Source organism: Citrobacter sp. Cf132 (assembly GCF_030333885.1).
Taxonomy (GTDB): Bacteria; Pseudomonadota; Gammaproteobacteria; order Enterobacterales; family Enterobacteriaceae; genus Citrobacter; species Citrobacter freundii.
The window spans coordinates 1-57,671 of sequence record NZ_JAOWFA010000070.1; the positions used below are offsets into that span (position 1 = coordinate 1).

The following is a 57,671-nucleotide window of genomic DNA, read 5'->3' on the forward strand; positions in this document are numbered from 1 at the left end:
TGACCTGCTCCCCGTTGATTAGTACACCCCGATGTTAGTAATGTCTTCATAAGCCACATGAGGACATCCCCATGAAGAAGCGTTTTTCCGACGAACAGATCATCAGTATTCTCCGCGAAGCCGAAGCTGGGGTACCCGCCCGTGAACTCTGCCGCAAGCATGCCATTTCCGATGCCACGTTTTACACCTGGCGTAAGAAGTATGGCGGTATGGAGGTGCCTGAAGTTAAGCGCCTGAAGTCGCTTGAGGAAGAGAACACCAGACTCAAGAAGCTGCTTGCCGAAGCCATGCTGGATAAAGAGGCGCTTCAGGTGGCTCTTGGGCGAAAGTACTGACGACAGACCAGAAGCGGGAAGCCGTGATGTTGATGTGTGATGCGACCGGTCTGTCGCAACGTCGTGCCTGCAGGCTTACAGGTTTATCCCTGTCGACCTGCCGCTATGAGGCTCACCGTCCGGCTGCTGATGCGCATTTATCAGGGCGCATCACTGAGCTGGCACTGGAGCGCAGGCGTTTTGGCTACCGTCGTATTTGGCAGTTGCTGCGCCGTGAAGGGCTTCATGTTAATCATAAGCGCGTGTACCGGCTTTATCACCTCAGTGGCCTGGGCGTAAAACGCAGAAGACGTCGTAAAGGGCTGGCAACAGAACGTCTGCCGCTGCTCCGTCCGGCGGCGCCCAATCTGACCTGGTCGATGGATTTCGTCATGGACGCACTTTCCACCGGTCGCAGGATCAAGTGTCTTACCTGCGTCGATGATTTCACAAAGGAATGCCTGACGGTCACTGTTGCCTTTGGGATTTCAGGCGTTCAGGTCACGCGTATTCTGGACAGCATTGCACTGTTTCGAGGCTATCCGGCGACGATAAGAACTGACCAGGGGCCGGAGTTCACTTGCCGTGCACTGGATCAATGGGCCTTTGAGCATGGTGTTGAGTTGCGCTTAATCCAGCCGGGCAAGCCAACGCAGAACGGATTTATTGAGAGCTTTAACGGACGATTTCGCGATGAATGTTTGAATGAGCACTGGTTCAGCGATATCGTTCATGCCAGGAAAATTATTAATGACTGGCGGCAGGATTATAACGAATGCCGCCCGCACTCCACGCTGAATTATCAGACACCGTCTGAATTTGCAGCGGGCTGGAGAAAGGGTCATTCTGAGAATGAAGATTCCGACGTTACTAACTGAGTGTTGTATCTAATCGTGGGGGCAGGTCACGATATCTTTTTCCATAATCCCGCAGTATGCCAGCGTGACCGCCTGCGATGAATGCCCGTACAGCTTAGTGAGTGTTGGCAGACTTACACCACGTTTCAGAGCATGGTAACCTAGGTTCTTGCGTGGGCTGTGTGCTGCTATGCGAAGATTTAGCATATCCCCGGCCTCTTTAAACTTGGCAGAGACCGTCACACGGCTGATCGGTTTGCCCTTGGCTCGGTTGCTGTCCACTTCAAATAAGTATTCATGACTAGGATTATCAGCACGGCGCTGTGCTACAAGTTCGAGCGCTTTCGCTGTTAGCATGATAGAGCGCGTCTTACCAGTTTTCTGCTCCTTCAGATTTAACACATTCCCTTCTATGTGGTTAAAATCGGCATAACGTAACCTGAGGGCATCACCAACTCGCGCTGCTGTCTGGTTCAGGAATACCCACAAATCACCGTAAATCGGGCTTGTATTGTGTTTACGTAGCAGAGACTCAATCTCGGCGATCTTCTCTTTGTCTCTGACTGGCTCGACTCTCTTCATTTCGTCCCTCGCTGTTATCTCGTTATGTAAGTTACAAGGTGAGTTTTGATCATAATATGATCATTGTAAAGGGGTTTTTATATGTGATTTAACCCACTCCTGCCCGTATTGAAACAAAAGTTGGGGTTACTCTTCAGGTTCCAGTGTCGGAAAATATCTCAGCGCATAGGCTGATGTGTTAGGCGTGGCTGAGAGTGTGTCAATAAAAATGAACCATTATTTCAAAATATCGCAAGGTAACTCTTTGCACACACAACACAGATGCATAGGACGTGCATAAAGGATGCATAAGACAGCGTTTAGACACTTCTTTGACGTTCATCCACAATGCAATCTATAAGAATCAATGGGTTGCTATGTTACACTTTCACATTGTGTAAGTTATGGGCTGATTTACACCCATCGGATGAAGGGCAACAGTGAGCACAATCAGCCTGCGCCTGGCGGTGTTCTCTTGGCCTAAGCGTCATTGATCCGTACCTTTTGCCACACAGTTGTGAACAGCCCCACCAATAGCCCCGCATACGTTCACAGCGCCGCTCTACGGCGTTATTTCCCCACAATGTAATACTGTCCCAACGACAGACCAGCACCCTGCTGAGAGGCTCTTACAGGCCCAGAAATGGACTGTTTTCCGTTATTTTTGCGAAGAAAATTTAATCTTTCGGTTTGGAAAGTGCGGATCGGTGATTGTGTTTAGCCACACCATCAATGGCAGAACTGCCGAGGCCCTGCCACTACTGGCTTCGTTGTATACCTTACACCATATCGCTCACCACATCCCACAGGCTAGCAAGTGACGCAAGGCTGCATTTACGGCGAAATACTAGCGATTAAAGTTGAATTTTCCGGCATTTATTTACAGCTTGGCGAGGCGCACATCCCAAAAGATGAACCGGTCAAGAAGTAGCCTGCCCCTGACAAATTTGAAGGGGGAGGGGTGACAAATTTGACCTACGATATAATAAAGACCTAAATAATAAAGATCCTTGAAAGATCTAAGATCAAAAGATCTATATAAAAACACTTGCTTTCTGTTTTGCTTAGTGCGTAGCCGAGTGGTTGAACATGGCAAGGTGTCTTCTGTCAGAGGAGAGGGTGTCTTCTACTGGAAGATACGTGTCTTCTATTAGAGGGGAGGGTGTCTTCTATTAGACGTGGTATAAGAGCATTATAAAATCAATAATAAAAACACCTATAAGATCTTTAAAAGATTTAAGGTCAAGGGCAGGGAATGACTTGGTCATTCTTGGTTGTGGTGTTTATTGAGTGATATCAGTAATCTGGTGGCGATGCCATGAACCGACGGTTCACCCATACGGGCCTTGTATCGCTCCGCTCACTGGCTTCGCCTGTTTACACATATCTGTGTGGTAAGAAGCTCAACTTCGATGACGTAAACAGACACGGCATCTTGTGACCTCCTAACCCTCATTACCATTCTGTGATAACCAACTCATCAACAGGCTTACAGCCTGTTTCTGTGTGTGGTCATCCCAATCATGGATTCGGGTAACCCAAAGGCTACGGCATCGTGAACAGCTTCGACTGTTCACACTCTGTGTGGGAAATGCGAACCTGTTCGCCTATGTGGATCGAGCACAGCGCAGAGGAGCTAGAAACGCGACGTAACTCCCCTTGGTGGGCGGCGCTCCCCCTCAGACTTCACAAAGCCGCTATGCGGTGAATCCCCGATTCATCTTGATTGTTGTGACCGTTGATTGACAACGGACAATCAAGACTAGATAACAGGAGGCTCACAGAGCGCATCAGACACGCTACACGACGTTTAAGCGGTAGAGGTAACCCATAGGCACTGCCTACGGACCAGAATCGCTTAGAACGCATTGTATGGCTTTATGCAACCGTGAATTATTTACCACCTAAAATAAGAATGCAATACAAATTCTCACGTTCAGCACAAATTGCTAATGACATTGTATGTTGCTTTGTGGAATTATGCGGCCCATCTCAAATGGTTCATAGCATGCTTTTATTTGTGATGCAACAAAAAACTTGACAAAAAGTGTGATTTATGACATAATATATTCATACCTTGAGAAAAGGAAACATTAAAACAACACAGGAGATTAGATGACAAAACCCGTCCTGTTCGACTTTTCGAACGCTACCGCCTCAGAGATTGTTTCTGCAATCGACAACAAAATCACTTCTTTAGTCAATCTTCGCAGCTTTCGCAACCGTTGCCCTGGTGGCTCCAAAAAAGCCGACAAGATGTATCCCCAAACCCGCGAAGCAATGAACATTATCAAAGGTCTGCGCCAGCAGGCTAAGAATGCAAAAATCATCCGGGATATCCTCAAGCCCTACTCAGCAGAGTTAGCAAAGGGAAGGGATGTTATGGAGATCATCCAACCCGTTATTGGTGCATGGAAAGAGTTCTATTTCACGAAAGGAATTGGCATATCCGATCCTCAAGTCTTGATCCTCAAGATGATTGAGGTTGGCGGTGAACTTGAAGCCATCACCGGAAAAGCCATTCCAGACTTAACAACATCAGCTTAATCCCACCTTAGCATTACGGTGCGAAGCACTTTACCAGAGGTAAACACCTCAGGTGCTATTAGCATCACCCGCTGGCGCAAGCCACCAAACGAAATCGCCGCAAACACGGCTTCTTACTCCTGATCGCCATCCGCGATAGCAGGAGCGATGACTTTTATGCATTCGGAGGGAATTTTGAGATGAAACTTTCACTAGACGATGAAACATATGCAATTTTACGTGAAGAATCAGACCGCCAGGGGATTCCCGTGCCAAAGATGATCCGGAATATGTGCCAGAACCTGGCGAAACACATTCGGAAAGTACACGGGCAATTAAACAACGAGTAACCACACAACCCAACAGGGAGAAAAAGCGCATGAATATTTCATTCCCGGATGACACCTATCGTGCGTTGCTGAAAGAGGCTAACCACCGCGATATGCCCATGGCTAAGCTATGTAGTGAATTGCTGCAAATAGCGGCAAAAATCATTGAAAAGAATAAAAAAACAGAAAACCAGCGAGGATTTAATGATAGCCGAGACAACAGAAAATAAGCTCTACGAATCTTTACCGCAGCCGAATGAAGACAAACCGATTACCATCGACACTTTTTCTTACTGGTCGATACCTGTCGCCCGTATCAAGCGCTTTAATGGTGTACAAAACAGCCCTGAGATCATGGCTGTCTACAGTCATCTGCTTGGGTGGAAGAAGACGACAGGGGAGATCCGTCCTTCCCAACAGTACATTGCGGATTGCTGTTGCATGGGCCTTTCAACCGTTCAGAAGAAGGTCAAACTTTTGGTGAAAATGGGGTGGATTACTGCAACCTTATTCCGCAAACCTGGAAGCAAAGAAATTTCTTACACTGACTATACCGTAAAAGATCCTGACATCATTTTGACTGAACTTAATGCGGGAAAATCACAGCAAGGTGAGGCTGTTGTTACCATCGCAAAAAATCAGAAAGTTAAAAGCGGTAAGAATGAACAAAAGCCTGATGTGTTGGAGTCTGGCGTGGTGAAACCTGCCGCACCTGTAGCTGAACAGCGATCTGGATTTTCAAAATCTGAACCTGTGTCTGATTATTCAGAGGAAGATTTCTCAATGGAATCAATTCCTTTTTGATGATGGAGGATTGAATTGTGTGAGCAAGTAGCTGGTGACAGCCAGACAGATCACGGCTTTCAAACCGTGAAAAGCGATAAACTAAAGCGTCTTTTCAAAAATCGATGCAGGGATGAATCGATCCTTAAAACCGCAAAGACTCTTCTTGTGCACGGCATGACTTCTGGCAGAGTTGCCCTAATCCTCAGACTCGATCCTGAATTTGTTGCTGAATTAGCTAAGACCTGGAATCCACGTTTCCGAAGAGTGAAACATACCAGCCAGCGCGCAACCGGGGTCACTATACGTCAGTATTTCGAATCCGGCGCGATGCTCGAAAAAATCTGCGCTGATCTGCAATTGCCGCTGTTTACAGTTGTGCGCTACCTGTCTGATGAAGGTATCCCACACGCTGAGATTTTGGCCCGTTTTCCGGAGGAAACTGCCCCGCTGGTTCTGGAGTACAGAAAAACGCTCAGCCGTCACGCACACCGCAAGCAGAAAGCTCCCCGCCTGCACTGACACCTTAATCGCCCTGCGATGCATTAGGCTGCTATAGCACCGAAGGTGTCTGCATTTGCGAGAGTGCTTCGCACCATGACACTTAGCGGTGAATCATGGATTCATCACTTTGTGATCGGATTATTAACACGCAATACCCTATCTCGAATACCTACCGCTGATCCCCGTGTTGGCTATGGTCGCCCATCGCCCATCGCCCATTGTCTGTTGTCCGGGATTGGCTTGTTTCATAATTTGCTTTGGAGACACCACCAATGACACTGGACAGTATTAAAAATGCTCTGTTTGCAGCGATGCACGGTATGACACCGGAAGAGTACACCCTACAGAAGGCGCGGGAAAACCTCGTAAGCGTCACCTCTGGATTTCTGAGGAAAAATCCCGAATATCTCCGAGGGAGATTTGCCGAAGGCAAACCCGTTAACGGGTTGGAATACCTCAAAGCTCCTACCGACTCACCAGTTAATAAAATAACTGATAAAAAAATCATAAAGACAAAAATTATCAATATGTTGGGTGATGATGCTGGAGTTTTTAAACCTCATGATATCGACCCTGATGCTCTCGAAAGAGCAAAGGTCGCTTGTCGAAAACTGGTCGCTGATGATCCAGAACGCTATGGGCATATTATCAAACCGCAGGGGGTTTAATGGCACAAAGTGTTTTGACCAAGCGTCAAACCTCCAAAGGAGGCAAGAATGGCTAACATTATAGTGACAAAAACGGTCAACGAGATTACGTTTAAAGTTGACCAAACTGCCTACGGCAAGGCACTCAAGGCCATTAAGAGCCTGAAAGCAGCCCAGGAGAAGCCCGCCAAAGCGCTGGAGGCGGCGAAGAAACGCACTGCCCAGAGTGAAGGCAAGGCTGCTTTAGCAGCGGCAAAGGCCCATACAACCAGAATAAAGCAGCAACAACGTCTGGTTGCGGAGCAACAAAAACAGGCACAAGTGCAGGCAAAAATTGCCAATCAGGAACTGACCCACAATAAAAAAATGGCGGCATTGTCTGCGAAGAATGCAGCCCAGGCGCTAACTCAGGATGAGGCCCGTGCACGTCAGGACCTTCGTCTGAGTCGTATCAGTGAGAGGATTCGGGCAGCGGCAGCCAGTCGTGCGGTAATGTATAACCCCAATATGGGGGGCACAGTACCAGAGCCGGGATTAGCAACAGCACAGACAGCAGCTATGAATCGGGGCCATAAACGTATCTCCGATGATATTGTAGCGGCGAAACGCCGTATTGCCCTTGAAGAAAAGAAAGAAGCAGCGCTCAAACGTGAGGTGACTTATTACAACAGTTTGCGCCGTAGCGCTCTGACTCTGGCAAACGTGAACGGCGCTGACGTTGCAACCCGTTATAAAGCCATCAGTGCAGCAAAAGAGGCACTTAAAGCCCAGAAAGAAGAGCGCTACACGGTAGAAGAAACCCGCTTCGAAATGGCCCGTATAACCTCAGAATTACGCAAGCAGGCTCGACTGCAACAGCGTATCACCGAAGAACAGAAAGCAGCTGGCATTCGTGCTGGTCGTGTGCGTGCAGAAGGGCTGACAGGGCGACGTGGTATTGGTGGCGGGATTGTTGCCGGAGGTGCAGTCGGCGGAGCAACATTGATTGGCAGCATGGGAGTTGCTCGTGTTGGTCAGACGCTTCAGGGAAGCCTTGAGCGCTCTCGTGATATTAAAAAACTAGAGCAATATGGTCTGGGGCAATTAGAGTTCGCAGCTATCCAGGATTTATCTATGAGCAGGGCGGGTTATTCGCTCAGCGCTGATAAACTGGCTGACCTGAACAAGGATACGACAGAAAAAGCTGGAGAATTGCTGAATACTGGCTCTTTCAAACGCAACAAAAAAACAGGTGAAGTAACTTTCTCTGGCGGTGGTGAGTTTGCCGATATCATTAATAACGTGCTGAAATCCACTAACGGGAACCAGAAGGTCGCCCAGAAAGTGATTGGCGAGATTCAGACCATGAATTTTCCTGAATTCATACTGTACCTGAAACAGTTGCAGAAGACTTTCAAATGGACTGATAACGCGGTTCGTCACCTGGCCGAAGCCGTGAATGATGGTTCCGTCTTCCTCGGGGTGTTTGATGATGAAGGGCGGGGGGTTATTGACCGCATGCAGCAACTGGCCTCTGAGGGCTGGTCCCTGTCCGATGCACAGCAGGCCAATCTCGACAAACTGGCAGCATTAGGTGCTGAGTACAACCGAGTACAAACCAGCCTCGCTGACCACTTCAGCGCCTCATTCGTTGAGGGGCTGGGACAATATGCTACCAACACGGACACTCTACGACAGAGCATGACGGGGCTGATCCCTATCGCTGACAATCTTGGACAGTCGTTAGGTGAGTTGACCACCAACATCTTAGCCTGGGCCAGCAGCATTGGTGAAGAGCTAAGGAAGGGGTCAACGTTACCGGATGCCGTTTACAACACCACAGTAGACGAGGGAGGCAATGCCGCCGCCGAGTGGGTAAAAGAGAATATAGGCTTCGACCCTCGCACTGTAGGCCAGACCCTTAAGCAGATTTATCCGTGGCTTGACAGCTCTTCGCCTAACAGTATTGGCACAGGCACTGCCTGGGACGGGTTAGCGTTGAATGTTCCAGGCCTGAACTATCAGGGCCAGCAACCGCAACCATTACTAAAACCGACATTCTCAATCCCCACAATTGCGGATACTGCAACACGAGGACCGATCCCTGTCAGTGTTACAGGGACAGCAGACCTCAGCCTGCATCAGGATGTTGACATCAATATCAATGACGGGGCTGTGAAAGGTCTTATTGATGCAAAAATCCGAGAGAATAATGTTTATAACACAAACCTCATTCTTGGGGTTCCCCAATAACGTTGTCAGATTTAACGGTAACCATCTGATTTTCCGTCAATATCGTCAAGTCTTTGTTGTGAAAGTTAATTATTCATGATAAAATAGTTACATAGGGAATTACTACTGCCAATTGTTTTTCCTTCTCCTTATTATATCAAAGCGGCTGTGTGGTCTGGTCTTGATTCTCCGGTTTCAAATGCCGGAACAGGAATCAAGATGAACGGCAACGTTCACCCTAACGGGCCTTGGTGTTCACCACGCGGCCCTTTTCTAAATACAACCAATACGCCGCCTCTCACGGGAAGGTTAAGCCATAGCCGCTTGTTGTATTCAGAAAAGCAGGATTAATCTGCACCAAAATTCTCCGGTCCTGGATCGGGGTTTGCCAAAGTCCCGTCCTCCTCGTCGGGCTGTCACGTTGGACACTAAACAACATCAGGTGGCAGCGTTTTTGGGTCTCCTTGCCCATTCTTTGGAGCGTTGCCACCTCCTCATTCCTGCCCGCAATTAGCGGGTGCTAAAACCCTATTCGAAAGGCTGGCCCTGTCGCCGTTTATGGCTCAAGCAGGCGCTGGCCTTTTGTTTACATAGCTATGTGAAATTTAACGGGAGTTAATTATATGAAAATGGGAACAACAGAACGTTCTTACAATTCGGTGATCGCGTATGCAGTCGATCCAAACTTTGACCGCAAGACAATTACTGTCGATTTGGCAGTAGAAGTGCAGCCGGGTAGCTGCATTACTAGTGCCGGGACTACATATGTTTCTGGGGATGATTGCCTGCTGGTTCTGAGCCACCACAGGGCGGCAGATGATGCTCATGTCATCGTTGCTGATCGCGGTGTGTACATCAAACAGGACACCATCATTGCTGTTATGGGCGCGACCGCTGGCGCTAATGCTGTTGCTGCACTAACTAAAACGGGCGCAATCCGTACCAGCGCACCGGACGCAGAATAATAAGGAGAAAACAAATGGGATTATCAACCAATTTCAGCTTTGCTGATTACACCAACACTTTTGTAAACGTGGAAGCAAAAAACACACTGCTCTCAACGCTTAACGTTTTCAGTGACCGCCAGACTTCCATGAGTCCAAAGGTGAGCCTTGATATCATTGATGAAGTTGCCCAGAAGGTGGCAAGCTCTGTCAATCGTTATGGTTCCGAGTGGTCAGCTATTCCCAAGCGTAGTGCCAGCAATCACCTGATTGAAGCGCCGCTTTACGCTTATCAGGACCGTATTACAGCGGCAGATGTGCAACCTTACCGCAAACCAGGTTCAGACCTGCAAATGTCTGTGATGGACGCTGTGACAGCTTCTGCTCTCGCAATGCATGATAAGTACATGCGTACCAAGGAAAAGATTTTCGCTGACGCACTTTTCCGAAATACTGTTGAAGCAACTTACACCCAGCAACCGATTATTTCGTGGGAAGATGAATTTGGTTACCAACAGGCGACCGGAACGATCAAAACCAATGTTAGCTCTGGTGACCCGCTTCGCAGCCTGGATGACGCTGTGACTGCTGCTAAAGTGCGTATGGGTGGTCTGGCTGGTCAGCTTGACGGCTTTATCCTGTTTACTGGTAGCAACGTCTATCGGGGCATCAAATATCACCCTGATATCCGTCAGAATGTCCAGTTTGGTGTGCTTGATCGCGATGTGCTGTTTAACAAAGAAGTGCTTCCGGCATTCTCAACATTCATCATCGAGAATGTTCGCGTAGTGGAAGTCACTGATCAGGCACTTTATGGAATTGGCCCGGATGAATCCTTCCTGGTTCCGCGCTTCAGCAAGCCGCTATCTTCTGAAATCGCATTACCTTTCGGTTATGTAGCAACAGCAACCAGCCGAAATCTTGATCTGGCCTTTGCTGATCCGGTTGATTTCCGTATCTGGAGTGTGCAGGACAAGTTTAAGAACGTTGAGCTATTCGCGGAAAGTTCAATTTTGCCTGTGGTGTACCGTCCAGACTTTGTGACCAAACTGACGAACGACGCAGCTTAACGATCAGTAAGCAGTTATTAGGGACGCATTGTCCCCGCTGCTGGCGAGGCAAAGGAAAGGAGATACATATGAAATTAGCTTTGATCGGTACTGGCAACATGCCGCTGATGCAGTGGATTCTGGACGGTAAAGGCGATGATTCGATCATCAACATGTCTGCATTAGCACGCAGGCTTGAGTGTAGTCGTTCCAGCCTACTTGACCGCATTCAAAACCACGGATTTGATAGCGCCGTGAGACACTATCTCAACGAGAAACGAAAAAAGATGATTAACTAACCGGACGGGAAACCGCCCGGTTTTTTTATGGTTTCTTCACAGCATTCTTCTTCAGATAACGATCAAAGCGCTTCATTTCTTTATCAAACCATTCAGGCTGATCGCGCAAGTGTGACTCATTGCGAAATTCAGGAATGTTGAGCCAAAAATCTCTTATAGCATCAGCAATATCGGTGAACTGTGCTTCACTCACCTTAAGTTGTTCAGGTCGTGGAAGTGTTTTTCTTCTAACTGTTCCTGGTGTGTAGTTGGGGTAGTATTGCGGGTATTTACCAGCAAGTTCTGTGTGAGACCGCCCTTTACCATGCTTGTAAACATTTACAAGCAGCTGACATGCTTCAATTTTTTCATAGAATGTCTTCGATTTTATGTCGATGCCTGTCCATTCAAGTAATTCAACTAATTCAGGGAAATCAATATTCCAGATAAGTGGATCAACTGCTGCGGGCTGCCAGCGCCGAAATTCCATGACCATTTTCTCACGCAGTGCTTTATCAAATTGGTGGAACATACCGGCAGTAAGAGCCAATGTGACAGTGTTCCGCATTTCATCAAGCGCGATGTAATGTGAGATGCCTTCTTGATACGCTGCTTCATATGAATCTGCTGGGTCATCTCTATCCGGGTCGAAGAATTGTCCCAGTTTCTCGTAGTGCTGCTTTTCTACTTCGTCAGCTTCTCTCGATATATCATTAAATTGAGATAACAGCCGCTGCTTGGCTTGTAGAACATAAAATTTATGTGGTCCAAGAAGGACGCGGAGATCAAATTTATCAAAGTTGAATATATTCACTCTGAAACCTCATTGTTTCTTGTTGATAATTTGCACTTTCTACGGCGTACAGTGACGTGTGCTGCATTGTCTTTATTAACGTTTGACCACAATATCGTAGCTGACCAACCCGACATACCCCGCTAACTCCTCCATGCTCGCGCCCTGGGAATAGGTGCGGAAGGCTTCCGTTTTCGATTTCTGGTCAGTGTGTCCCGTTATGGCTCCGATCCGTTGTTCTGGTACTCCGGCACGGTCAAGGCACGTTATGAACATCCCCCGCAAGCTGTGGAAGCATTGGCGATCTGTAGCTGTAGGCAAAACTCGGTGGCGTAGTCTGGTGAACGCTTGAGAGTAGAAGGGGCCTTTCTTACCATCCTTCCGGTTAATCCTGTTAGCTTGTGGAAACAGGTATTCGCCGTAAGTGTGGTTCAAATACTCATCGACTATCGCAGATAACCGGGAGTGAATCGGGACATGCCTGATCCCCGCTTTCGTCTTTGACTTCGAAATGTAGAAACAGCGCACACCTTCCACCGTTTGGATATCTAACTTCTTGAGGCTTGCCAGTTCATCAAGGCGGCATCCTGAAAACAGTCCCATAGTGATAATGTTCCTGATCTCAGGTTCTGCTGCATCCAGTAGCTTTTGCATCTGGTCAGGCTCAAACGGCTGATAGCTTTCTATCGTGCGCCGTGCTTCGAGATTGTGACCATGAAATGGGTTGCTGTCTGGGATTGCGTCATACCGACGTTTTGCAAACTCGTACAGACTCCCCAAAGAGGTTAGCCAGTTCTGCAACGTTTGAGGTGAAAACTTGCCTTGGTTAGCCTCTAGGAACTCCGTCACCATACGGCGACCAATACCGCCAATTGTGATCGCTGGTCTTTTGATGGATTTCGTAAACGCATCGACAGCACGGGCAGACTTTTGCAATGTGGAATAGCTCCGCCTGTCTGAGTACACCTTCATGTATTCGTCGCAAAGGTCTTTTAACTTTGGCGTTGAAGGTTTCCCTTTGGTGGCTGTCTGAAAATCTGGAACGAGATTAGTAGATGCAGCACCAACGAAACGTAGATCGGTAATGGCTGACTGAATCTTGAGAAGATAAGCATTTGGGTTGAATTGCGCCTGTAGCCTTCTGAACTCCATCAGGTACTGATCACGAAATCTACGAGCCAACACAAGATCGCGAGTGCCTGTTGATTTTTTAAGCATCTTGCGACCGTTCCAGAGGTGGCGCATATAAACGGGAATATGAAGCTGAATGATATAAATCCCGTCACAGTTTACGTAAAGATAATTTGTTCCTTTGCCCTTGATCGTCATGGTCTTAACCTAGTAAGCTACCGCTACTAGTTACCGTGGATTTACGTAAGCGTCTGTTTGGTTTATCTTTTCCGGTGCTTAGAGCAAGCCTTTTCGATTCCCTTCGCCCGCTCCAAAACTCTCTCCCTGTAGTTATTCTTTATAAATGTTAAATAGCGACACCGAAATCCGGTGGTAGTGTGCTGTTACCTTCACCCAGATTACGTTGTAGCAATACCGTGTCGAGCCATAGTCCATGTTTGAAGCCAATGTTTTTCAGTGTGCCGATTTCCGTAAATCCGGCCTGCTGATGGACTTTTAACGATCCCTGATTATTGCTGTCGCCGACGATGGCAATCAGTTGCCGATAGCCCTGTGCTTCAGCCCAGCCGATCACATGACGCAGTAAAGCCTTTCCTACACCCTGACGCTGAGCCGTTGGAGCAATATAAATCGAATCCTCAAGGGTATAGCGGTAGGCATAACGCTCGCGATAGCGGGTGAGGTAGCAATACCCGATGACCTTATCTTCCTGTAGCGCGACGACCCACGGCAGCCCGAGGCTGCGGATTTTTTCCAGACGAGCAAACATCTGGTGAGCATCCGGCGGGTCGGTTTCAAAGCTGCCGGTACCGTGAAGAACATGATGTGCATAGATATCGCGTATGGCGGGGATGTGCTTTTCTTCTGCGTTAACGATTTTCATTGATCGGCTCCCATTGGCGTCTTTGCCCAGATTACCTGAAAGACTAAGGGGAAGGTAAGTGCAAAAAATTATGCTTCGATCAGTTGCTTGCAATGCTAATAGGCTTTCATATTGTAAGGGGAAATAATTGATTGTGGTTGATGTTGTCAATAATACGCAAGGTTGGTAAATACATTAACGCGTAGAGTAATACACAATTATTTGTGCACGTCTTCGAGCGTGTATCCAAATACCAATTATGGTAGGTTTCGAAAAATGATGAAGAAAGTTATTTGATTTCAATGTGTTGTTTCTGTATCTAATTCTTCTTGCGCCTGTACCCTTATTTTCATTTCATTGGCCCTGTTTGAGCCCTAAAAATTAAGTTATATTTTGTTGTTAGCAGAGAGCCTATTATCAGACTTTTCTCTATTCACCTCTCAAAATAGTTACCATGCAAACAGTTGCGCGGTGTAGCTATGCTAACCAGCAATAGTAAGCATCATCACATGATGTCACCGGGCAAACTTTGTTTAAATCCAGAATTCAATCCCAAGAGTATTAGGATTATTTAGTCTAAAATACTTTTTTGACTAAGACTTTTCTTATTCCGTAGCCACGAACTACATGGAGTGATAAAATTCCCGAGTTTATGCCTCCTGCTCAACGATTAGGGGACGCGGTGCGGGTAGTCAATAAGACGAAAGAATTAATTGCTTTATAACCCTATTACGAAATAAGCGGCAGTGCATCTTACATGGTCGGCAATCGTCAGGGATTGACCTTAACTTATTGAAAACGCTTATTTTTACTCTGATGTAAGATATAAGGGCAGATATGTTCAGTATGCGTCGACATGCCAACTTCATTAAACGTTTTAAGTCTGTAAGCTGTTTATTTACGGCCAGCATTCTTTTCCCTATGCAAATCTCTGCTGCGGTATCAGATTATGATGCTTTGGTTATTGAAGCGCGGGGGGGGAATAGTGCGCCGCTATTGCGCTACCTTGAGGATCAGGGAAAGAAAAGTGCGCTAACGCCAAATCAGGTTGCCGACTGGCTGCAAGTTTCCAGTTGGGTTGAGAACAACGATAAAACAACAATTGAAATCTGGCAGCGATATCGTGGGCAGATGGATGTACCTGCACGGGGAAAAGTCGCCGCAGCGCGTGCGTATCGTAACCAGAAAAACTGGAATGATTCATTGGCGGTGTGGGAAAGTGTTTTACAGCAAGAACCTGATAACGTTGATGTACGCACCGGCTGGATAATGACGCTGGCAGATGCGCGCTACAATCAGCAAGCCCTTACCGAAGCGAATAAATGGGCTCAGGCGCATCCGGGCGCAGATTCCGACGCATTGCTTGCCTATGTATATCATTCTCAGGGGAAAAATTGGGATGCACTGTTGGTTGCCAGCCAGGCGGATGACGTCGATCCTGGCAACAAAAATGCAAAATCCACGCTGTTGTCTGCGCTGTCAGCGAACCGTGTTTCCGGACCAGCCTTAAATATGGCGGAAGTCGTACCCACGGCAGATCCTGTGAAGCGTCGCCTTGAGCTTGATGCGGCGGCTGAAATGGTCCGATCCTCTTATACGTCCGCACGTAATGAAGAAGAACGTTTTATCGTAGCAGATAAAGCGCTGGCCCGTTATGACCAGTTGTTGGCGGCCTGGAAAGATGAGCCGTCTGCGCAGAATGATGTCCGCCGGGCGAGAATAGACCGTATGGGTGCCCTGTTGGTGCGTAAGCGTACTGCCGAAGTGATCGAGGAATATGAGTCCCTTTCCGCAAGCGGCGAAGTACCAAACTACGCAAAACGTTGGGTGGCATCAGCATGGTTAAGCGAGCGTCAGCCGGAAAAAACCGAAGCGATGTTGGCGAGCATCTACTACCCAAATGGGCCTATCCCGGTGACGCCGCTCAGTCCAGAGGATCAACAAGATCTGTTCTATGCACACATTGATAATGAAAACTTCGATGCTGCCAAAAAACAAGTCGATGATTTGATCAAAGAGAGTCCGTATCTGCGGCGTATCTATGGCTCGCCAACGCCGCAGCCTAACGATAACTGGCTGCTCGGACAGTCGCTGCTGACGCAATATCATATCGCTGCCAATGAACTGCCAGAGGCAGAAAAGCTCGCAGAGCATCTGGCACGAACAGGCTCCGGTAACCAGGGACTGCGCATTTCCTATGCCTCTGTGCTTGAAGCGCGTGGATTGCCGCATGCGGCGGAGAAAGAGCTTAAGCTGGCGGAAGTGATTGAGCCAAGCAACCTGGAGCTGGAGCGTCAGCAGGCTTACGTTGCGCTGGATCTCCAGGAATGGAAGCAGGCCGATGAACTGACGGATGACGTTATTGCCCGTAGCCCGGATGATGAAGCGACGCTGCGCCTCGCGCGTATTCGTGATGTCCACAAAATGTCGGAAGTGCGCATTAGCGGCACGCAGGGGATCTCGTCCGATAGCCCGGTCAGCGGTAAGAATGACTTCAACATCAACACGGCTATTTACAGTCCGCCGATTAATGACAACTGGCGACTGTTTACTGGATTCAACTTCGCTACCGGTGAATTTGAGGAAGGGAAGGGCATCAGCCGCGATCTGGCGGCGGGTGCAGAATGGACTTCCCGTGATTACTGGGCGGAAATGGAAGTGTCTGGCCGAAATTATGGCGATGGTCAGAAGATTGGGGGGCGTCTATCCGGCTGGCATGACTTCAATGACAACTGGCGCGTAGGCGGTTCGGCCGAGCGCTTGTCGCGTAATACGCCATTGCGCGCGCTGCGTAGCGGTGTGTATGCCAACGGCGGCGATATGTTCGTTCGCTGGTATCAAAACGAACGACGTGAATATCAACTGTCGTTTGCTGCATCACATTTCTCAGACGGTAACGATCGCATCGAATACGGACTCAGCGGAAAAGAGCGCATCTGGACCACGCCTCGCTTCACGCTGGACTTTACGCCGGGCATTGGCGGGAGCACCAACACCAAAGAGAATGTGCCGTATTACAACCCGAAGAGTGATTTTTCGGTTGTCCCTGGCCTGAGCGCAGAGCAGGTTCTTTACCGCCACTATGATACCGTCTGGACGCAGCAAGGTCTGGCAGGCGTAGGTGGCTACTGGCAGCAAGGTGAAGATGCAGGCGCTATCGTCCAGGTAGGATACGGACAACGGCTTAAATGGAACAACGTCGTAGATGGCGGGGTGATGCTGATTTGGGATAAACGCCCCTATGACGGTAAACGTGAGCGGAATATCTCCCTCGCTTTCGATTTAAATGTCAGGTTTTAAGGATTGTTCATGCTGAAAAGATGCCTGTGGCTTAGCGCATTAATCGCTGGCTGGTTGATGATTACCGCGTGCAGCAGCGCGCACAATACAACGCCTCGCTATGTTCCTCCTGGGGAGAGAACACCGCTGACGGCGGATCATCAGTGGCCGAAAAATAGTTTCCTGGTACTGGGTTATCACGATGTTGAAGATGGTGCTGCCGACCAGCGTTACCTCTCTGTGCGTACCAGCGCGTTGAGCGACCAAATGGCCTGGCTGCGTGATAATGGCTATCAGCCGATCAGCGTGCAGCAAATTCTGGATGCCCATGACGGTAAAATTGTACTGCCGGAAAAAGCGGTATTACTCACCTTTGATGACGGGTATAGCAGTTTTTATACCCGCGTCTGGCCATTGCTGAAAGCCTACAACTGGCCTGCGCTCTGGGCGCCAGTAGGCAGTTGGGTTGATGCACCAGCCAACAAAAAAGTCGATTTTGGCGGCTTAATGACAGCGCGAGATAAATTCGCCACCTGGAAAATGGTCGAAGAAATGGGGAAATCGCCGTTGGTGGAAGTCGGTGCGCACACCTGGAACTCGCACTTTGGCGCTGAGGCCAATCCGCAGGGGAGTAAAGAGCCAGCTGTAGCGAACCGCCTGTATGATAAGAAAACTGGCACTTACGAAACGGACGAACAGTACACGCGACGTATAAACACGGATATTTCTCTGATCACTAACAAGATAAAATCGGTGACAGGGAAATCGCCGCGCGCGTGGGTATGGCCGTACGGCGCAGCCAACGGCACGACGTTAAACCTGGCCAAAGAGCATGGCTATAAGATGGCCTTTACGCTTAATGAAGGGTTGGCGAATGCCGCGTTTCTCGATGATATTCCGCGCGTGCTGATCTCTGATAACCCATCCCTTAAGCGCTTTGCCAGTCAGGTCGCTCAGGTCCGTGAGCCACAGACGATGCGCGTGATGCATGTCGATCTGGATTACGTGTATGACAAGGACCCTGCTCAGCAGAAGCGAAATATCGATAAGCTGATCCAGCGCGTTTATGACATGCGTATTTCTCATGTCTTCCTGCAGGCGTATGCCGACCCTAAAGGTGACGGGAATATTCGTGAGGTCTATTTCCCCAACCGCTGGCTGCCGATGCGTGCCGATCTCTTTAACTATATCTCCTGGCAATTACAAACGCGGGCAGGGGTGACGGTATATGCCTGGATGCCGGTTCTGGCTTTCGATCTCGACGCGTCTATTCCACGCGTAACCGCATGGGATCCGAAAACGGGACGTACTGCTATCAATCACGAGAACTATGTCCGCCTTTCACCCTGGAGCAGCGAAGCGCGTCAGCGCATCACTGAAATCTATGAAGACCTGGCGAAGCACGCCAGTTTCAAAGGTATTTTGTTTCATGACGATGCTTTCCTGACGGACTTTGAAGATGCGTCACCGGAGGCGTTAGCCGCCTACCGTGCCGCAGGGCTTCCGGGCAGTATCGAGCAAATACGTAATAATCCTCAGGCGTTCGAGCGCTGGACGCGCCTGAAAAGTAAGATGCTGATCGACTTCACCAAACAGCTGACCCAGTCTGTGCGTAATATTCGCGGTCCACAGGTGCAAACTGCGCGCAATATTTACGCCATGCCGGTACTGGAGCCTGAAAGTGAAGCCTGGTTTGCACAAAACCTGAATGATTTCCTCAATACCTATGACTGGACGGCGCCGATGGCGATGCCATTCATGGAACAGATCCCGGCCAATGATGCCAACGCATGGCTTGACCGACTGGTGAATGCCGTTGCACAAAACCCTGGGGCGCTGGATAAAACCGTGTTTGAACTGCAGGCACGAGACTGGCGTAAATCCGGGGATCAGGCTGAAATCAGCGGAAAACAAATAGCCGAATGGATGCGCCAGCTGAAATTAAGCGGTGCAGGTAACTACGGCTATTACCCGGATGATTTCATCAGCGACAAACCTGAGATGTCAGAGATTCGCTCGACGTTCTCCTCATACTGGTATCCGCAAAAATGACCGATCGCATTATTGCTTTCCTGATACTTTGCCTGATGTTCAGCCTGCCGTTTGGCGTGGCTGTCATCTTTACAGGTGAAGTGATGTTGAACTTCGTCTTCTTCTGGCCTTTGTTCATGTCTGCTTTGTGGATAAGCGGCGGAGTCTATTTCTGGTTTTACCGTGAACGTCACTGGAAATGGGGAGATGACACGCCACCACCGACCCTGCCGGGGAATCCACTGGTTTCCATTCTGATCCCCTGTTTTAACGAAGGGATCAACGCGCGTGAAACCATTGAGGCCGCACTGGCACAGCGATATAAGAATATCGAAGTGATTGCCATCAACGATGGTTCAACGGATGACACTCACGACGTGCTGGAACAACTGGCAGTGGAATACCCCAGCCTGCGGGTGATTCATCTGGCTGAAAACCAGGGCAAAGCGCTGGCGCTCAAGACCGGTGCGGCCGCGGCGCGCAGCGATTACCTGGTGTGCATTGATGGCGATGCGTTACTGGATCGTGATGCCGTTGCCTATATTGTGGCTCCGCTGATCCAGTTCCCGCGTGTTGGCGCAGTGACGGGGAACCCGCGTATTCGAACCCGCTCTACGTTAATCGGCCGTGTGCAGGTCGGTGAGTTCTCTTCCATTATCGGCTTAATTAAGCGTACTCAACGAGTCTATGGGCAGATCTTTACCGTTTCAGGCGTAGTTGCGGCGTTTCGTCGTCGCGCGCTGGCCGAGGTCGGTTACTGGAGCCCGGACATGATCACTGAAGATATCGATATCAGTTGGAAGCTGCAATTGCGCCACTGGTCGGTATTCTTTGAGCCGCGCGCACTGTGTTGGATCCTGATGCCTGAAACGTTAAAAGGGCTGTGGAAGCAGCGTTTGCGCTGGGCGCAGGGTGGTGCAGAGGTGTTTATCGTTAACATGCGTCGTCTGTGGTCGTGGGAGTTCCGTCGCATGTGGCCGCTGTTTCTTGAGTTTTGTTTTTCTACCGCCTGGTCGTTTGCCTATGCGATCAGTATCGTGCTGTTCCTGTTAGGGCTGATGATCCCGATGCCGGACTCGCTGTATGTGCAGCATCTGTTCCCGCCAGCCTTTACCGGACTTATCCTCGGCGTGGTGTGCTTGCTGCAGTTTGCGGTGAGCCTGATGATTGAACGACGTTATGAAAAAGGCATTGGCGCTTCGTTGTTCTGGATTATCTGGTTCCCGGTGGTGTACTGGATGCTAAGCCTGTTCACCACGCTGGTCGCGTTCCCGAAAGTGATGCTCAAACGCAAACGCGGCAGAGCGCGTTGGGTGAGTCCTGACCGTGGAATTGGGAGGATCGAATCGTGAATCAGCCACTGATCTTTACGGAGCGGCGTCTGCTGCCTCGCATTATCGATGTGTTGTTGACGCTCATCGCCTGGGTTGGTTTCTTATACCTGATCTATAAAGGGTTGATCACGGCCCTGGCGCATTCACCGTATATGGGGGGGCGACCCTTTTTCACCACGCTGGATACGGTCACGTTTTATATCCTTGTCGCCCTGGTCAACGGCCTGGTGCTAATTGGCTGGGCGAAGTACAACCAGTTTCGTTTTCGGGTGGAACGACGCAGTCGCAGACCCGGGCTGGAAGACCATGAGCTGGCAGAAAGTTTGCGTATTACCCGGGAGCTGGTTACGGAACTGAACAAGGCGAGGGTGCTGACGGTCCACCATCATGAGAATGGCGAAATCAGTCATATCGATGTGGACAGGGATATTGCCGATAACCGCCTCCCGCCGCCAACGCCTGCGATGCTGGAGTATTTGCCACCAGAGCAGCAGCCGTCGTTGCAGAACAGGCCCGAGTGATATTTCTGCTTTCAGCAGCTTCCTTCAGCCTCGCATAGGTCTATGATTAGACCCAGACAATAAAAAAATGTGAGGCAATGTCGTGGATAAGGAACTACTGGATGCAGGTTACCGGGCCTATACCGGCGAGAAGATTGACGTCTATTTCAACACGGCGATATGTCAGCATTCGGGCAATTGCGTGCGGGGAAGCGCGAAACTGTTTAACCTGAAACGTAAACCGTGGATCATTCCGGATGAAGTGGATGTCGAGACGGTCATCAAGGTCATCGATACCTGTCCGAGCGGTGCGCTGAAATATCGCCAGAAATGAGTGAGGGGACCATGGAAATTCTTGCAGGCCACAACAAGTTTTATGTCAATGATGCTGAGGGCAACCAGGTTGCCGAGATAGTATTTGTGCCGACGGGCGAGCATCTGAGCATCATTGAACATACCGATGTCGACCCCAGCCTGAAAGGTCAGGGCGTCGGCAAACAGCTGGTGGCGAAAGTGGTAGAGAAGATGCGCGCTGAAAACCGCAAAGTTATTCCGCTGTGCCCGTTTGCCAAACATGAATTTGATAAAACCCGCGAGTACGACGATATCCGCGCCTGATCATCTTATGTGTACCGGAAGGTATAACAGCCATCCGGTTCATCACTCCCGATGCAGCAGATCCTGATAAATCCCCGTCAGTATCCCTTGTGGCCCAAACTCTTTTTTAATCCACTGAGTTACACGACCGGTTGCCGAATGCTGGGTGGCCAACAGCATTCGTGAATCCTGACGCGGGTTGTGGATCTGCCGCGTCACCAGCAACGACTTTTCCATCGCCTCGCGCACCATGTAGTCCGGCAGAAAACCGATGCCTTCACCCAGGATCTGGCACTGGCACTTGGTATTAAAATCGGGAACCAGAATCGACTCCTGTCCGTGTAACAGCCAGCCGACCTTCTTGTTGATGGTGTGTGCGGTGTCTTCCACCATGATGTTCGGGTACAGGCGTAACTGGCTCTCAGAAATGGGTTCCGGCATAAAGGCGAGGGGATGATCCGGGGCAATCGCAAACGACCAACGGATCGCGCCGATCTCGGTGTAATCAATTCCGCCGCCGTCCAGTAACGTATCGGGTGCGCCAATGGCGATATTAGCCAGGTTGTTGATGATCGAATCCCAGACGCCGTTATACACCTCGGTGGTGACGGTTATCTGGCAGGTTGGAAACTGTTTCTTGAGTACCTGCAGCAGCCGCGCTGTATGTTGAGGGGTATACAAAAGCTGGTTAATGCAGATGCGTACCCGGGCTTCAATGCCCTGAGCGATGGTATCAATGCTGCGCTTGATTGCGTGGAAATCGTTGAGCAGGTCGGTCGCCTTGCGAAACAGGTAGCGCCCGGACTCGGTCAGTTCAATGCTGCGAGTACTGCGGGTAAACAGCACCACGTCGAGACCCATTTCCATGCGCTTAATGGTGTAACTAATTGCCGATGTGGTTAAGCCAAGCTCTTCAGCCGCCTTGCTAAAGCTGCTGTAGCGGGCAGCCATCGTAAACGCCAGTAGGTTTTCCTCGGTAAATATTGAATTCATCTTTCTCCCCTCCGGCGACAATGCGCATCCGCAACACGATGATTGTTGAATGTATTTGTAATCCTTATACAGAGCAATCAGTTTTGAACAAAATTTAACACTAGTTTTACATTTGATTTGAAGGCAATCACACTTCTGTATTTTAATTGCAGGCCGCTATCCGTGCAGCATACCGCCTGATTCACCGGACTACTGATTAGTGGCTAAAAGGGCCCCAGCCATAAGGGAAAGATTGCACTACAGCACGTTTTGTTCTCATTGTTAAAATTGATTCAATAATCGATGCGCTAACGATGAATGAAATTTAAGCGGATGTTATTCTCTGCACTCTGTTGCTATTCTCAGGTTATCGGATATTTAAAAAGTCTAAAAAACTGCAGGAGAGCGATTATGTCAGAGAAAGAACTCATTACTGAATTTCTGCTGGCGGCAGAACAGGGCAATGCCGATGGATTAAAATCCTGTCTGGTAAAAAATGTGGATATTAATGCCACTAACCGCCAGGGGCGTACTGCCATTATTATTGCCAGCCTGAATAAACATTATGACTGTGTTTCCTTATTGATTGCTGAGGGGGCCGATATTAATAAACAAGATCAAACTTGTTTTAACCCCTTCCTGATTAGCTGCCTGACGAATGATTTAACGCTGTTGCGTACGGTATTACCGGCTAACCCCGACCTTAATTGTCTGAGCCGTTTTGGCGGAGTCGGTATTACGCCAGCCAGCGAAAAAGGCCATGTCGAGATCGTGCGTGAGCTGCTGCTGCGTACCGATATCAATGTCAACCATACTAATTTTGTTGGCTGGACGCCGCTCCTGGAAGCCATCGTACTTAATGACGGTGGCGCGAAGCAGCAGGAGATCGTTAAGCTGCTGCTCGACCATGGCGCAAATCCGCACATGACGGATAAATACGGTAAAACCCCGCTGGAACTGGCGCGAGAGAAAGGGTACCACGAAATTGCCGAGCTGCTGATTGCGGCCGGAGCCTGACACAGGAGCGCCATTATCGCTACGCCATCACGGCGATGCGTACGGGCGCTAACCGCAGACAGCGCGTTTCTCACTTTCCGGGGAACGGGACGGGTTGAACAGGTTTTTTCCCACGCGGTAAACCTGTTGATACCTGAACAGCAGCGGCTGCTGACGTTACTGAGTGAAGATTGTGATAACGCACCTAACAGCTGTCGGCTGGCGCTGACGCATTGTGAAGACCTGTTTCACTCCGGTGAGCTGGTCAATTTTAGCGGGTCGGGAATAGTTGTTGGCAATGATAAATGGATAGAAACCGCCGGTTGCCTGCTGTGGCGAATACCACGGTGGACATCTGATGCAGCAAGTCTTGCCACAGTCGGCTGGCAGCATTGGGAAGAGGTTATCCGCCAACAGCTAAGAAGCGACGACACATTATTTCTGTATCAGGGTGACAATCCGTTTTTTCAGGAAATCACCCGTCAATTACACAACCGCCGACAAACATTACTGACGGCGTTGCGTACAGGAGAAAATATCTCTACAGCGGTCAGCCATTTAATTGGTTTGGGGATTGGTCTGACGCCCTCATCGGATGATTATTTAGTGGGCCTAAGCACTATTCTATTTATTCCCGGACATCCGCTGAGGAAATATCGTGAAGATTTTTTAGCAGCTTTACAATGTGCCGGAAATAATACGACGCTACTCAGCAAAATAACATTAGAGGAAGCTTTTCATCAGCGTTATCGGGAAAGCGTTGGACGGCTGCTCAACCATATTATTACTGAGCAACAACCCGTTTCTACACAATATATTACTGACATTAAAAATATTGGCTCAAGTTCTGGCTGCGACATGCTGTATGGCATGGCAGATGCCTGCGCCCTGAGCCACAGGTCCGGAGGGAATTATGTCGATCAGGATAGTTGTTAAAAAGAACACGTATTTTGATTCTGTCTCACTGATGTCTATCTCCACGCGCGCAAATAAGCTCGATGGTGTTGAGCAGGCGTTCGTGGCTATGGCGACAGAAATGAATAAGGGCGTGCTGAAGAATCTCGGCCTGCTCACGCCTGAGCTGGAAGAGGCGAAGAGTGGCGATCTGATGATTGTCATTAAAGGCGCGAGCGACGAAGCAAACGCGCAAACGCTGGTGGCGATTGACGATCTGTTTACGCATAAAGAGCAGGGTGGCCAGCACGAAGCGCGCTATGCCACGCTCGCCAGCGCGAAGAAGCACGTTCCCGACAGCAACCTGGCGGTGATCTCGGTCAACGGCCTGTTTGCCGCGCGTGAAGCGCGTCAGGCGTTGCAAAATAACCTCAACGTGATGTTGTTCTCTGACAACGTCTCTCTTGAAGACGAGCTGACGCTTAAGCAACTGGCGCACGAAAAAGGGCTGTTGATGATGGGGCCAGACTGCGGAACCGCCATCATTAACGGCGCGGCGCTGTGTTTTGGCAACGCAGTGCGTCGCGGCAACATCGGAATTATTGGTGCGTCCGGTACCGGTAGCCAGGAGCTGAGCGTACGCATTCACGAGTTTGGCGGCGGAATTTCCCAACTGATTGGCACCGGTGGACGCGATCTGAGTGAGAAGATTGGCGGCCTGATGATGCTTGACGCGATTGGCATGCTGGAGGCCGATCCGCAAACTGAGATCATCGCGCTTATCTCCAAACCTCCTGCGCCAGCGGTGGCGCGCAAGGTGCTGGAACGTGCGCGCGCCTGTCATAAGCCCGTGGTGGTGTGTTTCCTCGGACGTGAAGCCGCGCCTGCGGATGAAAAAGGCCTGCAGTTTGCCCGCGGTACTAAAGAGGCGGCGTTGAAAGCTGTACTACTTACCGGCGTGAAAAAAGAGAGCCTGGATCTGCATCCGCTCAACTGGCCGCTGATTGAAGAGGTTCGCGCCCGTCTGACCCCGCAACAAAAGTACATCCGTGGCTTGTTCTGCGGTGGCACGTTGTGCGATGAGGCGATGTTTGCTGCCATGGAAAAACATGCCGAAGTTTACAGCAACATTCATCCGGATCCGGCGTTCCGCCTGCAAGATCTCAACCGCAGCGTGGCGCATACCTTCCTCGATTTCGGTGATGACGATTTTACCAACGGTAAACCGCACCCGATGATCGATCCCACCAACCGCATTAGTCGTCTGTTGCAGGAAGCGCGCGATCCTGAAGTCGGCGTGATCGTGATGGACTTCGTCCTTGGTTTTGGATCGCATGAAGATCCGGTTGGCGTGATGCTCGACGCGATCGTTGAAGCCAAAGCGATCGCCGCCGCAGACGGTCGTCCGCTTGAGATCCTCGGCTATGTGCTGGGGACCGATCTTGATACGCCGTCGCTGGAAAAACAATGTCAGATGCTGACTGATGCGGGCGTTATCTGGGCGAGCAGTAGCACCAACACCGGATTGCTGGCGCGTGAATTTATCTGTAAAGGGGAGGAAGCCTGATGAGCCAGACACTGTTTAACCAGCCGCTGAACGTGATTAACGTCGGTATCGCGATGTTCAGCGATGACCTGAAAAAGCAGAACGTTCCCGTGACCCAGCTCGACTGGACGCCGCCGGGTCAGGGCAACATGCAGGTGGTTGCTGCACTGGACGAGATTGCCGATTCGCCGCTGGCAGACAAAATCGCTGCCGCTAACCAGCAGGCGCTGGAACGTATTATTCAGTCGCATCCGGTGCTGATTGGCTATGACCAGGCAATCAATGTCGTACCGGGGATGACCCGCAACACCATCCTGCATGCCGGGCCGCCGATCCGCTGGGAAAAAATGTGCGGTGCGATGAAGGGCGCGGTCACCGGGGCGCTGGTGTTTGAAGGACTGGCGAAAGATCTGGATGAAGCTGCCGAACTGGCCGCCTCGGGTGAAATTATCTTCTCACCATGTCACGAGCATGACTGCGTTGGCTCGATGGCGGGTGTGACCTCTGCGTCGATGTTTATGCACATCGTTGAGAACAAAACCTACGGCAACCGCGCATATACCAATATGAGCGAGCAGATGGCGAAGATCCTGCGTATGGGCGCGAACGATCAGAGCGTTATTGATCGTCTGAACTGGATGCGTGATGTGCTGGGACCGATGCTGCGCGACGCCATGAAGCTGGCGGGCGAAATCGATCTGCGCCTGATGTTGGCGCAGGCGCTACACATGGGCGATGAGTGCCATAACCGTAACAACGCCGGGACGGCGCTGCTGATTCAGGCGCTGACGCCGTGGATTATTCAGACCGGTTATCCGGTTGAGCAGCAGCGTGAGGTGTTCGAGTTCGTCCTCAGCAGCGATTACTTCTCCGGGCCGACCTGGATGGCGATGTGTAAAGCCGCAATGGACGCCGCCCACGGCATTGAATACAGCACCGTGGTGACGACGATGGCGCGAAACGGTGTTGAGTTCGGTCTGCGCATCAGCGGCTTACCGGGTCAGTGGTTTACCGGTCCGGCGCAGCAGGTGATTGGCCCGATGTTTGCAGGCTACAAGCCGGAAGATTCCGGACGTGATATTGGCGATAGCGCGATCACCGAAACCTACGGCATTGGTGGTTTCGCCATGGCGACGGCACCGGCCATCGTGGCACTGGTGGGTGGTACGGTCGAAGAGGCCGTTGATTTCTCGCGCCAGATGCGTGAAATCACTCTCGGCGAAAACCCCAACGTCACCATTCCGCTGCTGGGTTTTATGGGCGTACCGACTGCTATCGATATTACGCGCGTGGGCAGCACCGGCATTCTGCCGGTGATTAACACCGCCATTGCGCACAAAGACGCGGGGATCGGCATGATCGGCGCCGGAATAGTCCACCCGCCGTTCGCCTGTTTTGAAAAGGCGATCCTCAACTGGCGCGACCGCTACTGCCAATAACAACAATCGGGGCTAACGCGGTTAGCCCCACAGTAGCGAAGCGAAAAACGTTGCTTACCTGCAGGGCTGGGCGATCTCCGCGATCGCAAACGATGCTTAACCTGTTAAGGATATTCCATGAACAGCATAAAACTAGAATGGAAACGTGGTGACTGGGCAGCTTACTTTGGGCTGATGACCAACAACCTGACTAACCTGCTGACAATGATGGGGCTGCTCATTTTTGTCGTCGGGATCCCTACTGAAATTGTCTATGGTCGCATTGCGCCTGCCTTTGGTCTGGCGGTGCTGGTAGCCAGCGTCTGCTACGCCTGGTTTGGCCTGCAGATGGCAAAACACACCGGGCGTAAAGACGTGACGGCGCTGCCGTCCGGACCGAGCGCACCGTCAATCTTTACCGTAACCTTCCTGGTACTGATGCCGGTTTATCAGCAAACCAAAGATGCCAACTTTGCTATCCAGATAGCCCTGGTGTGGTGCTTTGTCGAAGCGTTGATCCTGGTCGGCGGCTCCTTCCTGGGCGAGACCATCCGCAAGATGATTCCACGTACGGTACTGCTTTCTTGTCTGTCCGGCCTGGGACTGTTGCTGCTGGCGATGAACCCGATGCTGCAGGCATTCGAAGCGCCGACCGTCTCTTTCATCGTCCTGTTGCTGATCTTCATTAACTGGTTCGGTAAGAAGCCGATTTTTGCCCGCATTCCTACCGGCTTGCTGCTGCTGATTGCCGGTACGGCCCTGGCGTGGATCTCCGGTTTACAAAGCCCGGAGGCCATTAAAGCGTCGATGTCTTCCTTTGGCTTCAACCCGCCGGAAATTCATGTCGACAGCTTCTTGCAAGGTTTGCCGCATGCACTGCCGTATCTGGCTTCTGCGGTTCCTCTGGGTCTGGCGAACTACATTTTCGACCTTGAGAACATTGAAAGTGCGCACGCGGCGGGGGATGAGTACAACACCCGTAAGGTGATGATGGCGAACGGCTTTGCCTCCATGCTCGGCTGCATGCTGGGCAACCCGTTCCCGGTGACCGTGTATGTTGGGCATGCGGGCTGGAAAGCGATGGGCGCCAGTATCGGCTATACCCTCGCTTCAGGCATCACCATGTTCCTGGTACCGCTGTTTGGCCTGGGCGCGTTTATGCTCGCCATTATTCCGATGACTGCGATAGTGCCGATTCTGGTGTTTATCGGCGTGGTGACCGCCAACCAGGTGGTGCGAGAAACGCCCAAAGTCGAGGTTCCCGTTATCTTCATCTGCCTGTTCCCGTGGATCGCTAACTGGGCATTGACCATCGTTAACAGCGTGATGGGCGCCGCCGGAACATCCGCGGGGAAACTGGGTAGCGACTTACTGCACAGCAAAGGTGTCTATTACGACGGACTGGTGCATCTGGGAAGCGGCGCGCCGCTGGCCAGCATGCTGTGGGGCTGCGTCGCTATCTTCGCCATTATGAATAAGCCGCTGCGCGGGGCGATTGCCGCAGCCTTTGGGGCACTGTTATCGCTGTTTGGCGTGATCCACTCCCCGGCAGTTGGCTTTGCTGAGGGCAGCTCGATGATGTTTGTTGTGGCCTACCTGATGATGAGCGGCATGTTTGTCCTCAAGCATGTTCTTGATAGCCGTGAAGCGGTGACTGCGCCTGAGCAGGAACCGACGAAAACGACCTGAATCGCCTGTAAGCGGAAGATAACACTATGAAAGAACTTGTGGTCGTTGCCATTGGCGGCAACAGCATTATCAAAGATAACGCCAGCCAGTCGATTGAGCACCAGGCTGAAGCGGTGAAGGCGGTGGCGGATACGGTGCTGGAGATGTTGGCATCGGACTACAACATTGTGCTGACGCACGGTAACGGGCCGCAGGTGGGGCTGGATCTCCGACGTGCGGAAATCGCGCACGAGCGTGAAGGGTTGCCGCTTACCCCGCTGGCAAACTGCGTCGCCGATACGCAGGGGGGCATCGGCTATTTGATCCAACAGGCGCTGAACAACCGTCTGGCGCGGCGCGGCGAGCAGAAGGCAGTCACGGTGGTCACGCAGGTGGAGGTCGACAAAAACGATCCGGGCTTTGCTAATCCGACCAAGCCTATCGGGGCGTTCTTTAGCGCAGCGCAGCGCGATGAGTTGCTGCGGGTCAATCCAGGCTGGCGCTTTGTTGAGGATTCGGGACGCGGCTACCGCCGGGTTGTGGCTTCCCCTGAACCAAAACGTATTGTTGAAGCAGAGGCGATCAAAACGCTGACTCAGCAGGGGTTCGTGGTGATTGGTGCGGGTGGTGGTGGCATCCCGGTGGTGCGTAGCGATCAGGGGGATTACCAGAGCGTGGATGCGGTGATTGATAAAGATCTCTCCACGGCGTTGCTGGCACAGGAGATCCGCGCCGACATTCTGGTGATCACCACCGGCGTCGAGCAGGTCTGTATTCATTTTGGCAAACCTAACCAGCAGGCGCTGGATACGGTGGATGTCGCCACGATGACCCGTTACATGCAGGAGGGACATTTCCCGCCGGGCAGCATGTTACCCAAGATTGTTGCCAGCCTGGCGTTTCTGGAGCGTGGCGGTAAACGAGTGATCATCACCACGCCGGAATGCCTGCCCGCCGCACTGCGCGGCGAAACGGGCACCCATATTGTCCATTCCTGAGAGGAGATGCGAATGAAGGAAAGTAACAGCCGCCGTGAATTTTTAAGCCAGAGCGGAAAAATGGTCACTGCCGCCGCGCTGTTTGGCGCAGTCGCCCCAGTCGCGTATGCTGCTAATCCTGTCGGGAACACCTGCGGGTCGAAGAGCACAATGACGATTAACGATAAGCACTATTACCTGGATAACGTCCTGCTGGAAGCGGGGTTTGATTACGAAAACTCAGTGGTGGTGCACACCCGTACCGCGCTGCAAACCGTTGAAATCCAGGACGGGAAAATAGTTGCGCTGCGCGAGAATAAGCAGCATCCGGATGCGACGCTGCCGCACTACGATGCGGGTGGAAAGCTGATGCTGCCCGCCATGCGCGACATGCATATCCATCTGGATAAAACCTTTTACGGCGGTCCCTGGCGTTCGCTGAACCGTCCGGCGGGCACCACCATTCAGGATATGATCCGCCTGGAACAAAAGCTGCTGCCTGAACTCCAGCCTTACACCCAGGAGCGCGCGGAAAAGCTGATCGATCTGCTGCAATCAAAAGGTACCTCGATTGCCCGCAGCCACTGCAACATAGAACCGGTTTCCGGACTGAAAAACCTGGAGAACCTGCAGGCGGTGCTGGCGCGTCGCCAGCCGGGTTTTGCCTGTGAAATTGTGGCATTTCCACAGCATGGTCTGCTGTTATCAAAATCTGAACCGCTAATGCGTGAAGCGATGCAGGCGGGAGCGCATTATGTCGGCGGTCTGGACCCAACCAGCGTGGATGGGGCGATGGAAAAATCCCTCGACACCATGTTCCAGATTGCGCTCGATTACAACAAAGGCGTGGATATCCATCTGCATGAAACCAGTCCGGCGGGCGTGGCGGCGGTGAATTACATGGTAGAAACGGTGGAGAAAACGCCGCAGTTAAAGGGCAAACTGACCATCAGCCACGCGTTTGCGCTGTCTACGCTGAACGAACAGCAGGTGGATGAACTCGCATCCCACATGGCGGCGCAGCAGATTACCATTGCCTCGACGGTGCCGATTGGCACGATGCACATGCCGCTCAAGCAGCTGCGCGACAAAGGTGTGGAAGTGATTACCGGAACCGACAGCGTGATTGACCACTGGTCGCCGTACGGGCTGGGAGACATGCTGGAGAAGGCGAATCTGTACGCGCAGCTCTATATTCGCCCGAATGAACTTAATCTGTCGCGGGCGCTGTTCCTCGCTACCGGTGATGTGCTGCCGCTTAACGATAAAGGTGAGCGCGTCTGGCCGAAAGCGCAGGATGAAGCCAGCTTTGTGCTGGTAGATGCCTCATGCTCAGCGGAAGCGGTCGCGCGAATCTCCCCACGCACTGCGACCTTCCACAAAGGCCAACTGGTGTGGGGGAATGTCGCAAGCTAGTTTGGTTTTCCGCGCAGCGGCTATCGCTGCTGCGCTCCCATATATTAACCGACGATCCCCATATAGCCGTGAATCCCCATATATACGCCGACCATTGCAATGAGCACGCTGGAAAAATAGGGCGCTTTGCGTGCCAGCGTGTTAAATCCGCTCCATCGTTTGGCTGCCTGCTGCACGCTGATTGCCGCACCCACGCCCACTGTTACCAGCGTTATCGCCAGCCCGAGGCTAAAGCACAGCACCATGGTGGCGCCCAGCGTGAAGGCTTTGAGCTGGATGCATATCAGCAGTACCGTAATGGCAGCTGGGCACGGGATCAGCCCGCCGGTCAGACCGAACAGTAATATTTGGCCGTTGGTGACCTCTTTGCCCGCAAAGCGGCGCTGAATATCGGTGGCATGCGCCCGTTCGTGGGCATCCTGATATTCTTTTGAGCCTTCGGTGAGTCCGGCCAGTGCGCCATGGTCGTGATTATGCTCGTGTTCGTGATGATGATGGTGATGATCGTCATCGTGGTCATGATGATGGTGGTGATGGTCGTCATGATCATGGTGGTGGTGATGCCCGTGATCGTGGTCGTGATGCGTCTGGGCCAGCCAGTTCTGCTCTCCCTGCCAGGTTCGCCAGAACATCCAGAATGCGGTCCCGAGAATAATTATCGCCGAGACAAATTGCAGCCATGGCTCAACGGCCTGGGCGGTAAACGCTTTGCTGATATACATCCCACCGAGCGCAATCAGCCATACTACGGCGGTATGCGACAGCGTCGCTGCCAGTCCCAGCATCACCGCCTGTTTGATGGTCCCCTTAATAGCAATAATAAAGGCCGCCATCATCGTCTTGGAATGCCCTGGTTCCAGACCGTGCAACACACCTAATAGAATCGCGCTGGGAATGAAAAACCAGGCGTTGCCTTGCTGAAGAAGCGTAGAAAACTCACCCATGAGAATGATTCTTAGTTGTTTAATTTCGCCTGATTCTACTCCCCCCCCAGTATCAAATACTACCCCCCAGTAGAATGTCGATGGTATTGTCCCTATAGCCAGACGTTAAAAAGGTAAAGTTATGTCACATACGATCCGCGACAAACAAAAGCTGAAAGCCCGAACCAGCAAGATTCAGGGGCAGGTAGCGGCGTTGAAAACCATGCTGGATGAACCGCATGAATGCGCGGCGGTATTGCAGCAAATAGCGGCGATCCGCGGGGCGGTAAATGGATTAATGCGCGAAGTGATTAAAGGTCATCTGACCGAGCACATTGTGCATCAGGGCGATGAAATTAAGCGCGAAGAAGATTTGGATGTGATTCTGAAAGTACTGGATTCGTACATCAAATAAGCCAGTTTAACGGCTCATCCACGTGATGGAATGAGCCGTTAAGCAACACGTTCTAGCCAAAAAACATCACAGATACGCACAGCAGACCGACAATCAGGGTGATCAGGTTACCCACTGAACGGTATGACTTCAGCGCCGGGATCAGATAGGTAGACAATGTCGGCATGATAAACAAAATCATGGCAATCAGCGGCCCACTAATCGCGTAAATCATTGAAATAGCATTAGGATTGATGCAGCAGATGATAAACGTGATGCTTGAGACCAACATAATGGACAGAGCGCGGTTAAAGGCCCGGCTTTTCTTCACACCCACCTGATGCAACGATGTTTTTACTACCTCCGTTGCCCCTTCAATCACGCCAAAGTAGGTGCCAAGGAACGATTTTGACATCGCTACGACGGCAACGATGATCCCGGAAATCGACAGCCATGCCGGTGCGTTAGGCATCATCGACAGCGCGGAAAGAATGGTCACGCCTTCATTTTTTGCATCCTCGATATAGTTTGTCGGAATCGAAAGCAAACAGCTGAAGACGAAAAACAGTACGCTCAGGCAGATGATAACGTAGGCTACCTTCATGATTTTTTTGCATTTACCCATGGCCTGCTCGCCATATTTCTCACGTCGATCAATGGCGAACGTGGAGATAATTGGCGTATGGCTAAAAGCGAAAACCATCACGGGAATAGATATCCAAACCTGATGAAGCGTGTGCTGATCGACAGACATCTGGCCGGTGAGTAGCGTTGGCTGCCAGCTTCCGGTCAGGTAGAGCGAAAGGAACAAAAAGTACGCGATGAGCGGGAATACCAAAAAGCCCATGACCCGGATGGTGGCTTGTCGACCCATCAGAAAAATTAAATTCAGCACCAGTACCACGCCCAGACTGACCAGCATGCGGATCCGCAGGTCGATAGTGATATGTTTTGCCAGCTGTTCAGTGAGTGAGTTGGTTATCGCCACGGCGTAGATCAGCACCACCACAAAGAAGGCAATAAAATAGAGGGTGGTGATCAGGCTGCCAATCTTCTTGCCGTAGTAGTGTGTAACCGCGCCAGTAATCCCTTCACCAGCCGACGTTTTTGAAGACAGGATAAACTGGCATAGCGCCTTGTGCGGCCAGTAGGTTAAAGGCCAGGCGACGAGAGCGGTTATAAACAGTACCACCGCACCTGCAGAACCCAGCTGTATGGGGAGGAAGAGGGTTCCTGCGCCGACGGCAGTCCCATATAGTGCGAAGCTCCAGAGAGTCTCTTCTTTTGACCAAAATTTCGACATTGTTTGAACGTATCAACTATAAAATAAACAAAAAGAAGCGCAATTTACCACAAATGGCAGGGGCTGGGGGAGGTGTGAACAAGCGGGCGAGTGAATGGAACAATAGCCGGAACCGAGAAGATTCCGACTATTATTTTAATTATCAGGCAGTAACGCGCTGCTGGCGGCGCTTCATAACACGCTCGCGTAACGTGTCATAAGCCCAGTTATAGAACATGGTATACGGCAGGAAGAACAGGAAGAAACCTATTTCCAGCGTGAATGCCTGAAGCAGGCTGACGTTCAGCACATACGCCACGATGCTCACCCCGATCACAATAAAACCGCTCTCAAAACCTAAGGCGTGAAATGCTCGCACTTTCGCCGTACGTTTTACCAGGTGCGACGGCCACAGACGGTCAAACAGGGCGTTATAAATGATATTCCAGATCATCGCTGTAGTGGCGAGAAGAATTGTCAGTCCGCCCATTTCCAGCACCGAGCGCTGCATCAACCATGCGGTGGTTGGTGCGAGAACAGCGGTGGCAATGCCTTCAAAGCAGACGGCATGAAAAATGCGCTCCATTAACGAGCGACGTTGGACTGTATCGTGTTGCATAACCTAAAACCTTCTTTGATGCCCGGATAACGGAATGGTGGCAATTTTATCGTTTTATGTGATATCTAAAAGATAGTATCCATCGATAAAGTAGATAGTTCATGCGTTACTCTCCTGAAGCGTTAACGGCATTTGTAGAGACCGTTTCCTGCGGCTCATTTTCTGCTGCGGCTCGTCGGCTGCGTAAAAGCCAGTCCACTATCAGTACGGCCATTGCGCATCTGGAAGCCGACCTTGGTTTTGCGCTGTTTGACCGTTCATCACGCCAGCCAACGCTGACCGAAGAAGGTAAGCGGGTGCTGGGTTATGTGCAGGCGATTCTGACGGCCAGCGAACGACTGGATGAAGCGGCGATCTCGCTGTCGGGTGAAACGGAAGCGCGTCTGACCTTCGTGTTGTCAGACACGCTGCATCCGGATGTGCTGGAAGAGTTGATGGTGCAGTTTGACCGCAAGTTTCCCCATACCGAGTTTGAATGTCTGATTGGCGAAGACGAGGACGTTATCGATCTGCTGCAAAAAGGACGTGCTCAGGTGGGGTTGATCGAAGCGCGGGAGGATTACCCGACCGACATGGGCGTTACGCGTCTGCCGATGCAAACCTGGATGGGATTATACGTGGCGGCATCGCATCCGTTGGCGGCTCAAGAAAAACTGCAGTGGGAGCAGCTACACACCTGGCGCGAGCTGCGTTTGAATACCTATCTGGAAAGCGGGACTAACGTGGCGCGCGGTCCCGTCTGGTCGGCTCCTAACTACCTGTTATTGCTAAGTATGGCTGTTCAGGGATTCGGCTGGTGCGCGCTCCCGTGTGCGCTGGTGGAGGAGTTTGCGGCAGAAAAACCATTGGTTCAATTAAAGCTGCCCGGCTGGCCAAAGGCTATCTCTATCGATCTGTTGTGGAATAAGAAATCACCGCCTGGCGTGGCGGGAAGTTGGCTGCGCGACCATTTACAGCAGAGTGGCGTTCAGATGACCAATAAATGATACGAATTTCCTTTGTGATAAAAATCACCGTTTTTAAACAACCTTGATAACTCTTTTTAACAATCATCTACTATTGCGGTGTTATTTTGCGCTGAGGTGGTGATGAAAGAGGTTGTGATAGTCGGGGCGTTACGGACACCGATTGGCTGCTTCCAGGGGACGCTGGCGCGCCACTCTGCCGTTGAATTAGGCAGCATGGTGGTCAGGGCTTTACTGGAACGCACGGGCGTGGACGTTCATGCTGTGGATGAAGTGATCCTCGGTCAGGTGCTTACCGCAGGTGCCGGGCAGAATCCGGCGCGTCAGTCTGCCATCAATGGTGGGCTACCCAATACCGTTTCCGCCATCACCATTAACGATGTCTGCGGTTCGGGCCTGAAAGCGCTGCATCTGGCGACCCAGGCTATCCAGTGCGGCGAAGCCGACATTGTGATTGCGGGCGGGCAAGAGAATATGAGCCGTGCCCCGCATGTTCTTACCGATAGCCGCACCGGCGCTCAACTGGGGAACAGCCAACTGGTCGACAGCCTGGTACATGACGGTCTGTGGGATGCCTTCAACGATTATCACATGGGCGTTACCGCGGAAAACCTGGCGCGAGAATACGGCATTAGCCGCGAATTGCAGGATGCCTACGCGCTGCACTCGCAGCACAAAGCGCGGATGGCAATTGATGCTGGACGCTTTAAAGATGAAATCGTGCCGGTGGTAACACAGCGTAATGGGCAATCATTGGTGGTGGATACCGACGAGCAGCCGCGTACCGATGCCAGCGCCGAAGGGCTGGCGCGTCTGGATCCTACCTTTGACAGGCTCGGTTCGGTAACGGCAGGTAACGCGTCATCCATCAATGACGGCGCCGCTGCGGTGATGATGATGAGCGAGGCCAAGGCGCAAGAGTTGAACTTACCTGTACTGGCCCGTATTCGCGCCTTTGCCAGCGTCGGGGTCGACCCTGCGCTCATGGGGATTGCGCCAGTGTATGCGACCCGCCGCTGCCTTGAGCGTGTGGGCTGGCAACTGGCTGATGTTGATCTTATCGAAGCTAATGAGGCCTTCGCCGCGCAGGCATTATCCGTTGGGAAAATGCTTGAGTGGGATGAACGGCGGGTGAATGTTAACGGCGGAGCCATTGCGCTCGGTCATCCGATTGGTGCGTCTGGCTGCCGAATTCTGGTTTCGCTGGTGCATGAAATGGTGAAGCGTCGGGCGCATAAGGGCCTGGCAACGCTGTGTATCGGTGGTGGTCAGGGTGTGGCGCTCGCTATCGAACGAGATTAACGATCTTACATTTACCGTCTTAAACGCCTTTCTACGTGTTTTCCCTGCACCTGTAAAAAAGCCCTCCAGCAGGAGGGCAAGGCCAGTTACAGAAACATACACTCTAAACACAGTCAACTTATCAAAACATTGTTTCATTTCATGTGATTAACTGCGCACTTTGTTAGAAAAGGTGTCTTTTCGACTGATCATCTCGGCTGAATTTTCCATTTTTTATCCCCGCCCCTAATGAATAAATAAATTTATCGTATTGTTATTCAATCATTTTATTAAGGTCCATTTCGCTATTCATACGCGCTAGCGTGATCGCACTTACACTTTTGATAATAAGATGCGAAAAAAGTGAAACATCGTTTTATTTATAATTGAAAACACATTCAGGGAGGAATATCATGAGTGCATAAGATAAAACGGAACAGCGTTTTGCTATTCGTTTAAGCATTCACGGTCAATTTATCACTGGAGGTAAATGTGGACGTAAGACAAAGCATCCATAGTGCGCATGCGAAAACCCTGGACACTCAGGGGCTGCGTAATGAGTTTTTGGTCGAAGAAGTGTTTGTCGCAGATGAATACACCATGGTCTACAGCCACATCGACCGCATCATTGTTGGCGGCATTATGCCAGTGGCCAAAACCGTCTCTGTGGGTGGCGAAGTCGGCAAACAGCTGGGCGTAACCTATTTCCTCGAACGTCGTGAGCTGGGTGTGATCAATATCGGCGGCCCGGGCACGATTACCGTTGACGGCCAGTGCTATGAAATTGGCCATCGCGACGCGCTGTACGTCGGAAAAGGGGCAAAAGAAGTGGTATTCGCCAGTATTGATACGACAAAACCGGCGAAGTTTTACTACAACTGCGCGCCGGCCCACACGACTTACCCAACTAAGAAAGTCACGCCTGCAGACGTTGCGCCAGTGACGCTGGGCGATAACCTCACCAGTAACCGTCGTACCATCAACAAATACTTTGTGCCGGATGTTCTGGAAACCTGCCAGTTGAGCATGGGTCTGACTGAACTGGCACCGGGTAACCTGTGGAACACCATGCCGTGTCATACCCATGAACGTCGTATGGAAGTCTATTTCTACTTCAATATGGAAGAAGATACCTGCGTCTTCCACATGATGGGGCAGCCTCAGGAAACGCGTCATATTGTGATGCACAACGAGCAGGCGGTGATTTCTCCAAGCTGGTCTATTCACTCCGGTGTCGGCACAAAAGCGTATACGTTCATTTGGGGCATGGTAGGCGAAAACCAGGTCTTTGATGATATGGACCATGTTGCAGTAAAAGATCTGCGCTAGTTGCGGGCGACAGCCGTGCCTGCTGCGGCGGGCATTATAAAAATTAAGGATTTACAATGATTTTGAATGCATTCTCTCTTGAAGGTAAAGTCGCCGTTGTGACCGGTTGTGACACCGGTTTGGGTCAGGGTATGGCGCTGGGCCTGGCTGAAGCGGGCTGCGATATCGTCGGTATCAACATTGTTGAACCGACAGAAACCATCGAACGTGTGACCGCACTGGGCCGCCGTTTTTTAAGCCTGACCGCCGATCTGCGTCAAATCGACGGTATTCCGGCGCTGCTGGAGCGCGCAGTGGCAGAATTCGGCCATATCGATATTCTGGTCAACAACGCGGGTCTTATCCGTCGTGACGATGCGATCGATTTCAGCGAAAAAGACTGGGATGACGTGATGAACCTGAACATTAAGAGCGTGTTCTTTATGTCTCAGGCCGCGGCGAAGCACTTTATCGCCCAGGGTAACGGCGGTAAAATTATCAACATCGCCTCTATGCTTTCCTTCCAGGGCGGGATCCGCGTGCCGTCTTACACCGCGTCTAAAAGCGGCGTAATGGGTGTTACCCGTCTGATGGCGAACGAGTGGGCAAAACATAACATCAACGTCAACGCGATTGCACCGGGTTACATGGCGACGAATAACACTCAACAGCTGCGTGCTGATGAGCAGCGTAGCGCAGAAATCCTCGATCGTATTCCGGCGGGGCGTTGGGGTCTGCCGAGCGACCTGATGGGGCCTGTCGTGTTCCTGGCGTCCAGCGTATCTGACTATATCAACGGCTATACCGTTGCGGTAGACGGCGGCTGGCTGGCGCGTTAATTGCTTTCCAGAGCCAACAAACCCTGCTAAATGGCAGGGTTTTTTTACTTTTGAATCATTAAAATCCATATTGTGGTTATAAATTATTCCATATTAAATTTCATGTGTATCAATTTATTATTTTTAATATTATTTAATATCAATAAATTAAATTTAATTGAGTGATTGTCGGTAAATTTTAAAATTGGAATATCCATCACATAACGATGTGGTGTAGCTATTTAATCCATGTTTTTGCCGTTTCCCGCCTGACGCTTCCTGCAAGGGATCCCTTACTTTCAATGGCATGGTTACTCTGTATCTGGCAGGAAAAAATGGTCTCAATAAATAATGATGCTGCTTTAGCGCCGCGCCCAGTGCGCGATACGCGACGTATGAATATGTTTGTTTCTATCTCTGCGGCTGTCGCAGGGTTGTTATTCGGCCTGGATATTGGCGTGATTGCCGGGGCGTTGCCTTTCATCACCGATCACTTTGTGTTGACCAGCCGCCTGCAGGAGTGGGTGGTCAGCAGCATGATGCTGGGCGCGGCAATTGGTGCGCTGTTTAACGGTTGGCTGTCATTCCGCCTGGGACGTAAATACAGTCTGATGGCGGGGGCGATCCTTTTCGTCGTCGGATCTCTGGGCTCGGCGTTTGCCTCCAGCGTAGAAATGCTCATTTTTGCCCGCGTGGTACTGGGCGTTGCGGTGGGGATCGCCTCTTACACCGCACCGCTCTATCTCTCCGAAATGGCCAGTGAGAACGTGCGTGGCAAGATGATCAGCATGTATCAACTGATGGTGACGTTGGGCATCGTTCTGGCCTTTTTGTCCGATACGGCGTTCAGCTACAGCGGTAACTGGCGCGCTATGCTGGGCGTGCTGGCGCTTCCGGCTGTATTGCTGATTATTCTGGTTGTGTTCCTGCCCAACAGCCCGCGCTGGCTGGCGGAAAAAGGTCGCCACATTGAAGCTGAAGAAGTATTGCGCATGCTGCGCGATACGTCAGAAAAGGCCCGCGATGAGCTGAACGAAATCCGTGAAAGCTTGAAGCTGAAGCAGGGTGGTTGGGCGCTGTTTAAAATTAACCGTAACGTGCGCCGCGCAGTTTTTCTTGGGATGTTACTGCAGGCGATGCAGCAGTTCACCGGGATGAACATCATCATGTATTACGCGCCGCGCATTTTCAAAATGGCGGGTTTTACCACCACAGAGCAGCAGATGATTGCCACGCTGGTGGTTGGCTTAACGTTTATGTTCGCTACCTTTATTGCCGTCTTCACGGTCGACAAAGCAGGACGTAAACCGGCGCTGAAAATTGGGTTCAGCGTAATGGCCATCGGGACGCTGGTGCTCGGATATTGCCTGATGCAGTTTGATAACGGCACGGCTTCCAGTGGACTATCCTGGCTGTCAGTTGGCATGACGATGATGTGTATTGCAGGCTATGCGATGAGCGCCGCGCCGGTGGTGTGGATCCTGTGTTCGGAAATTCAGCCGCTGAAATGCCGTGATTTTGGTATTACCTGCTCCACCACCACCAACTGGGTGTCGAACATGATCATTGGTGCAACGTTCCTGACGCTGCTCGATAGCATTGGCGCGGCTGGTACGTTCTGGCTATATACTGCGCTGAACGTCGTGTTTATCGGTATTACGTTCTGGCTGATTCCAGAAACCAAAAACGTCACGCTTGAGCATATCGAACGTAAGCTGATGGCAGGTGAGAAGTTAAGAGATATTGGGATGTAAATGTTGAGATGGAGTGTCGGATGACATCTCATGTAGGCCGGGTAAGCGATACCCGGCTTTTTTATTTAGCGCTTTACCCGTGTAGAAAATCTTCGCGTATGGGCGTAAAGGTATCCAGCAGCGTTCCCGGTTTTAAACAGACGCAGCCATGCATAATGTTGGGTTGTTTATACAGGGTATCGCCCGCCCTAACGACATGCTTTTCTTCGCCGATGGTAAATTCAAACTCACCGGACAACACGTAAGTCAGCTGCTCGTGCGGATGATTGTGCATCGGGCCTATCGCGCCTTGCTCGAAGTTCACCTCAACCGCCATCATGTTACCGTCGTGAGCAAGAATGCGCCGGGTAACGCCATTGCCCAGATCGTCAAGCGTGGTCTCTTTATGAAAAATAAACATCCGGCCTTCCTGTAATTAATTAAAACAGTGTTTCATTAAACCTATATCAGAAAATTAAAAAAAGAAATGCACGCCAACAGATGTGGAAAGTTGATCACATCTTTGGTTCACTGGAGAGACAACAACGAGTCAGGGGAAATGATGAAAACGATCGGTCTGTTAGGCGGTATGAGCTGGGAATCTACCATTCCTTATTATCGACTCATTAATGAAGGGGTAAAACAGCGTCTGGGTGGCCTGCATTCTGCGCAGATCCTGCTTCACAGCGTGGATTTTCATGAGATTGAGTTGTGCCAGAGTCGCGGTGAGTGGGATAAAGCAGGCGATATTCTGGCGCAGGCGGCGCTGGGGTTACAGCAGGCGGGTGCGGAAGGGATTGTGCTGTGTACCAACACCATGCACAAGGTTGCTGAGGCGATTGAAAGCGCCTGTGATGTGCCGTTCCTGCATATTGCCGACGCGACGGGGCGGGCGATACAAAAGCAGCAGATGAGCAACGTGGCGCTACTGGGTACGCGCTACACCATGGAACAGGATTTTTACCGCGGTCGTTTACAGACTGAATTTGGCATTAGCACGCTGATTCCTGAAGCTGATGACCGTCAGAAAATAAACCAGATTATTTTCGATGAGCTGTGTCTCGGTGAGTTCAGCGAGGCTTCCCGCGATTATTACCTGGGCGTCATCGACCAACTGGCGAAACAGGGGGCGCAAGGGGTGATATTTGGCTGTACTGAGATTGGTCTGCTGGTTCCCGCCGAGCTAAGCCCACTACCGGTTTTCGACACCGCGGCAATCCATGCGCAAGATGCGGTGGCATTTATGCTTTCGGTTGTGGATGCAAAATAGCCTCCAGCGGGTCAATAAGACTTGGTAGATGGTCCTGCAGATGCGCCGTAAAAGCATCAACCAGCGCCGAGGCGGGGCGATGAAGTGGGTGAATCAGGCTGACCGTAAAGGGTACCGAAATACTGAAGCGGCGGATGACGACCCCGCTACTGGCGTAATCCAGCGCGGTCAGTGGGTTTACCACCGAGATCCCCACGCCTGCCCGCACCATTGCACAAATTGAAGCGGCGCTATGGGTTTCAATCACCATACGGCGCTTCACCTGGTGCTCATTAAACAGGGTATCCAGTAGCTGACGGTAACTGTCGGTCCGTGACAGGCTGATGTAGTTTTCCCCCTGAAAATCCTGCGGCGTTAACACCGCTTTCTTAGTCAGCGGATGCCCCTGGGGCAGCACGCACACTTCATCCAGCGCCAGCAATTCGGTGCGTTTTGTTCCGGCAGGCGTATGCAGCGTTTCCGTTAACCCCAGATCGTGGCGCTGCGCTGACAGCCACTCTTCCAATAGCGGTGATTCCTGCGGCACTATCTGAATATTGACCTGGGGATAGCGTGCGAGGAATGGCTGCAGTAGTGGCGGTAAAAAGGACTGTGAGAATACCGGCAGGCAAACAATCGACAATTCGCCCTGGCGAAACTCGCGCAGGCTTTCGGCGGCGCTCACAATTCTGTCCAGGCCATACCACGAACGTTGCACCTCTTCAAACAGACGTAACCCTTGCACGGTTGGGTGCAGCCGGCCACGCGTGCGTTCAAACAGCGTTAATCCCAGTACTTTCTCGAATCGGGCCAGTTCCCGACTGACAGTGGGCTGCGAGGTATGTAGCATGCGCGCGGCTTCCGTCAGATTGCCTGCCGTCATGATGGCGTGAAAAATTTCGATGTGTCGCAGGTTAACGGCGGGCATGGGCAATCCTCGAATGAACCAATCCATATCATTTTTGCATAGACTCACGATAAAACGATATTTTTTATTCTTTTCGGGCTGTGGCGTAATCATAAAAAAGCCAATGCCGGAGTACACCATGCCACGCCCACTCAACAACACAGACACTGACCTGACCGCCGACAACCTGCTGCGCCTGCCTGCCGAATTCGGCTGCCCGGTGTGGGTCTATGATGCGCAGATTATACGCGCCCAGATTGCCAAACTGAGTCAGTTTGACGTGGTGCGTTTTGCCCAGAAGGCATGTTCGAATATTCATATTTTGCGCCTGATGCGCGAGCAGGGCGTAAAGGTTGATTCCGTCTCGCTTGGCGAAATTGAACGTGCGCTAGCGGCAGGTTTTGTACCGGGGAAAGATGAAATCGTCTTTACCGCCGATATGATTGATGAAGCGACGCTTGCGCGGGTGCATGAATTGCGCATTCCGGTAAATGCCGGGTCGGTGGATATGCTGGAACAACTGGGTCAGGTCTCGCCGGGCCATCGCGTGTGGCTACGCGTAAACCCTGGCTTTGGGCATGGACACAGTCAGAAAACCAATACCGGCGGCGAAAACAGCAAGCACGGGATCTGGTATAGCGATCTTCCCGCGGCGCTGGAGGTGATTCAGCGCTACAAGCTGAAGCTGGTGGGGATTCATATGCATATTGGCTCCGGTGTGGACTACGCGCATCTGGAGCAGGTGTGTGGTGCGATGGTGCGTCAGGTAATTGAATTTGATCAGGATCTGGAGGCGATCTCTGCGGGCGGCGGTTTATCAATCCCGTATCGCGAAGGTGAAGAGGCGATCGATACCGATCACTACTTTGGATTGTGGAACGCTGCGCGTGAGCAGATTGCTAAATACCTGGGGCACCCGGTCGCGCTTGAGATAGAGCCGGGTCGTTTTCTGGTCGCGGAAGCCGGCGTGCTGGTAGCACAGGTACGCAGCGTAAAAGAGATGGGTAGCCGTCACTTTGTACTGATCGATGCGGGCTTCAACGATCTGATGCGCCCGGCGATGTACGGCAGCTATCACCATATCTCCGCGCTGGCTGGGGATAGTCGCTCTCTGGAACACACCCCGCAACGGGAAACCGTGGTGGCCGGGCCGCTGTGCGAATCGGGCGACGTGTTTACCCAGCAGGAGGGCGGAAATGTGGAAACCCGTCTGTTGCCTGCGGTGGTGCCGGGTGATTATCTGGTCTTGCATGATACCGGGGCGTACGGCGCGTCTATGTCGTCAAACTACAATAGCCGTCCTCTGCTGCCGGAGGTTTTGTTCGATAACGGCGTGGCGCGGCTGATTCGCCGTCGCCAGACCATTGATGAGCTGTTAGCGCTGGAATTAATCTGATTACAGCGTGGTGAAATGCCGGATGGCGCTACGCTTATCCGGCCTATGAAATTAACTGTGGGGCCTGTTGGCCGGATAAGGCGCTTGTGCCGCCATCCGGCATTTAATTACTTAAAGTACGGCCCGAGCGTTACTGAGTCACGTAGTACCAGTTTGCCGGTAAACGGTGGGATTGGCTCGACGCTCTCGCCGTTGGCCAGCCGGATAGCCTGGTCGATTGCCGTGGTTATCATGGTATCAATCGGCAGATAAACGGTAGACAGCCCCGGCTCCAGCCATTTGGCGCTGGGTGCATCATCAAAACCAAACAGTGAGACGTCCGTTGGGATCCTCAGCCCGGCCTGATGTAACGCTTTTGATGCGCCTAATGCCATGTCATCGTTACAGGCGAACAGTGCGCTGAATTTAACCCCTTCCTCCAGCAGTTCACGACAGGCTTCATAGCCTCGCGTCATCGTGGAGTCGCCGTATTTGACCTTGTCGGGATCCCAGGGAATACCGTTTTTTTCCAGCGCTTTACGATACCCCATCAGGCGGGATTTACCGGTCGGGGTATGGCCTGGCACAGTGATACAAGCAATATCTCTATGGCCCTGGGAGATAAGATAATTGACCGCCTGATAGGCCGCGTCTTCCTGTTCAAAGAAAATCGCGCGATCGCGGGCCTGGCTGACATCACGGTTGATGACCAGCAAGGGCATAGCGATGCTGTTCATCAGCGACATTATCTCTTTTTCACTCATATAGCGGGTATAGAGAATAATGGCGTCGCACTGCCTGTCCGCCAGCATTTGCACGGCTTCCTGCTCACGCTCTGGTGTGTCGTGTCCGTCGGTGACGATCAACTGCTTGCCGTGAGATTCCGTCTGGCGTGAAGCCTGTTGCAGCAGCCGGCCAAAGTAGAATCCATCAAATGTAGAAACCACCAGACCAATGCTGTTGCTGGTGCGGTTTGCCAAAGATCGTGCTAAAAAATTAGGCCGATAATCAAGTGCCTGCATGGCCTTAAACACTTTCTGGCGCGTGCTCTCTTTTACCTGACCCGTGCCATTCAGTACGCGCGAAACGGTCGCTTTTGAGACGCCTGCGTGTCGTGAAACGTCCAACATCGTAGTCATAACGCTATCCTGGTTAATCGTTTGACGATGAATTCCCCGGCTCTGTCAGCGTCGAAACGGAATGGCGACGCACCAGAGTTGGGTTAAAAACGTGGGTAATTTCAGGCACGGGGCGCTTCTCCGCCAGCGCGAGCGCCAGTTCGGCAGCCTGGGTTGCCATCGTCACGATCGGATAGCGTACCGTGGTCAGACGCGGGCGCACGTAGCGGGAAACCAGCACATCATCAAAACCAATCAGCGAGATTTCTCCCGGTACATCAATGCCGTTATCATTTAATACGCCCATGGCACCAGCCGCCATTGAGTCGTTGTAGCAGGCTACCGCAGTGAAGTTTTTGCCACGACCAAGTAACTCGGTCATCGCCTGTTCACCGCCGCTTTCATCCGGTTCACCAAACGTTACCAGGCGATCGCTGACCGGTATATTGCTCTCTGCCAGCGCGTCGTAATAGCCTTGCAGACGATCTTCCGCATCTGAGATTGTGTGATTGGAGCACAGATAGCCAATGCGCGTATGGCCCTGTTGAATGAGGTGGCGGGTCGCCAGCCATGCGCCGAAACGGTCATCAAGGGCAACGCAGCGTTGTTCGAATCCTGGCAGAATTCGGTTAATTAATACCATGCCGGGGATTTGCTTCATTAGTGATGCCAGCTCAGCATCCGGGATGATTTTTGCGTGGACAACAAGGGCTGCGCAGCGGTGGCGAATGAGCTGTTCAATCGCCTGTCGTTCCTTCTGTTCGTTATGGTAGCCGTTGCCAATCAGTAAAAAATTACCGGTGTTATAGGCCACCTGCTCGACAGCTTTAACCATTGCCCCAAAGAATGGATCGGACACATCACCAACTACCAGACCGATGGTCTCTGTGGATTGTTGTGCCAGCGCACGCGCATTGGCGTTGGGGTGGTAGCTGAGTGATTCCATTGCACTCGTTACAGCCAGGCGCGATGCTTCGCTGGCTTTAGGGGAATCATTAATCACTCGAGAAACGGTGGCGACTGATACACCTGCTAGTCGGGCTACATCCTTTATGGTCGCCATGATAGTACCTATTGTGGGTAAACGCTTACATTCCGTCAGTGTTACGGAAAATGGCTGGCTGTTCAAGCAGATTGCCCGTCAGAACGTCGCAAATGTGAGCGCACACGAGCGAAGTAAGACAGAAAATAGAAAATGCTAATTTTTGCTTACACTTTGCGATGTGCTGTTGCGATTGTTCGCTGGTGAGGGAACTGAGCAGATTGCTAGAGTTGAGATCCCAGAGGTATTGATAGGTGAAATCAACTTTCGGGTTGATCACTAGAATTACACCAGCCTGCGCAGATGCGCAGGTTTTTTTTTACCTTCAGCCTATCTGTAACAGTAACCGATAATTTACACAACTCGTTGCATTTGGGTTCATTCCTTTGCGTTTTCGCACTGGCGTATCTGGCTGCTGACGACCACAATCAAGATCCCAGAGGTATTGATTGGTGAGATTATTCGGTACGCACTTCGTACCTGTCTCTTGCACCAACCTGCGCGGATGCGCAGGTTTTTTTTCGGATTCAATTTACCCCTTTCCTGTCGCGTCCACTCCCCAACTCGTATACTCTCCCACCATTGATGTTTATATAATTAATGGCACAGGGAGTTGAGATGCTATTTGGCTTTTTTCGTAATCTGTTTCGCGTGCTTTTCCGCGTTCGCGTCACGGGCAATGTCAGCGCGCTACAGGGAGAACGCGTTCTAATCACTCCCAACCACGTCTCATTTATAGACGGCATCCTGTTGGCGCTCTTTTTACCGATTCGTCCCGTCTTCGCTGTTTACACCTCGATCAGCCAGCAATGGTATATGCGCTGGCTAACCCCGCTGATTGATTTCGTACCGTTAGATCCAACCAAACCGATGTCGATTAAACATCTGGTTCGTCTGGTCGAACAGGGCCGCCCGGTGGTTATCTTCCCGGAAGGGCGTATTTCGACCACCGGTTCGTTGATGAAAATCTATGACGGTGCCGGGTTTGTCGCCGCTAAGTCGGGAGCGACGGTCGTACCTGTGCGCATTGAGGGCGCGGAGCTTTCCCGCTTTAGCCGCCTGAAAGGTTTGGTTAAACAGCGATTCTTCCCGTGCATCCGCTTACACATCCTACCGCCGACACAACTGCCGATGCCGGAAGCACCGCGAGCTCGCGATCGCCGTAAAATCGCCGGAGAGATGCTACATCAAATTATGATGGAAGCACGCATGGCGGTTCGTCCGCGTGAGACGCTCTACGAGTCGCTGCTGGCGGCGAAATACCGTTTTGGCGCAGGCAAAAACTGCATTGAAGATATTAATTTCACTCCGGACAGCTACCGTAAACTGCTGACGAAAACGCTGTTTGTCGCGCGTATTCTGGAAAAATACAGCACCGAGGGTGAAAGAATCGGCCTGATGCTGCCAAATGCGGGAATCAGCGCGGCGGTCATTTTTGGCGCCATTGCGCGTCGACGCATTCCAGCCATGATGAACTACACCGCGGGTGTGAAAGGATTAACCAGCGCCATTACTGCGTCTGAAATAAAAACGATCTTCACATCCCGACAGTTTCTTGATAAAGGCAAACTCTGGCATTTACCGGAACAGCTCACCCAGGTGCGTTGGGTGTATCTGGAAGACTTGAAAGCTGATGTGACCTTTAGCGATAAGCTGTGGATTTTCTCACATCTGCTGGCACCGCATCTGGCGCAGGTGAAGCAGCAGCCGGAAGACGCTGCGGTGATCCTCTTTACCTCCGGTTCAGAAGGCCATCCGAAAGGCGTGGTTCACAGTCATAAAAGCATTCTGGCGAACGTTGAGCAGATTAAAACGATTGCCGATTTCACCGCCGATGACCGCTTTATGTCGGCGCTGCCGCTGTTCCACTCCTTTGGGCTAACGGTGGGATTATTCACGCCGCTACTGACTGGCGCAGAAGTGTTTCTTTATCCCAGCCCGCTGCATTACCGCATTGTGCCAGAGCTGGTATACGACCGGAACTGCACCGTGTTGTTTGGTACGTCAACGTTCCTAGGCAACTACGCGCGTTTCGCGCATCCATACGATTTCCATCGCCTGCGCTATGTGGTTGCGGGAGCGGAAAAACTGCAGGACAGCACAAAGCAACTGTGGCAGGAGAAATTTGGCCTGCGTGTCCTTGAGGGCTATGGGGTGACGGAATGTGCCCCGGTGGTGTCGATTAACGTACCGATGGCGGCAAAATCGGGAACGGTAGGGCGCATCTTGCCTGGTATGGATGCTCGACTGTTGGCCGTTCCGGGAATTGAGGACGGTGGGCGTTTACAGCTGAAAGGCCCTAATATTATGAGCGGCTATTTGCGCGTCGAAAAACCTGGGGTGCTGGAAGTGCCGACGGCAGAGAATGCGCAAGGTGAGATTGAGCGCGGCTGGTATGATACCGGAGACATCGTGCGCTTTGATGAAAACGGCTTTGTACAGATTCAGGGGCGCGCCAAGCGTTTTGCTAAAATTGCCGGAGAGATGGTGTCGCTGGAAATGGTTGAGCAACTGGCGTTGGCGGTATCAGCAGACAAAATGCACGCCACGGCGATCAAGAGTGATGCCAGCAAAGGTGAGGCGCTGGTGCTGTTTACCACCGATAGCGAACTCACGCGTGAAAAACTACAGCAGTATGCGCGGGCGCACGGCGTACCTGAACTCGCCGTACCGCGTGATATACGCCATCTGAAGCAACTCCCATTACTCGGCAGCGGTAAGCCGGATTTTGTTACGCTGAAAAGCTGGGTCGATGAGCCGGAAAAACAACATGAGTGAGTCAGTGCACACTAACACGTCAATCTGGTCCAAAGGGATGATGTCCGTTATCGCCGCGCAGTTTCTGTCAGCGTTTGGCGATAACGCGTTGCTGTTTGCTACGCTGGCGTTGCTGAAGGAGCAATTTTATCCGGACTGGAGCCAGCCTATCCTGCAAATGGTGTTTGTGGGTGCTTACATTCTGTTTGCGCCGTTTGTTGGACAGGTGGCGGATAGCTTTGCCAAAGGCAGAGTGATGATGTTCGCGAACTCCCTGAAACTGCTGGGTGCGGCAAGTATTTGCTTCGGCATTAATCCGTTTCTCGGGTATACGCTAGTGGGGATTGGCGCGGCGGCGTATTCACCGGCCAAGTATGGCATTCTCGGTGAACTGACCACCGGCGACAAACTGGTGAAAGCCAACGGCCTGATGGAAGCTTCCACCATTGCCGCGATTTTGCTCGGTTCTGTCGCCGGCGGCGTTCTGGCCGACTGGCACGTGATTGCCGCGCTTTCTGCCTGTGCGCTGGCCTATGCTGGCGCAGTGGTCGCTAACCTGTATATCCCGAAACTAGCCGCGGCTCGCCCTGGCCAGTCCTGGCATCTGGGGAAAATGACGCGCAGTTTCTTCTGTGCCGCCTCTTCGCTGTGGCGCAACGGTGAAACACGCTTCTCGTTGGTGGGAACCAGCCTTTTTTGGGGGGCGGGCGTTACGCTGCGTTTTCTGCTGGTACTGTGGGTTCCGGTGGCGCTCGGCATCACCGATAACGCCACGCCGACCTATCTCAATGCCATGGTAGCGATCGGGATTGTCGTCGGCGCGGGGGCGGCTGCGAAGCTCGTGACGCTGGAAACTGTGTCGCGCTGTATGCCTGCGGGGATCCTGATCGGCGTCGTGGTGCTGATTTTTTCTCTTCAACATTCGCTGCTTCCGGCCTACGCATTGCTGATGCTTATCGGCGTGTGTGGTGGGTTCTTTGTGGTGCCGCTGAATGCGTTACTGCAGGAGCGGGGTAAGAAAAGCGTCGGCGCAGGTAATGCGATTGCGGTGCAAAACCTGGGTGAAAACAGCGCGATGCTGTTGATGTTGGGTATTTACTCACTGGCGGTGCTGGTGGGGATCCCAGCGGTAGCGATTGGTATTGGGTTCGGTGCACTGTTTGCGCTGGCGATTGCAGCGCTGTGGATTTGGCAGCGCCGCCATTAGTCTGTTATATGCTGTTGCAACCAGGCCTACAGGGAACGCTGTCTGTAGGCCTGATAAGCGCAGCGCCATCAGGCGCTAACTGTTAAGGTGCAGGATAGGTATACACCTGATGCACCGCTTCAATCTCTGCCAGCACTTCCTCGCTCAACTCCAGATGCAGACTTTCAACATTGGTTTTTAGCTGCTCCATGGTCGTGGCGCCCAGCAAAGTGCTGGCGACAAACGGCTGACGACGCACGAATGCCAGCGCCATTTGCGCAGGATCCAGATTATGGCGTTTCGCGATATCCACATAGGCCGCAACGGCTTTCTGCGTCTGCTCGCCGCTGTAGCGCGTGAAACGGCTAAACAGCGTATTGCGTGCACCGGCAGGTTTCGCGCCGTTCAGGTATTTCCCGGTTAATGTACCGAAGCCCAGGCAAGAGTAGGCCAGCAGCTCAACGCCTTCATACTGGCTCACTTCTGCCAGTCCAACCTCAAAGCTGCGGTTCAGCAGGCTGTAGGGGTTCTGGATGGTGGCGATGCGTGGCAGATCGTGTTTGTCCGCCAGGTGCAGATAGCGCATCACGCCAAATGCGGTTTCATTAGAAACGCCGATGTAGCGAATTTTCCCGGCGCGCTGAAACTCTGCCAATGCGTCCAGCGTGTCCAGCAGGGAAACGACCGGCGCGGAGTCTGTCCAGCTGTAGCCTAACTTACCAAAGCAGTTGGTCGGGCGCTGCGGCCAGTGAACCTGATACAGATCCAGGTAATCGGTTTGCAGTCTTTTCAGGCTGTCGTGCAGCGCTTCACGGATATTTTTACGATCCAGCGCCTGATTCGGGCGGATGCCGCTGTCGTTGTTGCGTGATGGTCCGCTGACCTTAGAAGCGACGATCAGCTTTTCGCGGCTGCCGTGTTTGGCGAGCCAGTTACCTACGTAGGTTTCGGTGAGACCCTGGGTTTCAGGACGCGGCGGTACCGGATACATCTCGGCAACGTCGATCAAATTAATGCCCTGTGCTACGGCATAATCGAGCTGTGCATGTGCGTCGGCTTCGCTGTTTTGTTCACCAAACGTCATTGTGCCCAGCCCCAGTGTACTGACTTCCAGCGAGCTGTGGGGTATACGGTGATATTGCATAGCCGTTTCCTTTTTATAATCACGACATAAGGATTATAAAAATGGCTGAGGGAAGCGAAAAAGGGAAGTAAAATTGTTAAGGCCAGCGCGCTGCTGACCTCAACCATCAGCGTTCAATGATTTGGGACACATCATCGCGGTTAATCTGCATCGCATTGCCCTGCTGGTCGTGATAGCTCACCAGACCGGTATCATCGTCAATTTCTGGTTTTCCATCGGTCAGGATCATTCGACCATCTTTTGTCGCCATTACATAATCGCTGCTGCATCCGGAAACGGCAAAAGCCAGTCCTACGGCGGAAATCAAAACTGCCCATTTTTTCATCTGCTTATCCTCACATGGCCTGCGTCTGACAATAGTTTAGTAATAACGCGAAGTTGTGCAGGGTGAAAGCAGTAAAATCTTAAACTGTGAGAAGGGGTAGGTGTGGTGGGCATTCGCTCCCCTTGCGGGGAGCGATGGATTTCATCAGAGCGGATTTTTTTTATTACGCCACAGATTCAGGGTCTCTACCGCGATAGAGAAGAACATGGCGAAATAGATATATCCTTTCGGAACGTGGACGTCGAAACTTTCCAGAATCAGCGTAAAACCGACCAGAATCAGGAACGAGAGCGCCAGCATTTTTACTGAAGGGTGGCGATCGACAAACTCACCAATTGGGCGAGCAGCAAACATCATCACGCCTACGGCAATCACTACTGCCGCCATCATGATAAACAGATGATCGGACAAACCAACCGCAGTAATCACGGAATCCAGACTGAAGATAATGTCTAACAACATGATCTGCACAATCGCGCCCAGGAAAGAAGATACGCGGGTTTTTAACCCCTCTTCCTCACCTTCAATGGATTCGTGGATCTCCTTGCTGGCTTTCCAGATCAGGAACAATCCCCCCAGCAGAAGGATCAGGTCGCGTGCTGATATTGCCTCGCCAAACAACTCGAATAGCGGGTTTGTCAGTCGCGTTACCCAGGCGATAGAAGCCAGCAGAGCCAGACGCATGATCATCGCCGCCGCCAGCCCAATACGTCGGGCATGATTGCGTTGCGCTGTCGGGAGTTTGGCTACAACCAGAGAAAGGAAAATAATATTGTCGATCCCAAGAACGATCTCCAGCAGCGTCAGCGTACCGAGCGCAAGCCAGGCGTTAGGATCGGTTATCCATGCAAATAACATCGAACAAAGTCCTGCCAAAAAAAAGAAGCGGTAATTATAGGCCCGTAACGCGGCGGGTGAAAGGCCGGGCGGTGCCTATTGCGCCTGGAACAAGAAATGTCGCTCAAGCAATGCGCGGGTGAAGTTCTTTTTCAGGTAAAAGCCGCGTGGCAGGGTCAGGATGGGCTCGCCGTTGGCGCCAATGGCCTCGGTAAGCGCGCGGGCGTTGGCGGCTTTAGGACGCAGTTGCAGTACTTCCCCATGGCGAGCGGTGATGCGTTCGACATGACCTAACACAATCATGTCCATTAATTCTTCCCAGTCCAGACGCAATTGTCGGTCCTCTTCTTCATTCGGGCTCCACAGCAAGGGAGAGCCGACGCGGCGCTCAGCCAGCGGGATGCTGCGTTCGCCTTCTACCGGGATCCACAGAACGCGTTTGAGTTTGTGCCGTACATGGCTGGTTTCCCAGGTGACGCCGGTATTGCCGGTTAACGGTGCCACGCACACAAAGGTGGTTTCCAGCGGTCTGCCAAGACTGTCCACAGGGATCGTTTTCAGCTCCACGCCCAGCGCCGCAAAATCCTGCTCTGGTTTACTGCCCGCGCTGGCACCGAGCCAGATTTCCAGTAGCACGCCAATCCAGCCTTTATCGCGCTTAAGATCCTTCGGCGTAACGATTCCCGCCATTGCCGCTAATTCTCCTAACGCGTAGCCCGAAAGCTGTCGTGCCTGGCTCAGCAACTGGGTTTCAGATTCAGGGGGAGAAAGCAACGGACGGAGTTCTGGCATCGGGTTAACCCTTAGGTGAAAAAATAAGCAATGATTTTATACCGTGTGGACAGAGTTTATCTTTTTCCACATGCTTTATTCAATTATATGATTTATATTGGTTTTTAGATTCACGTTTGCAGAGTTGCGCAACAGCGAAGCGGGTTTTCCAATTCTGGTCACTGACAATGAACAGGATCTTACACCATGTTATCCACAGAAAGATGGGATAACTGTGAAAAACCCCCACTACTGTTTCAATTTACAGCCTTGACGTGCGACGAAAATCGAATTTTCACACAAATTGTGCCTAACTTATTGGCATAATCTGTGGATAAAACCGACGCTGGTCGATCTTTCATCAGCGTGAAGATCGTATGAGTGATGTACATCACATTTCTGTGTGTTTATCTGCGTGGATCAGTTTTAACTTTATGAATGTATAAGACTATTTTTACTCTGTGACGAATGTCTTATTCGGACTGTTCTGGGTTTTCCCATAGTAATTCCGTACTTCTTCACAACTATATCCACAGAAAAGGTGAATAAAATCGCCTTGCTTGCCCTTCTTCTGTTTATAACTCGGCCTTTAACTGTGAGTTATTCAATTGTTATTAGAATATCGCACCCTTAACAGAGTGGTTTACCGCCCCTCAGGAGTGTGAAACAATCGTTTGTATATAAGGTTTATGTTGAGGTAGTCCGGTGATTGATGACGATGGCTACCGCCCGAATGTAGGGATAGTAATTTGTAACCGCCAGGGGCAGGTCATGTGGGCCCGGCGATTTGGTCAGCACTCCTGGCAATTTCCACAAGGTGGGATCAACGCAGGAGAGACAGCAGAGCAGGCGATGTACCGGGAACTCTTTGAAGAAGTGGGTCTCAGTCGTAAAGATGTACGGATCCTTGCTTCTACTCGTAACTGGTTGCGTTACAAGTTACCGAAACGTTTGGTGCGTTGGGACACGAAGCCGGTTTGTATCGGCCAGAAACAAAAGTGGTTTCTTCTGCAATTGGTCAGCAGCGATGCTGAAATCAATATGCAAACCAGCAGTACACCTGAGTTCGACGGCTGGCGCTGGGTGAGTTACTGGTATCCGGTTCGACAGGTGGTGTCATTTAAACGCGATGTCTATCGCAGGGTGATGAAAGAATTCGCAAGTGTTGTCATGGCGCTTCAGGAGAGCACTCCTAAGCCGCAAAGCACACCTGCGTACAGACGTAAAAGAGGTTAAGCTACGCAAATTATGCTCACCCGCCTGCGCGAAATAGTCGAAAAGGTGGCCAGTGCTCCGCGTCTGAATGAAGCGCTCAATATACTGGTTACCGACATCTGTCTTGCGATGGATACAGAGGTCTGTTCGGTTTATCTGGCCGATCACGATCGACGTTGTTATTACCTCATGGCGACCCGGGGACTGAAAAAACCACGTGGTCGCACTGTCGCACTCGCGTTTGATGAAGGTATCGTTGGCCTGGTTGGCAGGCTGGCGGAACCTATCAACCTCGCCGATGCGCAAAAACATCCCAGCTTTAAATACATACCTTCGGTAAAAGAAGAGCGTTTTCGTGCATTCTTAGGCGTACCGATCATTCAGCGTCGCCAGCTTTTAGGTGTGCTGGTGGTGCAGCAGCGTGAACTGCGTCAGTACGATGAAAGTGAAGAGTCTTTCCTCGTCACGCTCGCCACGCAAATGGCGGCCATACTTTCGCAGTCGCAACTAAACGCGCTGTTCGGTCAATACCGGCAAACGCGCATCCGTGCATTGCCTGCCGCCCCCGGCGTGGCAATAGCTGAAGGCTGGCAGGATGCGACGCTACCGCTGATGGAGCAGGTCTATCAGGCTTCAACGCTGGATCCGGTGCTTGAGCGCGAGCGACTGACCGGTGCGTTGGAAGAGGCGGCGAACGAATTCCGCCGCTACAGCAAGCGTTTTACCGCTGGGGCGCAGAAAGAAACGGCGGCGATCTTTGATCTTTACTCGCACTTGCTTTCCGATACCCGTCTGCGCCGCGAGCTGTTTGCGGAAGTGGATAACGGTTCAGTGGCCGAGTGGGCGGTTAAAACGATCATTGAAAAGTTTGCCGAACAATTTGCCGCGCTGAGCGATAACTACCTCAAAGAGCGGGCCGGAGATTTACGCGCGCTCGGCCAGCGTCTGCTGTTCCACCTTGACGACTCTATCCAGGGGCCGAATGCCTGGCCGGAACGCTTCGTACTGGTGGCGGATGAACTTTCGGCGACCACGCTGGCGGAGCTTCCTCAGGACCGGTTAGTCGGCGTGGTTGTCCGGGACGGCGCAGCCAACTCTCATGCGGCAATTATGGTTCGTGCGCTGGGTATCCCTACCGTTATGGGGGCCGATATCCAGCCGTCGGTGCTGCATCGTCGCACGCTGGTGGTGGACGGTTATCGCGGTGAACTGCTGGTCGATCCGGAACCGGTATTGATTCAGGAATACCAGCGTCTTATCAGTGAAGAAATTGAGCTGAGCCGCCTGGCGGAAGACGACGTCAACCAGCCAGCACAGTTGAAAAGCGGCGAGCGCGTGAAGGTGATGCTCAATGCGGGTCTCAGCCCGGAACATGAAGAAAAGCTGGGTAGCAGGATCGACGGTATTGGCCTGTATCGCACCGAAATCCCGTTCATGCTGCAAAGCGGTTTTCCTTCGGAAGAAGAACAGGTTGCGCAGTATCAGGGCATGCTGCAAATGTTTAACGACAAGCCGGTGACCCTACGTACGCTGGATGTCGGTGCCGATAAACAGCTGCCCTACATGCCGATCAGTGAAGAGAACCCGTGCCTTGGCTGGCGAGGGATCCGCATAACGCTCGATCAACCAGAGATCTTTTTGATCCAGGTTCGCGCCATGCTGCGTGCCAACGCGGCAACCGGCAACCTCAGCATTTTGCTGCCGATGGTAACCAGCATTGATGAAGTGGACGAAGCGCGACGTTTGATTGAACGCGCCGGACGCGAAGTGGAGGAGATGATCGGTTACGAGATCCCGAAACCGCGCATTGGCATCATGCTGGAAGTTCCGTCGATGGTGTTCATGCTGCCGCATCTGACAAACCGGATTGACTTTATCTCAGTCGGAACCAACGATCTTACCCAGTACATACTGGCCGTCGATCGTAACAACACACGGGTAGCCAGCATTTATGACAGTCTGCATCCGGGGATGTTACGTGCGCTGGCGATGATTGCGCAGGAAGCCGAAAGAAGCGGTATCGATTTACGCCTGTGTGGTGAAATGGCGGGCGACCCGATGTGCGTGGCTATTCTGATCGGCCTGGGTTTCCGTCATTTGTCGATGAACGGTCGTTCTGTCGCTCGCGTAAAATATCTGCTGCGTCATATCGATTTTGATGAGGCGCAAACGCTGGCGCAGCGCAGCCTGGAAGCGCAGATGGCGGCTGAGGTACGCCATCAGGTAGCGGCCTTTATGGAGCGCCGCGGCATGGGGGGATTGATTCGCGGGGGATTGTAGGCCTGATAAGCGTAGCGTCATCAGGCATTACGGGGTAAAGATTACTTATACAGATCTTTTACATCTTCCCGGCATCCGCTTCTAACCCCTTGTGCTATCATTCGCACCTTTGGAGCGCCTGCATTATGCAGGCGCGCTTATCAATTGCTGTCTGACTTCAGCGAAATAACAAGAACTTGTGGTGACAGATGACCAGTAGCTATCTGCATTTTCCGGATTTCGATCCGGTCATTTTCTCAATCGGACCCGTCGCGCTTCACTGGTACGGCTTAATGTATTTGGTGGGGTTTATTTTTGCGATGTGGCTGGCGACGCGCCGCGCGAATCGCCCGGGCAGTGGCTGGACCAAAAATGAAGTAGAAAACTTACTGTATGCGGGCTTCCTCGGGGTTTTCCTCGGTGGGCGTATTGGTTACGTACTGTTCTATAACTTCGAGTTATTCCTCGATAATCCCCTGTATCTGTTCCGCGTCTGGGACGGCGGTATGTCCTTCCACGGTGGACTTATCGGTGTGATCCTGGTGATGATTATCTTCGCCAAACGCACCAAACGTTCGTTCTTCCAGGTTTCTGATTTCATTGCCCCGCTGATTCCGTTTGGTCTGGGTGCAGGGCGTCTGGGTAACTTTATCAATGGTGAGCTGTGGGGACGCGTTGACCCGAACTTCAAGTACGCCATGCTGTTCCCGGGCTCTCGTACCGAAGATATTTTACTACTGCAAACT

52 protein-coding genes (1 of these 52 running past the window's edge) are annotated in these 57,671 nt (G+C 51.7%); 36 read left to right on the forward strand and 16 right to left on the reverse strand.

Annotated features, from left to right (window positions below):
- Positions 1–71: 71 nt before the first annotated feature.
- A protein-coding gene (locus tag OGV85_RS19810) for an IS3-like element ISSen4 family transposase (protein ID WP_085950818.1) occupies positions 72–1,192 on the forward strand; the annotation gives its coding sequence in 2 pieces (ribosomal slippage) (positions 72–330 and positions 330–1,192; 1,122 coding nt in all).
- A 9-nt stretch (positions 1,193–1,201) separates the two neighbouring features.
- Here the strand turns inward: OGV85_RS19810 and OGV85_RS19815 are convergent.
- The gene (locus OGV85_RS19815; RefSeq protein ID WP_286553876.1) at positions 1,202–1,753 is read right to left on the reverse strand and encodes a tyrosine-type recombinase/integrase; all 552 of its coding nucleotides are present in this window, start codon (positions 1,751–1,753) and stop codon (positions 1,202–1,204) included.
- A 2,094-nt stretch (positions 1,754–3,847) separates the two neighbouring features.
- Between OGV85_RS19815 and OGV85_RS19820 the strand changes: the two genes are divergently transcribed.
- From OGV85_RS19820 to OGV85_RS19860, 9 genes are all read left to right on the forward strand, one after another.
- Positions 3,848–4,279 carry a hypothetical protein gene (locus OGV85_RS19820; RefSeq protein WP_061547612.1) on the forward strand — a complete coding sequence of 144 codons (432 nt, stop codon included), beginning with the start codon at positions 3,848–3,850 and terminating at the stop codon, positions 4,277–4,279.
- A 358-nt stretch (positions 4,280–4,637) separates the two neighbouring features.
- A complete protein-coding gene (locus OGV85_RS19825; RefSeq protein WP_061547611.1) occupies positions 4,638–4,817 on the forward strand; it encodes a hypothetical protein in 180 nt (59 codons plus the stop codon).
- Positions 4,792–5,391, forward strand: a complete 600-nt coding sequence (locus tag OGV85_RS19830; RefSeq protein WP_156485341.1) for a helix-turn-helix domain-containing protein — start codon at positions 4,792–4,794, stop codon at positions 5,389–5,391. Before OGV85_RS19825 ends, OGV85_RS19830 begins: the two co-directional genes overlap by 26 nt.
- Before the next feature lie 15 nt (positions 5,392–5,406).
- Positions 5,407–5,892 carry a hypothetical protein gene (locus tag OGV85_RS19835; RefSeq protein WP_061547609.1) on the forward strand — a complete coding sequence of 162 codons (486 nt, stop codon included), beginning with the start codon at positions 5,407–5,409 and terminating at the stop codon, positions 5,890–5,892.
- Positions 5,893–6,146: 254 nt separating this feature from the next.
- Entirely contained in the window at positions 6,147–6,542 is a 396-nt protein-coding gene (locus tag OGV85_RS19840) for a hypothetical protein (RefSeq protein ID WP_061547608.1), read from the forward strand.
- A 48-nt stretch (positions 6,543–6,590) separates the two neighbouring features.
- A complete protein-coding gene (locus OGV85_RS19845) occupies positions 6,591–8,753 on the forward strand; it encodes a hypothetical protein (protein ID WP_061547607.1) in 2,163 nt (720 codons plus the stop codon).
- A 602-nt stretch (positions 8,754–9,355) separates the two neighbouring features.
- A complete protein-coding gene (locus OGV85_RS19850) occupies positions 9,356–9,697 on the forward strand; it encodes a hypothetical protein (protein WP_061547606.1) in 342 nt (113 codons plus the stop codon).
- A 14-nt stretch (positions 9,698–9,711) separates the two neighbouring features.
- Complete coding sequence (locus OGV85_RS19855) at positions 9,712–10,746, forward strand: major capsid protein (RefSeq protein WP_061547605.1); 1,035 nt, start codon at positions 9,712–9,714, stop codon at positions 10,744–10,746.
- Positions 10,747–10,814: 68 nt separating this feature from the next.
- Positions 10,815–11,024 carry a hypothetical protein gene (locus OGV85_RS19860; protein ID WP_061547604.1) on the forward strand — a complete coding sequence of 70 codons (210 nt, stop codon included), beginning with the start codon at positions 10,815–10,817 and terminating at the stop codon, positions 11,022–11,024.
- Positions 11,025–11,049: 25 nt separating this feature from the next.
- On the opposite strand, the gene OGV85_RS19865 is transcribed toward OGV85_RS19860, so the two are convergent.
- The 3 genes from OGV85_RS19865 to OGV85_RS19875 all read right to left on the reverse strand — a co-directional run bounded on the left by OGV85_RS19865 (position 11,050) and on the right by OGV85_RS19875 (position 13,810).
- Entirely contained in the window at positions 11,050–11,817 is a 768-nt protein-coding gene (locus tag OGV85_RS19865) for a hypothetical protein (RefSeq protein WP_061547603.1), read from the reverse strand.
- 75 nt (positions 11,818–11,892) lie between these two features.
- Positions 11,893–13,125, reverse strand: coding sequence for a tyrosine-type recombinase/integrase (locus OGV85_RS19870; protein ID WP_061547602.1), 1,233 nt, complete (start codon positions 13,123–13,125; stop codon positions 11,893–11,895).
- 148 nt (positions 13,126–13,273) lie between these two features.
- Positions 13,274–13,810 carry a GNAT family N-acetyltransferase gene (locus OGV85_RS19875; RefSeq protein ID WP_003033852.1) on the reverse strand — a complete coding sequence of 179 codons (537 nt, stop codon included), beginning with the start codon at positions 13,808–13,810 and terminating at the stop codon, positions 13,274–13,276.
- Positions 13,811–14,626: 816 nt separating this feature from the next.
- Here OGV85_RS19875 and pgaA point away from each other — a divergent pair.
- From pgaA to OGV85_RS19905, 6 genes are all read left to right on the forward strand, one after another.
- Positions 14,627–17,089: a poly-beta-1,6 N-acetyl-D-glucosamine export porin PgaA gene (gene pgaA / locus OGV85_RS19880; protein ID WP_032949991.1), complete on the forward strand. Its 2,463-nt coding sequence runs from the start codon at positions 14,627–14,629 to the stop codon at positions 17,087–17,089.
- Positions 17,090–17,098: 9 nt separating this feature from the next.
- Entirely contained in the window at positions 17,099–19,120 is a 2,022-nt protein-coding gene (gene pgaB, locus OGV85_RS19885; protein WP_003846429.1) for a poly-beta-1,6-N-acetyl-D-glucosamine N-deacetylase PgaB, read from the forward strand.
- The gene (gene pgaC / locus OGV85_RS19890) at positions 19,117–20,451 is read left to right on the forward strand and encodes a poly-beta-1,6-N-acetyl-D-glucosamine synthase (protein WP_003033859.1); all 1,335 of its coding nucleotides are present in this window, start codon (positions 19,117–19,119) and stop codon (positions 20,449–20,451) included. Before pgaB ends, pgaC begins: the two co-directional genes overlap by 4 nt.
- Positions 20,448–20,954, forward strand: coding sequence for a poly-beta-1,6-N-acetyl-D-glucosamine biosynthesis protein PgaD (pgaD, locus tag OGV85_RS19895; RefSeq protein ID WP_061547601.1), 507 nt, complete (start codon positions 20,448–20,450; stop codon positions 20,952–20,954). Before pgaC ends, pgaD begins: the two co-directional genes overlap by 4 nt.
- 82 nt (positions 20,955–21,036) lie before the next feature.
- Positions 21,037–21,267, forward strand: coding sequence for a 4Fe-4S mono-cluster protein YjdI (gene yjdI, locus OGV85_RS19900; protein ID WP_003033864.1), 231 nt, complete (start codon positions 21,037–21,039; stop codon positions 21,265–21,267).
- 11 nt (positions 21,268–21,278) lie between these two features.
- On the forward strand, positions 21,279–21,551 hold the full coding sequence (locus tag OGV85_RS19905; RefSeq protein WP_003033869.1) for a GNAT family N-acetyltransferase: 273 nt from the start codon (positions 21,279–21,281) through the stop codon (positions 21,549–21,551).
- A gap of 42 nt (positions 21,552–21,593) precedes the next feature.
- On the opposite strand, the gene OGV85_RS19910 is transcribed toward OGV85_RS19905, so the two are convergent.
- A complete protein-coding gene (locus OGV85_RS19910; RefSeq protein ID WP_003033874.1) occupies positions 21,594–22,523 on the reverse strand; it encodes a LysR substrate-binding domain-containing protein in 930 nt (309 codons plus the stop codon).
- Between the two features lie 390 nt (positions 22,524–22,913).
- Between OGV85_RS19910 and OGV85_RS19915 the strand changes: the two genes are divergently transcribed.
- The 7 genes from OGV85_RS19915 (at position 22,914) to OGV85_RS19945 (ending at position 31,417) form a co-directional block, all read left to right on the forward strand.
- On the forward strand, positions 22,914–23,519 hold the full coding sequence (locus OGV85_RS19915; protein WP_061547600.1) for an ankyrin repeat domain-containing protein: 606 nt from the start codon (positions 22,914–22,916) through the stop codon (positions 23,517–23,519).
- A 15-nt stretch (positions 23,520–23,534) separates the two neighbouring features.
- Positions 23,535–24,434, forward strand: a complete 900-nt coding sequence (locus OGV85_RS19920; RefSeq protein ID WP_072291295.1) for an oxamate carbamoyltransferase subunit AllH family protein — start codon at positions 23,535–23,537, stop codon at positions 24,432–24,434.
- Complete coding sequence (fdrA, locus tag OGV85_RS19925; protein ID WP_003033884.1) at positions 24,412–25,959, forward strand: acyl-CoA synthetase FdrA; 1,548 nt, start codon at positions 24,412–24,414, stop codon at positions 25,957–25,959. The genes OGV85_RS19920 and fdrA overlap by 23 nt, the downstream gene beginning before the upstream one ends.
- Entirely contained in the window at positions 25,959–27,377 is a 1,419-nt protein-coding gene (locus tag OGV85_RS19930) for a YlbE family protein (protein ID WP_003033887.1), read from the forward strand. Before fdrA ends, OGV85_RS19930 begins: the two co-directional genes overlap by 1 nt.
- Before the next feature lie 117 nt (positions 27,378–27,494).
- A complete protein-coding gene (locus tag OGV85_RS19935) occupies positions 27,495–29,045 on the forward strand; it encodes a hypothetical protein (protein WP_003840986.1) in 1,551 nt (516 codons plus the stop codon).
- A 26-nt stretch (positions 29,046–29,071) separates the two neighbouring features.
- Positions 29,072–30,022 (forward strand): carbamate kinase family protein, encoded by a 951-nt coding sequence (locus OGV85_RS19940; RefSeq protein ID WP_046670326.1) that lies wholly within the window; start codon positions 29,072–29,074, stop codon positions 30,020–30,022.
- A 12-nt stretch (positions 30,023–30,034) separates the two neighbouring features.
- Positions 30,035–31,417, forward strand: a complete 1,383-nt coding sequence (locus OGV85_RS19945; protein ID WP_061547598.1) for an amidohydrolase family protein — start codon at positions 30,035–30,037, stop codon at positions 31,415–31,417.
- A gap of 44 nt (positions 31,418–31,461) precedes the next feature.
- On the opposite strand, the gene OGV85_RS19950 is transcribed toward OGV85_RS19945, so the two are convergent.
- The gene (locus tag OGV85_RS19950) at positions 31,462–32,361 is read right to left on the reverse strand and encodes a nickel/cobalt efflux protein RcnA (protein WP_048232734.1); all 900 of its coding nucleotides are present in this window, start codon (positions 32,359–32,361) and stop codon (positions 31,462–31,464) included.
- A gap of 121 nt (positions 32,362–32,482) precedes the next feature.
- Between OGV85_RS19950 and rcnR the strand changes: the two genes are divergently transcribed.
- Positions 32,483–32,755, forward strand: a complete 273-nt coding sequence (gene rcnR / locus OGV85_RS19955; protein ID WP_003033900.1) for a Ni(II)/Co(II)-binding transcriptional repressor RcnR — start codon at positions 32,483–32,485, stop codon at positions 32,753–32,755.
- A gap of 52 nt (positions 32,756–32,807) precedes the next feature.
- Here rcnR and OGV85_RS19960 read toward each other — a convergent pair whose 3' ends face one another.
- Both OGV85_RS19960 and OGV85_RS19965 read right to left on the reverse strand, forming a co-directional pair.
- Positions 32,808–34,037 (reverse strand): amino acid permease, encoded by a 1,230-nt coding sequence (locus OGV85_RS19960; protein ID WP_061547597.1) that lies wholly within the window; start codon positions 34,035–34,037, stop codon positions 32,808–32,810.
- A gap of 142 nt (positions 34,038–34,179) precedes the next feature.
- On the reverse strand, positions 34,180–34,635 hold the full coding sequence (locus tag OGV85_RS19965) for a multidrug/biocide efflux PACE transporter (protein WP_003033906.1): 456 nt from the start codon (positions 34,633–34,635) through the stop codon (positions 34,180–34,182).
- 101 nt (positions 34,636–34,736) lie between these two features.
- Between OGV85_RS19965 and OGV85_RS19970 the strand changes: the two genes are divergently transcribed.
- The 5 genes from OGV85_RS19970 (at position 34,737) to araE (ending at position 40,761) form a co-directional block, all read left to right on the forward strand.
- Positions 34,737–35,621 (forward strand): LysR family transcriptional regulator, encoded by an 885-nt coding sequence (locus OGV85_RS19970; protein ID WP_003033908.1) that lies wholly within the window; start codon positions 34,737–34,739, stop codon positions 35,619–35,621.
- Between the two features lie 102 nt (positions 35,622–35,723).
- Entirely contained in the window at positions 35,724–36,902 is a 1,179-nt protein-coding gene (locus OGV85_RS19975; RefSeq protein WP_003033912.1) for an acetyl-CoA C-acetyltransferase, read from the forward strand.
- A gap of 471 nt (positions 36,903–37,373) precedes the next feature.
- Positions 37,374–38,210, forward strand: a complete 837-nt coding sequence (gene kduI / locus OGV85_RS19980) for a 5-dehydro-4-deoxy-D-glucuronate isomerase (protein ID WP_003840972.1) — start codon at positions 37,374–37,376, stop codon at positions 38,208–38,210.
- Positions 38,211–38,266: 56 nt separating this feature from the next.
- The gene (gene kduD, locus OGV85_RS19985) at positions 38,267–39,028 is read left to right on the forward strand and encodes a 2-dehydro-3-deoxy-D-gluconate 5-dehydrogenase KduD (RefSeq protein WP_286553884.1); all 762 of its coding nucleotides are present in this window, start codon (positions 38,267–38,269) and stop codon (positions 39,026–39,028) included.
- A gap of 314 nt (positions 39,029–39,342) precedes the next feature.
- Positions 39,343–40,761, forward strand: a complete 1,419-nt coding sequence (araE, locus tag OGV85_RS19990) for an arabinose-proton symporter AraE (RefSeq protein ID WP_003846447.1) — start codon at positions 39,343–39,345, stop codon at positions 40,759–40,761.
- A gap of 73 nt (positions 40,762–40,834) precedes the next feature.
- Here the strand turns inward: araE and OGV85_RS19995 are convergent, their stop codons facing one another.
- Positions 40,835–41,161, reverse strand: coding sequence for a cupin domain-containing protein (locus tag OGV85_RS19995; RefSeq protein WP_003033932.1), 327 nt, complete (start codon positions 41,159–41,161; stop codon positions 40,835–40,837).
- A gap of 141 nt (positions 41,162–41,302) precedes the next feature.
- On the opposite strand from OGV85_RS19995, the gene OGV85_RS20000 reads away from it, so the two are divergent.
- Entirely contained in the window at positions 41,303–42,010 is a 708-nt protein-coding gene (locus OGV85_RS20000) for an aspartate/glutamate racemase (protein ID WP_032933518.1), read from the forward strand.
- On the opposite strand, the gene OGV85_RS20005 is transcribed toward OGV85_RS20000, so the two are convergent.
- A complete protein-coding gene (locus OGV85_RS20005; protein WP_003033937.1) occupies positions 41,982–42,917 on the reverse strand; it encodes a LysR family transcriptional regulator in 936 nt (311 codons plus the stop codon). The genes OGV85_RS20000 and OGV85_RS20005 overlap by 29 nt on opposite strands.
- A gap of 118 nt (positions 42,918–43,035) precedes the next feature.
- On the opposite strand from OGV85_RS20005, the gene lysA reads away from it, so the two are divergent.
- Positions 43,036–44,292, forward strand: a complete 1,257-nt coding sequence (gene lysA, locus OGV85_RS20010; protein ID WP_032949971.1) for a diaminopimelate decarboxylase — start codon at positions 43,036–43,038, stop codon at positions 44,290–44,292.
- A gap of 107 nt (positions 44,293–44,399) precedes the next feature.
- Here the strand turns inward: lysA and OGV85_RS20015 are convergent, their stop codons facing one another.
- Positions 44,400–45,410, reverse strand: coding sequence for a LacI family DNA-binding transcriptional regulator (locus tag OGV85_RS20015; RefSeq protein ID WP_054528747.1), 1,011 nt, complete (start codon positions 45,408–45,410; stop codon positions 44,400–44,402).
- 13 nt (positions 45,411–45,423) lie between these two features.
- Positions 45,424–46,452 carry an HTH-type transcriptional regulator GalR gene (gene galR, locus OGV85_RS20020; protein ID WP_003033945.1) on the reverse strand — a complete coding sequence of 343 codons (1,029 nt, stop codon included), beginning with the start codon at positions 46,450–46,452 and terminating at the stop codon, positions 45,424–45,426.
- Between the two features lie 597 nt (positions 46,453–47,049).
- On the opposite strand from galR, the gene aas reads away from it, so the two are divergent.
- Entirely contained in the window at positions 47,050–49,209 is a 2,160-nt protein-coding gene (gene aas / locus OGV85_RS20025) for a bifunctional acyl-ACP--phospholipid O-acyltransferase/long-chain-fatty-acid--ACP ligase (protein WP_048218535.1), read from the forward strand.
- A complete protein-coding gene (lplT, locus tag OGV85_RS20030; RefSeq protein ID WP_003033951.1) occupies positions 49,202–50,395 on the forward strand; it encodes a lysophospholipid transporter LplT in 1,194 nt (397 codons plus the stop codon). Before aas ends, lplT begins: the two co-directional genes overlap by 8 nt.
- An 82-nt stretch (positions 50,396–50,477) precedes the next feature.
- On the opposite strand, the gene OGV85_RS20035 is transcribed toward lplT, so the two are convergent.
- From OGV85_RS20035 to mutH, 4 genes are all read right to left on the reverse strand, one after another.
- Positions 50,478–51,518: an NADP(H)-dependent aldo-keto reductase gene (locus OGV85_RS20035; RefSeq protein WP_003033954.1), complete on the reverse strand. Its 1,041-nt coding sequence runs from the start codon at positions 51,516–51,518 to the stop codon at positions 50,478–50,480.
- 106 nt (positions 51,519–51,624) lie between these two features.
- Positions 51,625–51,843 (reverse strand): lipoprotein YgdR, encoded by a 219-nt coding sequence (gene ygdR, locus OGV85_RS20040; protein ID WP_000758660.1) that lies wholly within the window; start codon positions 51,841–51,843, stop codon positions 51,625–51,627.
- 144 nt (positions 51,844–51,987) lie between these two features.
- Positions 51,988–52,701 (reverse strand): TerC family protein, encoded by a 714-nt coding sequence (locus tag OGV85_RS20045; protein ID WP_003033961.1) that lies wholly within the window; start codon positions 52,699–52,701, stop codon positions 51,988–51,990.
- A gap of 75 nt (positions 52,702–52,776) precedes the next feature.
- On the reverse strand, positions 52,777–53,472 hold the full coding sequence (mutH, locus tag OGV85_RS20050; RefSeq protein ID WP_032949959.1) for a DNA mismatch repair endonuclease MutH: 696 nt from the start codon (positions 53,470–53,472) through the stop codon (positions 52,777–52,779).
- A 684-nt stretch (positions 53,473–54,156) separates the two neighbouring features.
- Between mutH and rppH the strand changes: the two genes are divergently transcribed.
- The 3 genes from rppH to lgt all read left to right on the forward strand — a co-directional run.
- The gene (gene rppH / locus OGV85_RS20055) at positions 54,157–54,687 is read left to right on the forward strand and encodes an RNA pyrophosphohydrolase (protein WP_003033982.1); all 531 of its coding nucleotides are present in this window, start codon (positions 54,157–54,159) and stop codon (positions 54,685–54,687) included.
- Between the two features lie 12 nt (positions 54,688–54,699).
- Positions 54,700–56,946 carry a phosphoenolpyruvate--protein phosphotransferase gene (gene ptsP, locus OGV85_RS20060; protein WP_003033984.1) on the forward strand — a complete coding sequence of 749 codons (2,247 nt, stop codon included), beginning with the start codon at positions 54,700–54,702 and terminating at the stop codon, positions 56,944–56,946.
- A gap of 188 nt (positions 56,947–57,134) precedes the next feature.
- Positions 57,135–57,671: the 5' portion of a prolipoprotein diacylglyceryl transferase gene (gene lgt, locus OGV85_RS20065; RefSeq protein ID WP_003846461.1), read on the forward strand. 339 nt of this gene lie beyond the right edge of the window; the window shows 537 of its 876 coding nt (coding positions 1–537); it begins with the start codon at positions 57,135–57,137; the stop codon falls past the right edge of the window.

Bases quoted from the DNA above. Each gene is read 5' to 3' on its own strand.
- OGV85_RS19815 (WP_286553876.1), bottom strand. From the start codon at position 1,753: ATGAAGAGAGTCGAGCCAGTCAGAGACAAAGAGAAGATCGCCGAGATT.
- OGV85_RS19820 (WP_061547612.1), top strand. From the start codon at position 3,848: ATGACAAAACCCGTCCTGTTCGACTTTTCGAACGCTACCGCCTCAGAG.
- OGV85_RS19825 (WP_061547611.1), top strand. From the start codon at position 4,638: ATGAATATTTCATTCCCGGATGACACCTATCGTGCGTTGCTGAAAGAG.
- OGV85_RS19830 (WP_156485341.1), top strand. From the start codon at position 4,792: ATGATAGCCGAGACAACAGAAAATAAGCTCTACGAATCTTTACCGCAG.
- OGV85_RS19840 (WP_061547608.1), top strand. From the start codon at position 6,147: ATGACACTGGACAGTATTAAAAATGCTCTGTTTGCAGCGATGCACGGT.
- OGV85_RS19845 (WP_061547607.1), top strand. From the start codon at position 6,591: ATGGCTAACATTATAGTGACAAAAACGGTCAACGAGATTACGTTTAAA.
- OGV85_RS19850 (WP_061547606.1), top strand. From the start codon at position 9,356: ATGAAAATGGGAACAACAGAACGTTCTTACAATTCGGTGATCGCGTAT.
- OGV85_RS19855 (WP_061547605.1), top strand. From the start codon at position 9,712: ATGGGATTATCAACCAATTTCAGCTTTGCTGATTACACCAACACTTTT.
- OGV85_RS19860 (WP_061547604.1), top strand. From the start codon at position 10,815: ATGAAATTAGCTTTGATCGGTACTGGCAACATGCCGCTGATGCAGTGG.
- OGV85_RS19870 (WP_061547602.1), bottom strand. From the start codon at position 13,125: ATGACGATCAAGGGCAAAGGAACAAATTATCTTTACGTAAACTGTGAC.
- OGV85_RS19875 (WP_003033852.1), bottom strand. From the start codon at position 13,810: ATGAAAATCGTTAACGCAGAAGAAAAGCACATCCCCGCCATACGCGAT.
- pgaA (WP_032949991.1), top strand. From the start codon at position 14,627: ATGTTCAGTATGCGTCGACATGCCAACTTCATTAAACGTTTTAAGTCT.
- pgaB (WP_003846429.1), top strand. From the start codon at position 17,099: ATGCTGAAAAGATGCCTGTGGCTTAGCGCATTAATCGCTGGCTGGTTG.
- pgaC (WP_003033859.1), top strand. From the start codon at position 19,117: ATGACCGATCGCATTATTGCTTTCCTGATACTTTGCCTGATGTTCAGC.
- OGV85_RS19905 (WP_003033869.1), top strand. From the start codon at position 21,279: ATGGAAATTCTTGCAGGCCACAACAAGTTTTATGTCAATGATGCTGAG.
- OGV85_RS19910 (WP_003033874.1), bottom strand. From the start codon at position 22,523: ATGAATTCAATATTTACCGAGGAAAACCTACTGGCGTTTACGATGGCT.
- OGV85_RS19915 (WP_061547600.1), top strand. From the start codon at position 22,914: ATGTCAGAGAAAGAACTCATTACTGAATTTCTGCTGGCGGCAGAACAG.
- fdrA (WP_003033884.1), top strand. From the start codon at position 24,412: ATGTCGATCAGGATAGTTGTTAAAAAGAACACGTATTTTGATTCTGTC.
- OGV85_RS19930 (WP_003033887.1), top strand. From the start codon at position 25,959: ATGAGCCAGACACTGTTTAACCAGCCGCTGAACGTGATTAACGTCGGT.
- OGV85_RS19935 (WP_003840986.1), top strand. From the start codon at position 27,495: ATGAACAGCATAAAACTAGAATGGAAACGTGGTGACTGGGCAGCTTAC.
- OGV85_RS19940 (WP_046670326.1), top strand. From the start codon at position 29,072: ATGAAAGAACTTGTGGTCGTTGCCATTGGCGGCAACAGCATTATCAAA.
- OGV85_RS19945 (WP_061547598.1), top strand. From the start codon at position 30,035: ATGAAGGAAAGTAACAGCCGCCGTGAATTTTTAAGCCAGAGCGGAAAA.
- OGV85_RS19950 (WP_048232734.1), bottom strand. From the start codon at position 32,361: ATGGGTGAGTTTTCTACGCTTCTTCAGCAAGGCAACGCCTGGTTTTTC.
- rcnR (WP_003033900.1), top strand. From the start codon at position 32,483: ATGTCACATACGATCCGCGACAAACAAAAGCTGAAAGCCCGAACCAGC.
- OGV85_RS19960 (WP_061547597.1), bottom strand. From the start codon at position 34,037: ATGTCGAAATTTTGGTCAAAAGAAGAGACTCTCTGGAGCTTCGCACTA.
- OGV85_RS19965 (WP_003033906.1), bottom strand. From the start codon at position 34,635: ATGCAACACGATACAGTCCAACGTCGCTCGTTAATGGAGCGCATTTTT.
- OGV85_RS19970 (WP_003033908.1), top strand. From the start codon at position 34,737: ATGCGTTACTCTCCTGAAGCGTTAACGGCATTTGTAGAGACCGTTTCC.
- OGV85_RS19975 (WP_003033912.1), top strand. From the start codon at position 35,724: ATGAAAGAGGTTGTGATAGTCGGGGCGTTACGGACACCGATTGGCTGC.
- kduD (WP_286553884.1), top strand. From the start codon at position 38,267: ATGATTTTGAATGCATTCTCTCTTGAAGGTAAAGTCGCCGTTGTGACC.
- araE (WP_003846447.1), top strand. From the start codon at position 39,343: ATGGTCTCAATAAATAATGATGCTGCTTTAGCGCCGCGCCCAGTGCGC.
- OGV85_RS19995 (WP_003033932.1), bottom strand. From the start codon at position 41,161: ATGTTTATTTTTCATAAAGAGACCACGCTTGACGATCTGGGCAATGGC.
- OGV85_RS20000 (WP_032933518.1), top strand. From the start codon at position 41,303: ATGAAAACGATCGGTCTGTTAGGCGGTATGAGCTGGGAATCTACCATT.
- OGV85_RS20005 (WP_003033937.1), bottom strand. From the start codon at position 42,917: ATGCCCGCCGTTAACCTGCGACACATCGAAATTTTTCACGCCATCATG.
- lysA (WP_032949971.1), top strand. From the start codon at position 43,036: ATGCCACGCCCACTCAACAACACAGACACTGACCTGACCGCCGACAAC.
- OGV85_RS20015 (WP_054528747.1), bottom strand. From the start codon at position 45,410: ATGACTACGATGTTGGACGTTTCACGACACGCAGGCGTCTCAAAAGCG.
- galR (WP_003033945.1), bottom strand. From the start codon at position 46,452: ATGGCGACCATAAAGGATGTAGCCCGACTAGCAGGTGTATCAGTCGCC.
- aas (WP_048218535.1), top strand. From the start codon at position 47,050: ATGCTATTTGGCTTTTTTCGTAATCTGTTTCGCGTGCTTTTCCGCGTT.
- lplT (WP_003033951.1), top strand. From the start codon at position 49,202: ATGAGTGAGTCAGTGCACACTAACACGTCAATCTGGTCCAAAGGGATG.
- OGV85_RS20035 (WP_003033954.1), bottom strand. From the start codon at position 51,518: ATGCAATATCACCGTATACCCCACAGCTCGCTGGAAGTCAGTACACTG.
- ygdR (WP_000758660.1), bottom strand. From the start codon at position 51,843: ATGAAAAAATGGGCAGTTTTGATTTCCGCCGTAGGACTGGCTTTTGCC.
- OGV85_RS20045 (WP_003033961.1), bottom strand. From the start codon at position 52,701: ATGTTATTTGCATGGATAACCGATCCTAACGCCTGGCTTGCGCTCGGT.
- mutH (WP_032949959.1), bottom strand. From the start codon at position 53,472: ATGCCAGAACTCCGTCCGTTGCTTTCTCCCCCTGAATCTGAAACCCAG.
- ptsP (WP_003033984.1), top strand. From the start codon at position 54,700: ATGCTCACCCGCCTGCGCGAAATAGTCGAAAAGGTGGCCAGTGCTCCG.